Source organism: Methylocaldum sp. RMAD-M (assembly GCF_017832375.1).
GTDB lineage: Bacteria > Pseudomonadota > Gammaproteobacteria > Methylococcales > Methylococcaceae > Methylocaldum.
The window spans coordinates 57,672-113,621 of sequence record NZ_JAFIBZ010000014.1; the positions used below are offsets into that span (position 1 = coordinate 57,672).

The 55,950-nt window shown below is 57.5% G+C and carries 57 protein-coding genes (2 of these 57 running past the window's edge); 17 read left to right on the forward strand and 40 right to left on the reverse strand.

The features are described 5' to 3' along the window. The 3 genes from JOD69_RS14425 to JOD69_RS14435 form a co-directional block, all read right to left on the reverse strand. Positions 1-2,510 carry the 5' portion of a PAS domain-containing protein gene (locus JOD69_RS14425; protein WP_210024004.1) on the reverse strand. Its footprint begins 1,267 nt before the window's first position, so only the first 2,510 of its 3,777 coding nucleotides appear in the window; the start codon lies at positions 2,508-2,510; the stop codon falls past the left edge of the window. A 994-nt stretch (positions 2,511-3,504) separates the two neighbouring features. Further along, positions 3,505-4,080: an RNA polymerase sigma factor RpoE gene (gene rpoE / locus JOD69_RS14430; RefSeq protein WP_077729405.1), complete on the reverse strand. Its 576-nt coding sequence runs from the start codon at positions 4,078-4,080 to the stop codon at positions 3,505-3,507. Positions 4,081-4,467: 387 nt separating this feature from the next. Next, entirely contained in the window at positions 4,468-6,036 is a 1,569-nt protein-coding gene (locus JOD69_RS14435) for a lytic transglycosylase domain-containing protein (protein WP_086134287.1), read from the reverse strand. Positions 6,037-6,414: 378 nt separating this feature from the next. On the opposite strand from JOD69_RS14435, the gene JOD69_RS14440 reads away from it, so the two are divergent. Continuing rightward, entirely contained in the window at positions 6,415-7,026 is a 612-nt protein-coding gene (locus JOD69_RS14440) for a hypothetical protein (protein ID WP_205781060.1), read from the forward strand. Between the two features lie 105 nt (positions 7,027-7,131). Then, positions 7,132-8,103 carry a polyprenyl synthetase family protein gene (locus JOD69_RS14445; RefSeq protein WP_086134289.1) on the forward strand — a complete coding sequence of 324 codons (972 nt, stop codon included), beginning with the start codon at positions 7,132-7,134 and terminating at the stop codon, positions 8,101-8,103. A gap of 35 nt (positions 8,104-8,138) precedes the next feature. Here the strand turns inward: JOD69_RS14445 and JOD69_RS14450 are convergent, their stop codons facing one another. Then, the gene (locus JOD69_RS14450) at positions 8,139-8,840 is read right to left on the reverse strand and encodes a class I SAM-dependent methyltransferase (RefSeq protein WP_086134355.1); all 702 of its coding nucleotides are present in this window, start codon (positions 8,838-8,840) and stop codon (positions 8,139-8,141) included. A gap of 347 nt (positions 8,841-9,187) precedes the next feature. Here JOD69_RS14450 and JOD69_RS14455 point away from each other — a divergent pair, with 347 nt between their 5' ends. After that, positions 9,188-10,813 carry a DHA2 family efflux MFS transporter permease subunit gene (locus JOD69_RS14455; RefSeq protein WP_086134290.1) on the forward strand — a complete coding sequence of 542 codons (1,626 nt, stop codon included), beginning with the start codon at positions 9,188-9,190 and terminating at the stop codon, positions 10,811-10,813. A gap of 486 nt (positions 10,814-11,299) precedes the next feature. Here the strand turns inward: JOD69_RS14455 and JOD69_RS14460 are convergent, their stop codons facing one another. The 4 genes from JOD69_RS14460 to JOD69_RS14475 are packed head-to-tail and all read right to left on the reverse strand — an operon-like array spanning position 11,300 to position 13,603. Next, complete coding sequence (locus JOD69_RS14460) at positions 11,300-11,704, reverse strand: CBS domain-containing protein (protein ID WP_086134291.1); 405 nt, start codon at positions 11,702-11,704, stop codon at positions 11,300-11,302. Then, complete coding sequence (locus tag JOD69_RS14465) at positions 11,704-12,054, reverse strand: P-II family nitrogen regulator (protein WP_077729416.1); 351 nt, start codon at positions 12,052-12,054, stop codon at positions 11,704-11,706. The genes JOD69_RS14460 and JOD69_RS14465 overlap by 1 nt, the downstream gene beginning before the upstream one ends. 11 nt (positions 12,055-12,065) lie before the next feature. Further along, entirely contained in the window at positions 12,066-12,848 is a 783-nt protein-coding gene (locus JOD69_RS14470) for a DUF1538 domain-containing protein (RefSeq protein ID WP_077729417.1), read from the reverse strand. Beyond that, positions 12,845-13,603 (reverse strand): DUF1538 domain-containing protein, encoded by a 759-nt coding sequence (locus JOD69_RS14475; RefSeq protein WP_077729418.1) that lies wholly within the window; start codon positions 13,601-13,603, stop codon positions 12,845-12,847. Before JOD69_RS14475 ends, JOD69_RS14470 begins: the two co-directional genes overlap by 4 nt. A 364-nt stretch (positions 13,604-13,967) precedes the next feature. Between JOD69_RS14475 and JOD69_RS14480 the strand changes: the two genes are divergently transcribed. Continuing rightward, positions 13,968-15,200 (forward strand): cation:proton antiporter, encoded by a 1,233-nt coding sequence (locus tag JOD69_RS14480; RefSeq protein WP_086134292.1) that lies wholly within the window; start codon positions 13,968-13,970, stop codon positions 15,198-15,200. Positions 15,201-15,234: 34 nt separating this feature from the next. Here JOD69_RS14480 and JOD69_RS14485 read toward each other — a convergent pair whose 3' ends face one another. Both JOD69_RS14485 and JOD69_RS14490 read right to left on the reverse strand, forming a co-directional pair. Beyond that, positions 15,235-16,458, reverse strand: a complete 1,224-nt coding sequence (locus JOD69_RS14485; RefSeq protein WP_077729420.1) for a site-2 protease family protein — start codon at positions 16,456-16,458, stop codon at positions 15,235-15,237. Positions 16,459-16,541: 83 nt separating this feature from the next. Then, positions 16,542-17,231: a DUF502 domain-containing protein gene (locus JOD69_RS14490; RefSeq protein ID WP_210024005.1), complete on the reverse strand. Its 690-nt coding sequence runs from the start codon at positions 17,229-17,231 to the stop codon at positions 16,542-16,544. Between the two features lie 363 nt (positions 17,232-17,594). Here JOD69_RS14490 and JOD69_RS14495 point away from each other — a divergent pair, with 363 nt between their 5' ends. Next, positions 17,595-19,343: a multicopper oxidase domain-containing protein gene (locus tag JOD69_RS14495; RefSeq protein ID WP_210024006.1), complete on the forward strand. Its 1,749-nt coding sequence runs from the start codon at positions 17,595-17,597 to the stop codon at positions 19,341-19,343. Between the two features lie 292 nt (positions 19,344-19,635). Here the strand turns inward: JOD69_RS14495 and JOD69_RS14500 are convergent, their stop codons facing one another. The 4 genes from JOD69_RS14500 to JOD69_RS14515 all read right to left on the reverse strand — a co-directional run bounded on the left by JOD69_RS14500 (position 19,636) and on the right by JOD69_RS14515 (position 21,593). Then, on the reverse strand, positions 19,636-19,878 hold the full coding sequence (locus JOD69_RS14500; RefSeq protein ID WP_210024007.1) for a hypothetical protein: 243 nt from the start codon (positions 19,876-19,878) through the stop codon (positions 19,636-19,638). A 9-nt stretch (positions 19,879-19,887) separates the two neighbouring features. Then, a complete protein-coding gene (locus JOD69_RS14505) occupies positions 19,888-20,400 on the reverse strand; it encodes a cupin domain-containing protein (protein ID WP_086134295.1) in 513 nt (170 codons plus the stop codon). A 180-nt stretch (positions 20,401-20,580) separates the two neighbouring features. Then, positions 20,581-21,099, reverse strand: a complete 519-nt coding sequence (locus JOD69_RS14510; protein ID WP_210024008.1) for a lipocalin family protein — start codon at positions 21,097-21,099, stop codon at positions 20,581-20,583. Beyond that, on the reverse strand, positions 21,096-21,593 hold the full coding sequence (locus JOD69_RS14515; protein ID WP_210024009.1) for a DUF2956 domain-containing protein: 498 nt from the start codon (positions 21,591-21,593) through the stop codon (positions 21,096-21,098). Before JOD69_RS14515 ends, JOD69_RS14510 begins: the two co-directional genes overlap by 4 nt. Before the next feature lie 156 nt (positions 21,594-21,749). Here JOD69_RS14515 and JOD69_RS14520 point away from each other — a divergent pair, with 156 nt between their 5' ends. Continuing rightward, complete coding sequence (locus tag JOD69_RS14520; protein WP_210024010.1) at positions 21,750-22,862, forward strand: RNA ligase; 1,113 nt, start codon at positions 21,750-21,752, stop codon at positions 22,860-22,862. Here the strand turns inward: JOD69_RS14520 and JOD69_RS14525 are convergent. Next, complete coding sequence (locus JOD69_RS14525) at positions 22,821-23,432, reverse strand: RNA ligase partner protein (protein ID WP_077729430.1); 612 nt, start codon at positions 23,430-23,432, stop codon at positions 22,821-22,823. The genes JOD69_RS14520 and JOD69_RS14525 overlap by 42 nt on opposite strands. Positions 23,433-23,663: 231 nt before the next feature. Here JOD69_RS14525 and JOD69_RS14530 point away from each other — a divergent pair, with 231 nt between their 5' ends. From JOD69_RS14530 to JOD69_RS14545, 4 genes are all read left to right on the forward strand, one after another. Continuing rightward, on the forward strand, positions 23,664-24,047 hold the full coding sequence (locus JOD69_RS14530) for a DUF6394 family protein (RefSeq protein WP_077729431.1): 384 nt from the start codon (positions 23,664-23,666) through the stop codon (positions 24,045-24,047). Further along, positions 24,044-25,756, forward strand: coding sequence for a potassium channel protein (locus JOD69_RS14535; RefSeq protein WP_210024011.1), 1,713 nt, complete (start codon positions 24,044-24,046; stop codon positions 25,754-25,756). The genes JOD69_RS14530 and JOD69_RS14535 overlap by 4 nt, the downstream gene beginning before the upstream one ends. A 91-nt stretch (positions 25,757-25,847) precedes the next feature. After that, a complete protein-coding gene (locus tag JOD69_RS14540; protein WP_210024012.1) occupies positions 25,848-27,260 on the forward strand; it encodes a M20/M25/M40 family metallo-hydrolase in 1,413 nt (470 codons plus the stop codon). A gap of 652 nt (positions 27,261-27,912) precedes the next feature. Then, positions 27,913-28,215, forward strand: a complete 303-nt coding sequence (locus JOD69_RS14545) for a hypothetical protein (protein ID WP_077729436.1) — start codon at positions 27,913-27,915, stop codon at positions 28,213-28,215. 199 nt (positions 28,216-28,414) lie between these two features. Here the strand turns inward: JOD69_RS14545 and JOD69_RS14550 are convergent, their stop codons facing one another. The 4 genes from JOD69_RS14550 to JOD69_RS14565 all read right to left on the reverse strand — a co-directional run bounded on the left by JOD69_RS14550 (position 28,415) and on the right by JOD69_RS14565 (position 33,996). Further along, positions 28,415-29,575, reverse strand: a complete 1,161-nt coding sequence (locus JOD69_RS14550; RefSeq protein ID WP_210024013.1) for a papain-like cysteine protease family protein — start codon at positions 29,573-29,575, stop codon at positions 28,415-28,417. A gap of 232 nt (positions 29,576-29,807) precedes the next feature. Continuing rightward, positions 29,808-31,157 (reverse strand): hypothetical protein, encoded by a 1,350-nt coding sequence (locus JOD69_RS14555; RefSeq protein WP_210024014.1) that lies wholly within the window; start codon positions 31,155-31,157, stop codon positions 29,808-29,810. 370 nt (positions 31,158-31,527) lie between these two features. After that, positions 31,528-32,298: a helix-turn-helix domain-containing protein gene (locus JOD69_RS14560; protein WP_210024015.1), complete on the reverse strand. Its 771-nt coding sequence runs from the start codon at positions 32,296-32,298 to the stop codon at positions 31,528-31,530. Between the two features lie 822 nt (positions 32,299-33,120). Continuing rightward, the gene (locus JOD69_RS14565) at positions 33,121-33,996 is read right to left on the reverse strand and encodes a radical SAM protein (RefSeq protein WP_245245609.1); all 876 of its coding nucleotides are present in this window, start codon (positions 33,994-33,996) and stop codon (positions 33,121-33,123) included. Positions 33,997-34,177: 181 nt separating this feature from the next. Between JOD69_RS14565 and JOD69_RS14570 the strand changes: the two genes are divergently transcribed. Then, positions 34,178-34,858, forward strand: a complete 681-nt coding sequence (locus tag JOD69_RS14570) for a hypothetical protein (RefSeq protein ID WP_210024016.1) — start codon at positions 34,178-34,180, stop codon at positions 34,856-34,858. A 442-nt stretch (positions 34,859-35,300) separates the two neighbouring features. On the opposite strand, the gene JOD69_RS14575 is transcribed toward JOD69_RS14570, so the two are convergent. Next, a complete protein-coding gene (locus tag JOD69_RS14575) occupies positions 35,301-36,029 on the reverse strand; it encodes an MBL fold metallo-hydrolase (protein WP_133717444.1) in 729 nt (242 codons plus the stop codon). A 258-nt stretch (positions 36,030-36,287) separates the two neighbouring features. Continuing rightward, positions 36,288-36,611, reverse strand: a complete 324-nt coding sequence (locus tag JOD69_RS14580; RefSeq protein WP_139841085.1) for a hypothetical protein — start codon at positions 36,609-36,611, stop codon at positions 36,288-36,290. Positions 36,612-36,944: 333 nt separating this feature from the next. On the opposite strand from JOD69_RS14580, the gene JOD69_RS14585 reads away from it, so the two are divergent. Continuing rightward, positions 36,945-37,544, forward strand: coding sequence for a helix-turn-helix domain-containing protein (locus tag JOD69_RS14585; RefSeq protein ID WP_240506976.1), 600 nt, complete (start codon positions 36,945-36,947; stop codon positions 37,542-37,544). Positions 37,545-37,650: 106 nt separating this feature from the next. On the opposite strand, the gene JOD69_RS14590 is transcribed toward JOD69_RS14585, so the two are convergent. Next, positions 37,651-37,815: a hypothetical protein gene (locus JOD69_RS14590; RefSeq protein ID WP_210024017.1), complete on the reverse strand. Its 165-nt coding sequence runs from the start codon at positions 37,813-37,815 to the stop codon at positions 37,651-37,653. Positions 37,816-37,913: 98 nt separating this feature from the next. Between JOD69_RS14590 and amoC the strand changes: the two genes are divergently transcribed. Then, positions 37,914-38,729, forward strand: a complete 816-nt coding sequence (amoC, locus tag JOD69_RS14595; protein ID WP_086134307.1) for a bacterial ammonia monooxygenase, subunit AmoC — start codon at positions 37,914-37,916, stop codon at positions 38,727-38,729. 123 nt (positions 38,730-38,852) lie between these two features. Here the strand turns inward: amoC and JOD69_RS14600 are convergent, their stop codons facing one another. Both JOD69_RS14600 and JOD69_RS14605 read right to left on the reverse strand, forming a co-directional pair. Beyond that, positions 38,853-39,365, reverse strand: coding sequence for an HXXEE domain-containing protein (locus JOD69_RS14600; RefSeq protein WP_086134308.1), 513 nt, complete (start codon positions 39,363-39,365; stop codon positions 38,853-38,855). A gap of 139 nt (positions 39,366-39,504) precedes the next feature. Then, positions 39,505-40,590 carry a hypothetical protein gene (locus JOD69_RS14605; RefSeq protein ID WP_210024018.1) on the reverse strand — a complete coding sequence of 362 codons (1,086 nt, stop codon included), beginning with the start codon at positions 40,588-40,590 and terminating at the stop codon, positions 39,505-39,507. A 117-nt stretch (positions 40,591-40,707) separates the two neighbouring features. On the opposite strand from JOD69_RS14605, the gene JOD69_RS14610 reads away from it, so the two are divergent. Continuing rightward, positions 40,708-40,875: a hypothetical protein gene (locus JOD69_RS14610; protein WP_168183828.1), complete on the forward strand. Its 168-nt coding sequence runs from the start codon at positions 40,708-40,710 to the stop codon at positions 40,873-40,875. A 196-nt stretch (positions 40,876-41,071) separates the two neighbouring features. Here the strand turns inward: JOD69_RS14610 and JOD69_RS14615 are convergent, their stop codons facing one another. The 3 genes from JOD69_RS14615 to JOD69_RS14625 all read right to left on the reverse strand — a co-directional run bounded on the left by JOD69_RS14615 (position 41,072) and on the right by JOD69_RS14625 (position 43,918). Continuing rightward, positions 41,072-41,536, reverse strand: coding sequence for a pyrimidine dimer DNA glycosylase/endonuclease V (locus tag JOD69_RS14615; RefSeq protein ID WP_086134310.1), 465 nt, complete (start codon positions 41,534-41,536; stop codon positions 41,072-41,074). Between the two features lie 281 nt (positions 41,537-41,817). Beyond that, positions 41,818-43,299, reverse strand: coding sequence for a PQQ-binding-like beta-propeller repeat protein (locus JOD69_RS14620; RefSeq protein ID WP_086134311.1), 1,482 nt, complete (start codon positions 43,297-43,299; stop codon positions 41,818-41,820). Between the two features lie 193 nt (positions 43,300-43,492). Beyond that, the gene (locus tag JOD69_RS14625; RefSeq protein ID WP_205780704.1) at positions 43,493-43,918 is read right to left on the reverse strand and encodes a hypothetical protein; all 426 of its coding nucleotides are present in this window, start codon (positions 43,916-43,918) and stop codon (positions 43,493-43,495) included. Between the two features lie 562 nt (positions 43,919-44,480). Between JOD69_RS14625 and JOD69_RS14630 the strand changes: the two genes are divergently transcribed. The 3 genes from JOD69_RS14630 to JOD69_RS14640 are packed head-to-tail and all read left to right on the forward strand — an operon-like array spanning position 44,481 to position 46,719. Further along, positions 44,481-45,101, forward strand: a complete 621-nt coding sequence (locus JOD69_RS14630) for a CDP-alcohol phosphatidyltransferase family protein (RefSeq protein ID WP_086134312.1) — start codon at positions 44,481-44,483, stop codon at positions 45,099-45,101. Then, the gene (locus tag JOD69_RS14635; protein ID WP_086134313.1) at positions 45,098-46,039 is read left to right on the forward strand and encodes a phosphatidate cytidylyltransferase; all 942 of its coding nucleotides are present in this window, start codon (positions 45,098-45,100) and stop codon (positions 46,037-46,039) included. Before JOD69_RS14630 ends, JOD69_RS14635 begins: the two co-directional genes overlap by 4 nt. Before the next feature lie 2 nt (positions 46,040-46,041). After that, positions 46,042-46,719: a lysophospholipid acyltransferase family protein gene (locus JOD69_RS14640; protein WP_086134314.1), complete on the forward strand. Its 678-nt coding sequence runs from the start codon at positions 46,042-46,044 to the stop codon at positions 46,717-46,719. 447 nt (positions 46,720-47,166) lie between these two features. On the opposite strand, the gene JOD69_RS14645 is transcribed toward JOD69_RS14640, so the two are convergent. From JOD69_RS14645 to JOD69_RS14705, 13 genes are all read right to left on the reverse strand, one after another. Continuing rightward, positions 47,167-47,997, reverse strand: coding sequence for a hypothetical protein (locus JOD69_RS14645; protein WP_086134315.1), 831 nt, complete (start codon positions 47,995-47,997; stop codon positions 47,167-47,169). Beyond that, a complete protein-coding gene (locus tag JOD69_RS14650) occupies positions 47,991-49,091 on the reverse strand; it encodes a hypothetical protein (protein WP_086134316.1) in 1,101 nt (366 codons plus the stop codon). The genes JOD69_RS14645 and JOD69_RS14650 overlap by 7 nt, the downstream gene beginning before the upstream one ends. 406 nt (positions 49,092-49,497) lie before the next feature. After that, positions 49,498-49,941 (reverse strand): DUF2269 family protein, encoded by a 444-nt coding sequence (locus tag JOD69_RS14655; protein WP_086134357.1) that lies wholly within the window; start codon positions 49,939-49,941, stop codon positions 49,498-49,500. A gap of 45 nt (positions 49,942-49,986) precedes the next feature. Further along, positions 49,987-50,424: a hypothetical protein gene (locus tag JOD69_RS14660; RefSeq protein ID WP_086134317.1), complete on the reverse strand. Its 438-nt coding sequence runs from the start codon at positions 50,422-50,424 to the stop codon at positions 49,987-49,989. Then, positions 50,421-50,900, reverse strand: a complete 480-nt coding sequence (locus tag JOD69_RS14665) for a GNAT family N-acetyltransferase (protein WP_077728917.1) — start codon at positions 50,898-50,900, stop codon at positions 50,421-50,423. Before JOD69_RS14665 ends, JOD69_RS14660 begins: the two co-directional genes overlap by 4 nt. Positions 50,901-50,960: 60 nt before the next feature. Then, positions 50,961-51,551, reverse strand: coding sequence for a hypothetical protein (locus JOD69_RS14670; RefSeq protein WP_077728755.1), 591 nt, complete (start codon positions 51,549-51,551; stop codon positions 50,961-50,963). A gap of 522 nt (positions 51,552-52,073) precedes the next feature. Beyond that, positions 52,074-52,499 (reverse strand): YiiD C-terminal domain-containing protein, encoded by a 426-nt coding sequence (locus tag JOD69_RS14675; RefSeq protein WP_168183829.1) that lies wholly within the window; start codon positions 52,497-52,499, stop codon positions 52,074-52,076. 153 nt (positions 52,500-52,652) lie between these two features. Beyond that, positions 52,653-53,237 carry a nuclear transport factor 2 family protein gene (locus tag JOD69_RS14680; protein ID WP_086134319.1) on the reverse strand — a complete coding sequence of 195 codons (585 nt, stop codon included), beginning with the start codon at positions 53,235-53,237 and terminating at the stop codon, positions 52,653-52,655. A 114-nt stretch (positions 53,238-53,351) separates the two neighbouring features. Then, the gene (locus JOD69_RS14685) at positions 53,352-53,771 is read right to left on the reverse strand and encodes a PaaI family thioesterase (RefSeq protein ID WP_086134320.1); all 420 of its coding nucleotides are present in this window, start codon (positions 53,769-53,771) and stop codon (positions 53,352-53,354) included. Positions 53,772-53,956: 185 nt separating this feature from the next. After that, positions 53,957-54,421, reverse strand: coding sequence for a nuclear transport factor 2 family protein (locus JOD69_RS14690; RefSeq protein WP_077728759.1), 465 nt, complete (start codon positions 54,419-54,421; stop codon positions 53,957-53,959). 48 nt (positions 54,422-54,469) lie between these two features. Continuing rightward, positions 54,470-54,841 (reverse strand): MarR family transcriptional regulator, encoded by a 372-nt coding sequence (locus JOD69_RS14695; RefSeq protein ID WP_168175345.1) that lies wholly within the window; start codon positions 54,839-54,841, stop codon positions 54,470-54,472. Between the two features lie 179 nt (positions 54,842-55,020). Next, complete coding sequence (locus tag JOD69_RS14700; RefSeq protein ID WP_086134321.1) at positions 55,021-55,638, reverse strand: dihydrofolate reductase family protein; 618 nt, start codon at positions 55,636-55,638, stop codon at positions 55,021-55,023. A gap of 222 nt (positions 55,639-55,860) precedes the next feature. After that, positions 55,861-55,950, reverse strand: the 3' end of a protein-coding gene (locus tag JOD69_RS14705; protein WP_077728918.1) for a cupin domain-containing protein. 366 nt of this gene lie beyond the right edge of the window; only the last 90 of its 456 coding nucleotides appear in the window; its start codon lies off the right edge, out of view; its stop codon occupies positions 55,861-55,863.

The window sequence follows — 55,950 nt, forward strand, 5'->3', positions numbered from 1 at the left end:
CGGTCGTTCGCTGCCGCCAATGCCTGCTGGGCCAGTTTACGCTCGGTGATATCGTGGCTCACCGTCGCGAATCCCACCGGTTCGCCGTTCGTATCCCGGATATAGAACACGTTGCAAACCATCCAAAGCGTAGCGCCGGTTTTAAAATGGCGAAAGCGGATCTCCACCTCGGCACGGCCTTCACGCAGCACGCGCGGGAAGAATTCTTCATAAACGAATTCTTGGTCTTCCGGAAAGACGAACTCCTTCACCGGCGTTCGGCACGCCTGCTCCAGGCTATCCAGTCCAACCAGGCGCCGACCGGCCTCGTTGACGTAGAACGGCTGGAAGTCTAGGTCGCACATGCCGATAAATTCCGTGCTCTGATCGGCGAAGGAAACAAATTTCTGGCGTTCGATCTCGATTTGCTTGCGTTCGGTGATGTCCAGGAAAGTGGCCGTGGCGCCCTGCACGCGGCCGGTGTTGTCATATAGCGGTGCGGCCGCGCTCAGGACGAACCGGCGTGTGCCGTCGGCGCGGACTATTTCCAGTTCCACGTCCTCCACGACTTCGCCCGTCTTCAAGACTCGGCACATGGGGAGATCCTGAGCGGGAACCTCCCGTCCGTTGTTGAAGAAACGGTAAAGAGCGGCGCCGTTCGTGTCCGGCACGGCCGATAAATTTTCGCCTTCCGGTACGCCCAGCAATTGATGCGCCTGAACGTTGCCCGTGATCAGCCGGCACTCCGGGTCATGGGCGACGCAGATGGCGACTCGCGCCGTCTGCATGATGGCCCGCATCTGGACGTTGGCTGCGAGTGCTCGGGCTTCACTGGCTCGCAGAGCTTCCTCGGTCCGTACCAAATCGTCGATATCCGTGAGCGAACCGGTCCAGCGGACGATTTTCCCATCGGCATCGCGATCCGGCAGGGCGCGGGCGATAAACCACCTGTACGAGCCGTCGGCCGACCTCAGACGATACTGGCTCTCGAACGACGTGCCGGTTCGTGCCGCTTTGTTCCACCGGGCCAAAACCTTCGCGATATCGTCGGGATGCAGCGCCGATAGCCAACCTTGCCCCGCGCTCTGTTCCGGGGACAGTCCGGTATAAGAGCACCATTGCTCGCTTACGAAGGTATTGTTGCCTTCCGCGTCGCTTTCCAACGTAAGGCTCGGGACGGCCTGCACGATCGTGCGGAAACGCGCTTCGCTTGCCCGCAGAGAACGCCGGTCGAGAACCCGCTGCATGGCTATCGCCACCTGGTCGGTGACCGATTTCATCAGACTCAGTTCTTCGGCGGTAAATACTGGGCGGGTCTTGGTGCCGAATGACAGGATTCCGATGACGCGTCCCTGTACCAGCAGAGGATGGCAGGCGTAGGCTTGAATACCGTAGCTTCGGACACGGGCAGCACATAGTCCGCCGTGATGACGAACGTTTTCGGCGGCAACATATTCACCGTCGCCTGCGAAGCAGCCGCAGGCGATCACGTTGCAATCGAGCCACTCGAGATCGCGAATCTCCTCGGCCGACAAGCCGGCGGAAGCATTCAGGCGGAATCGTCCTTTGGCGTCGTCGAGCAGAAAATTGAAAAAGCATTCGCAGCCGAGTTGGCGCATTACGGCGAGGCAAAGATCCTCGATAATCGTATGCGGCTCATCGGTAGCCAACAGCCTCGCCGACGTTTCGGCTAGCAGCTTGAACCGCCGTTCGCTCGCTGCCAGCGTCTGTTCGGCCTGTTTACGCTCGGTAATGTCTATGTTGCTTCCGGCCATATGGACCGGACGGCCTTCGGCATCGTAGCGGATTGTGGCTCGCAGTTCGATCCAGCGGACGGTGAAGTCATTTTGGCGGATGATGCGGAATTCGCTGCTGAAATCCGGCGCTTGCCGCGCGAACGCCGTCTCGATACCCGACTTCAAGGTATCCCGATCGCCCGGATGTACCAAATTCAGCCAGGCATCGGTGGAGTGTTCGAACGCTTCGGGCGCGATACCGTAAATCTGGTACCACTGCGGCGACATACGGTGACGAGCGTCTTGGCTTAGATCGGCCTCAAAGCTCGCTACCTGGACGATCTTTTGCGACAGCTGGAGGAGCTGATCGCGTTCGTATAGCGCAGCCTCGAGCGGCTGCCGCTCGGCCAAGGCTCGATTGAGCAGCGACTGGCGCTCCAATGCGGCCCTGAACGCGCGCCGTTCGGCTTTGCGCAGGCGCGAAATCCCAAAGCTCAGTACTGTGCCTACTCCAAAAAGTAGTCCCAATCGCAGGGCTTCGGCGGGGTTCAGGATGTCGATAGAATCGGTCAGAATGACCAGGAGCGGAACGCTTGCCCCCATGCTCAGCGCGGTAGCCGCGAACCCCGCGCTCATTCCGCCATGCCATGCCCCGAACATTATTGCGACCAAGAACAGGGACAACGGTGGCGGTGGATCGAGAATGGCTCCTAGCGCAAGAATTATGGCGCTGACACAGGCCGTCGCTCCGATCGCAACCGAATATCCGTTTCCCAGCAATCGCTTTACGTTCACTCCGTTGTTCCCTCATATGACGTCAGGTCACGGGTTCACAAATGGTTAGTGTACTGCGGGTTGCGGGAAGGGGTGAAGGTTTTGTCGAGAGGCGGCTAACCGAACGAACGGACGCCCCTCGGACAGTCGGAATATCAAGAGCGGTTAGCTACGGGGAGCGGTGCGGGGCAGGGCATCAGGAAAAGGAGAATTATAAGAATTTTGCCGAAAGTCCCATTGCGGCTGAGACTTACCGCACGAGATGAGATAACTGGACCAGACCGCCTCCTCCTCTTGACCGACTCTCGGCTGGCCTTTGGCCGATGTCTTTTTCTTTAGTATTTTTCTGGTCCAGTTATCTTGGAGCATCCTGTTCCTGCGAGATCCGCATTCCTTTCGCTATGTCCTAAATCCTATCGAATCGTCCATGGTTCGGCCTCGAATCGTTCAACCCGTACTCCTATCCTTAGCCAGGCTTAGGGGTAGGCTGTTACATTCGAGTGACGCGTATTTAAGCGTGTTGCGCCTGACCAAGACATCCGCAAGTCTACGTATGGACACCGGTGTACCGAAAAAGCCGTCGGTTTGGAATTGCCTGGGCCGTTCATGCGTCCATAGGCACTTTTGCGTATTTCCGAAAGAGCTCGGACGCTGTTCAATGACAACTACTCTGCAATCACCAAGGGCGCTTTCCCCCGAGGCGCCCGTGGCAGTCGTCGAGTGGAATCAGGGATGATTCGATCAGTGTCAGGACAAGCGAAAGGAACCGGGATGTCGCATGGAAAAGGATGTTCCGAGAGTAATGATGGCTGGGCGCTGGTGTCGAGTCACCCGGAAATGCGGAATTTGTCGCCGAAACAGCGGATGTTTAGGTCCAGTCGTCAAGACTCTCCTTCGAACCTCACGCTTCGGTTATTCTGTTTTATCGCATCTCGATCCCGGCCGATAGAACATCCTTTTAATCCAGCCAGGACGGAGGAGGGATCGCGTCGTCCTTGGCGCGTCGTCCGATGCCTCAATGTAAAAATTCGATTTGCTTGTCGAGGAATTCCCGCGCCCGGAAGATGCGCGAGCGGACCGTTCCGACCGGGCATTGCATGACCTGGGCAATTTCGTCGTAGCTCAGCCCGTCGAATTCCCGCAACTGGATAGCAGTCCGCAACTCCCCCGGAAGTTTGTCGAGCGCCTGCTGAATGGTTAGCGCAAGTTCCTCGGTCAATACCAAGCCTTCCGGAGTTTCCTGGTCTTTCAGGCGAACGGCGGATTCGAACTGCTCGGCCTCTTCGACATCGAGCTCGTCTTCCGACGGGCGGCGCAGCCGCATCGCCAGGTGATTCTTGGCGGTGTTGATGGCGATTCGATAGAGCCAGGTATAGAACGCGCTGTCACCGCGGAATCTCGGGAGTGCAAGGTAGGCCTTGATAAAGGCTTCCTGCGCGACATCCCACGATTCGTGAGGGTCCTTGATATAACGGCCTATCAGTTGCAAGAGCTTGGCCTGGTACTTGCGCACCAGACGATCGAAAGCACTCCGGTCTCCCTGTTGGACTCGATGTACCAATTCCTGATCGTCGATATAAACAGTAGCCATGAAGATCCTCCTTGGAAAGATTCTGTCGGATCCCATAACGGCTTCAGTGTTCGAGCTCATCAAGACCGTCCTGTCCAAAAAACCCTTCCGCTCAGCAGTTATACCGATTTTTACCGTTATCTTCCTGTTATCATTCGGCCATGGATATAGCCGCACAACAAAAAGCTTATATCGTTAAAAGGCAAATAGTGCCGCTACAGCAGCGAGTTACACCAGCCGTTAGGTGTTCCGACGTTAAATAAGAATTGGTTTATGGTCTTATTAAACACTCGGCATTTGTTGTAAAAAAGTCGTAAAACTTCGCACGAATATCTACGGATCAAATCTCTTCGCCTTTAACCGTTTTCCCGGTTCGTTGCCTGAAAAGACCTCGAAGCCCTTCAAATGTCAGCTGGATTTCATCGGAATGCGCAGTCGTTGACCTGGCCGAAGCACCGTCCCTTGCGTGATCGCGTTCATCGTCAGCAATTTGCGAAGTCCAACGCCGTATTTTGCCGCGATCAGACGCGGAGATTCGCCACGGCGAACCACATGTACCCGGTGCCCTTGTTTCGACAGCTTTGCGGACTTGGCTTTCTGCGCGACGGCTTTTCCGCGCCCGGAGCCCTTTACGATATCCTCTGCCGGGACCGGTGCCGGCGTCGTGAGCAAACGCGATGACATCATCACCGGCTCCTCTCCGACATCGATCAGCGAGGCAGTGACGATGCGTCTGTTGGACTGAGCGTCATCGCCGGCCACCAGCACGGGTTGTTCATAGGCCGAAATGCCCGGGGTGCGCTCCAAGGTCCCTTGAGGAAGCCAAACGTCGATGCCCGCGGGGAGCAGGGTGCGCCCCTTGATCGCGGATGTTGTCCAAGCGGGGTTGAGCTCGGCAAGCGTGTCGCGTTCCAGGCCGTGGAGTCTCGCCAGATGAGTGACCGGAAGGGAGCCGGTTAGACGGACGAGATCGTGCTTGAGAGGCGGTTGGAAGAATACGCCCGCCGGGAAATAATTCGGCAGATTCTGGATGATCGACCGCACGGCAAGGAATTCGGCATAAAAATTCCGTGACGCGAAACCGAAGGTCGAACCTTGGTAATAGCGGACGATCCGAGCGACGTTCGGTCCGAATTCGTCTCTGGCGCGCGCCATTCCGCCTATGCCGTGGTTGTACGAGGTGATCGCCAGTCCCCAGTCGCCGAGTACTTCATAGGCGTGGGCCAGGTACCGTGCGGCGCCGCGCGCGGCAAACACCGGATCATAACGCTCGTCGACCGCCCGGCTCAGGTGAAGGCAGCGGCGAGCTGTCGCGCGCATGAATTGCCACATCCCGGCGGCTCCCGCCGAGGAATGCGCGTGATTGACGAAAGACGATTCGACATGGGGAAGCAAGGCGAGGTCTTCGGGCAATTCGGCCTCGCGGAATATCCTGCGGAACAGGCGATCGTAGCGGCCGCTGGCTTCGAGTCCCTTTAGAAAGCGTTCCCGCAGCCCGCGTTGACCGCGTACCCGCTGACTTGCTCCGTACACGGCGTTTTCGCCGGCGTGGCTGACCAGGAGATCGAACAGTCGTTGCTGCGTGTCGGTCAAGCTGGCACCGAACCGCACCCGATCTTCCAAGTCCCGAAGTTCATTTTCGAGGGCATGGAGGTGCCATTCTACGGACGCTTTATGCTCATGCGTCAGACCCTCGCCATCGACATCCGGCAGCTTGATCACGTCGTAGACCACGCCCAAATGAACGCTGTCGTGGAGTGCAAACTGATTCAGATGCCACACCCCGAAAACCTGGCGCCAGAATTGCACCGCATCCTGCAATCCTACCGGCTCGACAAACGGGGGGCTGCCTTGTTCCTGCACCGCATCCGGATAATGACGGGGTAGAGGAACGGTATTCTCGGCAGTGGATTCGGCAAACACCATCACCAAGATGCCGAGCGTCATCCAAGAGCGAAACGAGGTTTTCGGTTTCATAACGATCCATCTCCATCCGTGAGAAACAGTCGTGCGGGCACGACGGAAAGGTAAAGTCGATGCCTTCTTTTTCGGGTTTCTGGGAAACTGGGGAAGCCCCCCGAAATACCCCGATGTAAGTATCTCTCCGTAGTCAGCTGGGGGCAAGTGATATCCGCAAGCGATTCAAACGGTGCTTTCGGGATCAAGCGTGACGAGGCTATCATCCCGAAATATTCGGCGGAGTGCTTCTACTAGAACCCGGATGGAGGACATGCGTTGACGCCCGATGACTCAGCGAAGCCGGACAGAGGATCCGAATGGTTCGTTCCCCGATTCGGCTCTCCTAAATTTCGGAGAGCGATCGGCCTTCTTTTTCTGCCCTATACGGCGATGGTCATGTCCTTTACCGTGATCGGGTCCGTGCTGGCACCCGATCTCCATTGGGACCGGGTGATCGCCATCGCCTTCATTTACTTCTTGGGTCTCGGAATCGGCGCCCATGCCCTGGATGCGCTGGGCAGCAAGGCGAAAAAGCCATGGGGCGACGTGTTCGGCAAACGGCAGCTGTGGCTCATGGCGGGATGCTCGCTAGCGGCGGCCTATCTGGTTGCAGCCTACTTCATGGTGCGTTTCGTGCCGAATCTGATCTTCATCGCGCTTGTCGAGGGATTCTTCGTCTTTGCCTATAACCTGGAATGGTTCGACGGACGCTACCATACCGACGGATGGTTCGCGTTTTCATGGGGATTTCTGCCGGTTTTGGCGGGATACGTGATGCAAACGAACACTCTCTCCGTCGCCGTGATCGCGGTCGCCTTGTCCATGGCTCTGTTCAGCCTGGTAGAGATCAAGGCATCGCGGCCCTACAAGGCGCTCAAGCAATGCGGCGGCGACCTCGGCGATGCCGATCGGGCCTTGATGATCCGGTACGAGGCGATTTTGAAAAGCATCAGCCTAGGAGTCATTGCGCTGGGCATGGGACTGCTGTTGTTTCGCCTGTTCGATTAGGGCGGTCCTTCTCTGCCGATACCGGGCCGAATATCCCATCGTGCCTGGTCCAAGTTGTGATATGGTCTCCCGAGCGGTTTTCGCCATGTGAGAAGGACTGCGGGCGTGAAGGGATTCAAGGATTATTGCTGCGGGTGTAGGCCGATTCTTGTTGAAGCGATCGATCAGACCTTGCAGGGACTTTTTCAGGGCCTGCATGTCCGTCCCGATGAGGCGCTGAACGATACGTTCCGGGGCGGAAAGATGATCAGAGGTTCCCTCGTGTGCCTGGTGAACGAAAGCCTTGGCGGAAATCCGTCGTCCGCAGTGCCGAGATCCGTGGCGGTGGAGCTTGTTCACGGGGCCACGCTGATCCATGACGATTTCGTGGACCAGGATCGCGCCAGGCGGGGCAAACCTGCTGCCTGGACCTTGGCGGGGGCGCGGAAAGCGGTGCTTTTGGGAGATGTCATCTTCGCTTCCGCCATCGAGATGATGAGCGACTTGAGCCGGGATGATGGCCTGGCGGTGTCGCGTGCGATCGCCCGAATCGCCAAGGGCGCGTTTCAGGAACCCATCGATCCTTCGGAACTGGCTGTTTATCTCCGGGCCGATGCCGTGCCCGAATTCCTCTATGACGCGATCATCGATCTCAAGACCGGCGTGCTTTTCGGCGTTGCCTGCGAACTGGGTGCACTTGCGGCGGGTGCCGAGCGGGATGTCCGAAATGCGTTTTATCGCTATGGTGTTTTGATCGGCGAAGCGTATCAGATCGCCGACGATTTGCAGGAAATCAAGCATCACCTGTCGAGCGGAGTCATCGACGCTCGGGCCATAGCCGCTCTTGCGCCTGCGATAGTCCGCTTCGGCGGGAACCTACAAGCCTCGATTACGCCCCTGTTGACCGGAGAGCGCTCGGCGCTGTCGTGCGAACTGTCGAAAAGCTTCGAGGAAGCACGGATGAACATGGAGGAGGAGATGGAACGACGTCTCCGACTGTCGTGTCTCGAAGTCTCGGGGCTCGTGCCCGACTCCCGCAAGAGAGTAATGATTCATGACGCTCCACGGGATTTGATCGACATGTTTAACGGGGTTTAACGCATCGGGCTTTGGAGTGAGCGCTCACCGGAATTTCAGCTCGCGGATTTCGTCGCCGTCACCAGGGCCGACGCGCCCCAGGTCAGCGTTTCGACGTTCACCGGGGCGAAGCCGTTCTCGCGCAAAACCTCCGGAAGTTCGGTCAGCCATGCGGTTTGTTTGAGAAATCCGGGCAGTTCGTCGAAAACCGTTTTCCATTCGGGGAAAAATCTGGGTCCCGCCATTTGAAGAATTTTGAAGTAAAACTCCCAGAGCCGGGTGAATATGGGACCGCTGGGATAGGTGAAATCGTGCATGACGAGAACTCCGCCGGGGCGAAGCATGGCCTTGGCGTTTCGGATCAGACTCTCCAGCTCGGCATATTTGGCCAGATAAGAGGATGTAATACAGTCGATTGGTCCATCGACGCGGATGTCTTCGGCTTTTCCGAGCATGAAATCCACATTCCGGAGTTTCAGCGCGCGCGCTTTTTCCTTGGCGATATTCAGATATTCGTCCCGGAGTTCCACGCCCGTGACCCGGCATGCGGGAAAACGGCGGGCGATCTTGAACGTCAGGATGCCGGTCCCGCAGGCCTGGTCGACGATATGCGAAGCGTCTTTAGGAATCGCGTCCACAATCCTCTGTTTCCACCAAAGGTCGAAACCCAGGGTGCAGAGTCTGACGATGGTGTCGTAGCTGGCGCCGGTGCCGGCGAAAAAACGATGGGCCGTGGCTGTTCCGGGATGCGAATCCATGCGACCGACTCCTTGGGCTGCAACAAAGCCCGAAAGTGGATATTTCTCGAAGGCCGAGACTATCACGCGCATTAGGGTTTCGACTACTCCGACATCTATGTCGTCGGACGCTTCCGACGGCGAATGATTTGGATTCTCATAGAGCGTGTTGCCGCCGAGACAAACCGTTTGCGAATCGTAAAGTTCCCACTTATCCTAAACTGAACCGTTTAGTTTAGGGCGTCGCAACCGTGTTCATTCGTTTTCTGCTTCATCGAACTTCTCCGCTGGTCTTTTTTCAATGCCGATTCGGCGCATCGAAGCGCGGTTCGTCTACCCTGATCAGGACTCGAGTTCGATAGCGCGTCATGGCGGCAAGCGCAGCGGAGAAAATCCGTCTCGACACTGCCGGGAGCGAGCCGGAGCACGTAAGCGAAAGTCCGGAGATCCGGGAAAGAGAGGTCAGCCCGTCCGAATGGATCGGTTTTACCGCCATGATCTTCGGAGTATTCATGGCGGTCCTTGATATTCAGATCGTCGCCAGTTCTCTGGAGCAGATTCAGGCGGGTCTTTCGGCGACGCGGGACGAGATCGGCTGGGTACAAACCGCCTATCTGGTCGCCGAAGTGGTGATCATTCCCTTGTCCGGGTGGTTGGGCCGGGCCTTATCGACCCGTTATCTGTTCGTTCTCGCCTGCGGCGGCTTCACCTTGATGAGCCTATGCTGCGCGCTGGCCTGGGATCTGCCCTCGATGGTGGCGTTCCGAGCCTTGCAGGGGTTGTTCGGCGGAGCCATGATCCCGTCGATATTCGCGGTGATCTACACCTTGTTTCCGCCCCGCCTGCAACCGGCGATCACCATCCTGGTGGGGCTGGTGGTTACCGTCGCGCCCACCGCGGGCCCGGTACTCGGCGGCTATCTCACCGAGACGGTATCCTGGAAGGCGCTGTTTCTGATCAATCTCTTGCCCGGCTTGCTGGTCTGCCTAGGAACCTGGCTGTTCCTGCGGATTGACGAGCCCGAATGGGACTTGCTGAATCGGATCGATTTCCGCGGCATTTTGTACATCGTGGTTTTCCTTGGCAGCCTGCAATTCGTGCTGGAAGAGGGGACTCGGAAAGACTGGTTCGAAAGCGGCGAGATCGTGTTTTTCGCTTGTCTTGCCGCGGCGGGCGGCGTCGCGATGTTTTACCGGGAACTGACGCTCGAACACCCTATCGTCGACCTTTGGGCGTTTCGCAACCGCAATTTCGCTGTCGGCTGCGCGTTCAGCTTCATCCTCGGCATCGGCCTCTACACCATGATTTATCTGATCCCGGTGTATCTGGCCGGAGTCAAGGGGCTGAACAGTCTGCAGATCGGTCAATACGTCATGGTGACGGGCTTATTTCAATTCGTATCCGCCTTCTTCGCCGGCCCGTTATCCAAGGTGCTGGATTCGCGCCTGATGCTGGCCGGCGGACTGGCGCTCTACGGAACCGGCGCCTGGATGAACGGCAGTCTGACCGCCGACGCCGGCTATTGGGAATTCTTCTGGCCGCAAGCCGTGGAAGGCTTCGCCTTGATGTTCTGTTTCTTGCCGATCAGCGGTTTGGCCCTCGGTACCTTGCCGCCGGACGAGGTCAAGAACGCTAGCGGGCTGTTCAATCTGATGCGCAATCTGGGCGGAGCTATCGGCATCGCTGTCGCCAGTTCCTTGAAAACGCGCTATATCAAGGAGCATTACGCTGCGTTGCGAGAATCCGTGACCGGGGGTTCGCGGGAGGCAGAAGCCTTGATCGCTAAGCTGCAGGCGCAAATGGCCGGATTTCCCTTGCCGGACAGCGAAAAAGCGGCGCTCAAACAGCTTTCCCGGTGGGTGATACGAGAAGCCGAGGTCATGGCCGCCAACGATTTATTCCATCTGCTGGGGGCTATCTTTTTCGCCTCCCTCTTGTTGATGCCTCTGGTCAGGAAAGTGTCGACGGATCAGGAAACCGGTGGAGGACACTGATCCCGCACCGATTCAACGAAAACCTCTTGGGGAAGGGCAGTCGTAGGTCGGCAAGGGATTGCCGACCTACGACTAAAATAAACCGGCTCTCGCGATCGGGAGATGTTCTTATCTAAGTCAGCCAAACAAACCTGGTCGCCTGTCCACAGATTTCGTGGACAACCTTGTGGATAAATATGGGGATGAAAGCGGCGGCACCTGATATTTTCGGGCCTTACGTTAGTCTGGCCAGGTTTTTTTCAGGCCCGGTTGTTGGACGGATTAAAATCGTAAACTATTGATTTTGCGAAGATGATTTATTACGAAATGATGAATTGATAATTTACGGTATCGCCTTAACTAAGCGCTGCTTGTTCAAAATCCTGTCAAGTCTTGACAGTGGATAACTTTTCGATGCCGTATCGAAAAAGTATAGCAGTGGCTCAAAAAAGTGCCGTGGCTCACCTTGCCTGATTTGGGCATCGGCGGAACGGACGGAAACGGCCCTCAAACGATCTGATAAAGCCCGTCCAGCACGAGCGTGTTGGGACTTATCATGCCCACGACGTTGCGGCCGTCCAGCACCGGGGCGCGTACGAGATTGTGATTTGCGAACAGGCGCGAGCAGTACCGGATATCCATGTCGGGGTGCACCGAAATCACCGGCTTGCTCATGATTTCGTAGACGTTGACCCGATCGGGCGCGCGATCTTTCGCCAATACGTGCCGAGCAATGTCCCCGGCGGTGATCAAGCCGTATTCGTCGTCATCGTGCCGCTTGTTGACCACCAGCACCGAGGTTCTCATCGATTTCATTTTCTTCAAGGCTTCGCTGATGGTGGCGATGCCGTCGATCGTTCCGAAATCGGTCTTCATAACGTCCCGGACCCGGATAATGGGCTTCTTTTCCATTAAAGTTCCTCCTCGACGATGGGGGCTAATTTTTCCATTTGATGCGTGATCCCTACGGCGTCTTCCACATCGATCTGAAGCGCGATTCCGGTGCCGGGCTTTTCGTCGAACTTGCCCGCACGGCCGATGGCTTCCAGGATATGTCGAGTCAGATGCTCCTCTACCAGGAACAACAGCACGTCCCTTTGGCTTTCCAGGCTCAGTCCGAAAAACGTTTTCGTTCGCTTGAGTCCTTCGCCGCGGGCATTGGCGATGACGGTGGCGCCGGTAGCGCCATGTGCACGAGCGGTTTTCAGGATGAGCTCGGTTTTATCGTCTTCCACGAAGGCGATGATCAGTTTGAAGCGCATATGAGGCTACCTTAGTCGTTGTTGGCCGCTTGATTGCGCCGACTCAACCACATGGCGATCTGGCCGTAACCAAGCACGTTGATTATAGGAATTAGACAAGTGAACGCAATCAGGCCGAATCCGTCCAGCAAGGGATTGCGGCCGGGAACGGCGGCGGCCAGACCCAATCCGAGTGCCGTCACGATGGGTACCGTTACCGTCGACGAGGCCACATTGCCGGCGTCGTACGCGAGCCCGGCGATGACCTTGGGGGCGAAAACGGTCTGAATGGCTACGATGGCGTACCCCGTAAGGATGTAGGTGTACAGCGGTGCGCCGGTAACGATCCTGAACGTGCCTAGCGCCAGTCCGCCGCCTACGCCGAGGGCGACCGCGAGACGGAGCGGCAGGGCTCTGATGCTTCCGGCCGAAACCTCCGATACCTTGACCGCAACGGCGATGAGGGTGGGTTCGGCCATGGCCGCGGCGAATCCGATGCAGCCGGCAAACAGATAGACCCAGATATAGTTATACCAATGGACACGATCAGGATCGGGCTCGATACCGAGAAAATCCGGCGCGGTCAGCTGTTGAGCCATCAGATCGCCGATCGGAAACAGGGCCATTTTGAGTCCTACCAGAAATAGGGCAACGCCTAGCAGGACGTACAAAAAGCCCACGAGAATCCGGCCCGGGTGAGGCAAGGGTTTTCTGATGACCAGCAGTTGGAAGAGCACCAGCAAACCGATGATCGGGGATACGGCGCGCAGGGTCTCCAACAATATATTTCCGAATTCGTGCAGCCACTCGTTCATGCAAATATCCCGTATCCCATGACGAAGATCATGGACATCAAGGCGGCGAGGGCGAGCAGTCCGAAGCCATCGCTCACGGGATTACGCCCAGGAATGGAGGACGAGAGTCCAACGCCCAACGCAGTCACCAGGGGCACGGTGATGGTCGAGGTGGTCACGCCGCCGGAATCGTAGGCGATGCCGATGATTTCCGGCGGCGCGAAGATCGTCATGATGCCTACGCCAGCGTAGCCGCCGACGATCACATAAGGAAGCGGCCAGCCGCGGATGATGCGGATCGTGCTGACGATCAGCGCGAATCCCACCGCCGTGGCGACGGTAAGGCGAAGACCCAGTGCGTATGATTTGCGGGCCTCTACCGAAGCTGTAATCGCGCCGTCGTCGGCGGCGATGCGGGCTGCTTCGTCGGCGACGGCGATAAGTGCCGGTTCGGCTACGGTGGCGCCGAATCCCAGTGCGAAAGCGAATACCAGTATCCAAAATAGGCTGCCCTTGCGGACGAACGCATGGGCCATGCTTTCGCCCAGCGGAAACAGCCCCAGCTTCAAGCCCTGCATAAAAAAGGTCAGCCCCAAAACGACCAGCAGCATGCCTGCAACGAACCGTCCGGCCTCGGGAATCGGCTGCTGGATTACCAGGATTTGAAAAAACAGGATGACCACCACGATGGGCACCAGATCCAGTGCGCTGGCGAGTAACTGCCGAACGAAGCGGTTATGCAAAACCCGTTCGATGAAAGGAAATTTTGACCCCATAAGTACAATCGTGAATCTTGCTCGATATGGATTGGTAGATGTGCGACCGCGTTGATGGCAACTTGGCGAACGCGAGTGCCCTAAGTGCGCGAAAATCGCCTCTTCCAGGTCGTTCCGAACCGACGAGGTTGAGGGGGTTTTGCGCTAATAGTGCACCCGGGGTGGGATAGTCTAATCATCGGCCATTTTGGTCGTGCTGTGCAAGGTGGTTGTCACGCTAGTGGTACATTAAGCCGGTATCATGCTGAGTCCAGAGAACGATGATTGAAAGCGTGCGGGACTTGACCGACGATACGTTTTTCCGGTTCTCTAGGCGTTTCCCCATACGAGTTCGCCGAATCGCCACATCGGGAGAATATGTCCTATGGAATACCCGGTACACGGATTCTTCCTCAATCTTCTGATCATTCTCTTGAGCGCGCGCATGTTCGCCGAGCTGGCGGCGCTGGCGCGGGTGCCCCCGGTGGTCGGAGAACTCATGGCCGGAGTCGTTTTGGGGCCTACGGTGCTGGGCTGGATCGAACCGAGCCAGACCATCCGCATGCTGGCCGAGATCGGTATCATTTTGCTGTTGTTCGAAGCGGGGCTCGAAACCGACATCCGCCAGTTGGCGCGCGCCGGCTTCAAATCCTCGATCGTGGCGGTCAGCGGCTTCGCCTTGCCGTTCGCATTCGGCTTCTTGGTGAGCTATGAAGTCTTCGAACGCCCGTTGCTCGAATCCCTTTTCATCGGCGGAACCCTGACCGCCACCAGCATCGGCATCACGATACGGGTTTTGACCGACCTGCATCAGAGGCACTCTCACGAAGCTCAACTGGTGCTAGGGGCCGCAGTAATCGACGACATTCTGGGGGTGGTGCTGCTCGCGATTCTTTATGAGTTTTCCATCGGCGGCGGTATCAGTTATATGAACGCCGGCCGGGTGCTGCTGTTCATCGCCGTATTCTTCCTGCTGGCTCCGATTTTCGCCAAGCTCATATCGCTGGAGATCAGGCGCTTCGACGAGTTCAGCCAGACGCCGGGACTGATTCCCACGACCGTTGTGTCCTTGGTCCTTTTTTTCGCCTGGCTATCCCACGAGATCGGCGCGCCCGAACTTCTCGGGGGATTTGCGGCAGGACTCGCCCTTTCCCGGAGATTTTTCCTGCCGTTCGGTCTGGCCGTGCATGCCGGTACCGAATTCGCCGAGCGCATCGACAATCAGATGCGCCCCATCATTTATCTGTTCGTGCCGATTTTCTTCGTGATGGTCGGGCTATCGCTGAATCTCCGAACCATCGATTGGACGTCCCCCTTCATTTGGGTGTTTTCGCTATCCCTGATCGGTACCGCAATAGCGGGCAAGCTGTTCAGCGCGCTGTTCATCAGCGAACGCTGGGTGACTCGTTTTGCCGTCGGGCTGGCGATGATTCCGCGCGGCGAGGTAGGGCTCATCTTTGCCGAGCTGGGGCGGACATCGAACATCTTGAGCAACGAGATCTATGCCGCCTTGATCATCGTCATCGCCTTCACCACCATCTTCGCGCCGCTGCTGCTGAAAGGGTATTACCACGCCCTCGGGTCCCGGCTTGCAGCCGAACCGGTTCGCAGACAGTAAATCCCGAGCCTTGCCCGCCGATGGGCGGTTTCCGTCAGCCGAGAGGCCGCGAAGCAGGCCGGCCGCCTTCAGTGACAGTCAGGCCGGCATGAAGCGATAGCCATTTCAAAATATCTTCGCGCCGGACGAATCCGAGGAGCTGCCCGTTTTTCAGCACCGGCAGCTGATTCACGTCACGCTTGCCGAAAAGGTCCAGCGCGGCGGCTGCGTCCTGCTCGGGAGAAAGAGTCACCAATTCGTGTCTCGGCGTCATGATGTCGCCGACAGTCGTGGTCCTCCACGCGTCGCGCGGGCGCTTCGGCAGATCGCGAAGGCAGATCATTCCGATGAACTGGCCGCGCTCCTCGACCGGAAAAGCGCGTTGTCCGCTCGGCATCAGGTGTTCGTCCACCAATGCCTGAAGAGATAACTGCGGCGCCACCCGCTCGAACCGGGTGTGCATGATGCGCAGGACGGGCACGTCCTCGAGCCATTGGTGAACGAGCAACTGGCGGTAGCTCATGACGGCCGCATTGTTGAGGAACCAGCCGATCAAGGCGAGCCACAAGCCATTGATGAAACCGGCCCCGAATATCGGTACGCGCAATCCCAGGATCATGAGAAAGCCGGACCCCATCAACACCCAGGCAAACCCTTGCCCGACCGCCGAGGCGCGGCGCGTAGCGGTGAGCAAATCGCCGGTCGCGCCCCACAGCGCGGCACGAAGAATCCGCCCGCCGTCGAGCGGAAAGCCGGGAACCAGATTGAACAGGCCGAGAATGATGTTGATGGGGCCCAGCCACATGAGCAGGCTGACGGTAGGCCCCAAAGTCGCGAACGATTGCTGCGGGTTGTCGGGATCGATCTCCATGGGACCGATAACCATCTTGGCCAGTCCCAGAAAAACGAATCCGAGCACGAGGCTGGTGATCGGCCCCACGGCTGCCATGTACAACTCGGCGCGCCATGAGGGAGGTTCTTTCTCCATATGCGCCATCCCGCCGAACATGAACAAGGTAATGCGCGGAATCGGAATACCGTTGGCTCGGCCAACTATGGCATGGGAAAGTTCATGCAAAAGCACCGACCCGAAGAACAGCAAGGCCGCGGCGATTGCGGTTCCCCAAATCAGCAGCGGGCCCCAGTCCGGATGCCAAGCCGGAAACAAGCCGGCCCCGAGACTTAAGGTAATGAGCGAGAAGATGATCAGCAGGCTCCAGTCAACCAGGATTTCGATGCCTGCCACGCGCCCGAGGCGCAAAGCTGTTCGTGCTCCCATGGTAATGCTCCGTTCGGTTGGTCCGGCCGTCGATAAACTCTTTGACAGTTTCGGGCGGGATAAAGCATCGGAACGCGCAAATCTCACCCCGATCGACTAGTTGGTTCTTTCATCGGCATTTCGCTGCCGTCTTGTCCGCGGCGTTGGGCGTCCGAAAAGCCGACATGCTCGCGGGTGCTGGTCCCGCACGATATGACGAATTGCATGCCTTCTTCCACGGTCCAATCGGTGGGCGTCACCTGGGAAAAGGGCACGATTTCCATATAACCGGACGTCGGATTCGGAGCGGTGGGCATATAAACCACCGCCAGTTCCTCGCCGGTTTCGGTATCCCGGACGATGCGTGTCACAAAGGCCACGGCCCGCATTTTCTCGGTGGGATAATTGATCAGCACGACCCTTTGGATCTGCTCCGGTTGCGCTTGAAAGGCGAGTAGCAGCCGCTTGGTGGAGCCGTAGATGGCTTTCAGTACCGGGATTTTTTCCAGCAACAATTCAAACCCGATCAGAATCTGCCGACCGACCACCCGGCTCGTCAGCCAGCCCAGCATGAAGAGCAAGACGAGGGTGATCAGCAGGGCGAGCACCGAATCGATCCAGCCGTTGAGCATCAAATCCGCCAGCTTGGGAGAAAATGTATAAATGGCTCTATACAAGGCCGGTATCCAAGGTCGCCCGAAGGCGATCAGCTTTGCCAGGATGAAGTCGAAAACGAGCCAGGTGAGCAGTATCGGGGTAAGGACGACCAGCCCCGCGAGAATGTTTCTCTGCACGTGGTGGATGAAAGATCTTCGCCGTTTGCTCTCCATAGAAATTACCGACAAACGTTTTGCAAAGTCGTTGCGTGATTCAGGCTCGCCGAGATATCGCGAGGTTCAAAAATTCTGGCTACGGATCGGCGAAATCCGTCTTTCAAGACGGGGCTGCGGCAATCTGTCCATAAGAAAATCATTGAATTATTATGCTGTCGCTCCTGTCCTAGGCGTATCATAGTACCGGTCGGCAGGACTGCGCGATCATTCGGTTTCCAGGAGGAAGAGATCTATTTATTCCAGGCGCTCGCCGGTCGAGGTGAACAACCCCAAAAGATGCGGCTGAGCCGTCTGCGACCATAACGACAGATTCGAGGAGAGCTTATGCAAGATCCAGTCGATCGTTCGCGCCGCCGCTTCATTTTTCAAACCGGTGTCGGTTTATTAGCCGCAGCGAGCATGCCGGCATGGGTGCGTGCCATGGAGATGCACGGCATGCCCAAATTGACGCCCAATCGGGCGTCTCCCGCCTTCAAGCCCGATGTCGAGATCGAATTGGCTGCCCGCCAGGGCTCCATATCCATTCTGCCGGGACAGGCGACCCGGGTGCAGCACTATACCGCCAAGTTGCTGAGTGGCCCGAAGGATACGCTGACCGAGCTGCCCAGTTGCTATCTCGGACCGATCATCCGCTTGCAAAAGGGCCAGAAAGTCCGCATTCATTTCCGCAACGACCTGATGGAACCCACTATCACCCATTGGCACGGACTCCACGTCCCCGCGCTGATGGATGGCCATCCGATGTACATCATCGATCCGGGCGAGACCTTCGTGTATGAATTCGAAGTGATCAACCGGGCGAGCCTCAATATCTATCATCCACATCCGCACGAAATTACCGCGAAGCAGGTGTACTACGGTCTTGCCGGCGGCTTGATCATAAACGACGAAGAGGAGGCGAGACTCGAATTGCCTTCCGGCGAGTACGAGATACCCATCGTCCTTCAGGATCGCCGGTTCAATGCCCAAAACCAGTTGATTTACGGTCCGCACATGCACGATCGCATGATGGGATTCTACGGCGACCGCATCCTGGTCAACGGCCAGCCGAATGCCGAGTTCGAAGTGGCCAGCCGCGCCTACCGTCTCCGTTTCCTCAACGGCTCCAATGCCCGTATTTACAAACTCGGCTGGAGCGACGGCACGCCGGTGACCGTGATCGGCGTCGACGGCGGACTCCTGGAGTCCCCGGAAACTTTCCCTTACGTGATGCTGGCACCCGGGGAGCGCCTCGATGTCTGGGCGGATTTCAGCGGCCGGCCCAAGGGCACTGAGTTGACGATGCGCAGCCTGCCGTTCTCCGGCGTGCTGCCGATGATGGCCGAGCACATGGGGGGGCGCGGCGGAAGGGGAGGCATGGGCGGCATGATGGGAGGAATGGGCATGATGGGCGCCATGGCCTTGCCCGTCGGCAGCGATTATCCCCTGTTCAAGATCCGCGTCACCCGCGAGACCGGCGAGAGCCCGAAGCTGCCGAGCCGGCTGTCGAAGATCGACCGCTATACGCTGGACGATGTCGCCAACCCCAGCAAGCCCGTGCCGATCGCCATTTCTGAGTCTCCGATGGCGATGCTGCTCAACGGCCGCTCCTATGCCTTCGACGATATTCAGCCGTTCGAGCGGATTCCGCTCGATACCGTGCAGCTCATGGAAATTTTCCATACTAGCGGCGGCGGACACGGCATGGGCGGTATGGGCCACGGTATGCGAGGCCGCATGATGGGAATGATGGGCGGCCACGGAAGCGAGGCCCAGGAAGAAGGGCAGGGCATGGGCGGTATGGGCATGAGGGGTGGCATGGGGATGATGTTTTCCATGGCGCACCCCATCCACCTGCACGGCGACCAATTCCAGATCATCAGCCGCACCGTAGCCGTCGAGAGAGCGGACAGCTATGCGACGGTAAAAGACGGTTTGGTCAGTAGCGGCTGGAAGGATACCGTGTTGGTCATGCCTGGCGAGACCGTGCGCATGATCAAGCCGTTCCACCACTACAAGGGCGTGTTCATGTATCACTGCCATAACCTCGAACACGAGGACATGGGCATGATGCGGGATTTCTTGATCGAGTAGCCGCCGGGATTTGTCTGTCAACAATATCCCGCCACACCGGAAAACGATGGCGTTGTAGCGTTGTAGGGTGGGTTAGGCGCGCATCACGCCGAGTCCGCAAAGTTCCCTCTGTGTTTCTGCGCGCCGTAACCCACCAGGCAAGGCCGCGGAACCGGTGGGCTTCGCTTCGTTCTACCCACCATCGATGGGTTTCGCTTCGCTCTACCCATCCTACGCCTACGCCGGAAACATGAGGCGTAATCGTGTTTTCCGTCCAACTCGAGGCCGGCATCCTTCGCCGACGCCTGTCCCTCTAATCGGCTCTCAGCCGCTTTCCATCGACTTCGATCAGGCGGTCCAAGCGAATCTCCAACCCGCTCTTCAACTTCAGGAATTCCTCCTTGTCCCTGGCGTAAATATCCTCGACTCGGTCCTCGACGGTAACGGGATCGCCGGACGCGTCCCGATAAGTGATCGGGCACGTACGGCGTCTCACCGCGAGCGTTTCCAGTTCGTCGTGGAAATCACAGCTGATGGGTTGGTAATGATCCGTCACCGGAATGGCTCAGTGATGGGTATAGTCATGGAAGGATTTCTGAAAAAGCGGCGTCAGGGTTTCCCACAAGACTTCGCTTCCTTGCGCGATGAAATACGAGTCGCCGGGTGTCAGATAAGTGATTGTTCCCGCTGAATCTGTGATTTTGAGCACCCCGTGAATGACTTGCATGTGCTCGTCGAACGGAAAGACGATCCGGATCCTGGCTTGTCCGATCTGCTCGAAAACCCCGTGCACGGTAGTGTCGTCCGGAGGAGGCGGCGCGTCGAACCGCATCTTGATGGTCGGATTGCCCTTCAACACCGTTCCGCCTAGCGCCGGTATCTGGGAAGTGACATCCACGAAATCGGAATCGTCGACGATCCGTCCCATCTTGTAGATCATTACGCCGGTATTCGAGGTGTTGGAGCCTTGAACGCCCTCAGTCATGTCTGTGGTGCCGGCCCAACCATGACCACTATAAAGGATCAAAGCGGAAGCCATGGAAATCGCAATGCGCGAGATGGATTTTTGAGACTTCATCGATACCCTCCCTGAGTTTCCTTCGATTGCTGTTGAGCAAGAACTAGCGGTTCCTTCGAAGAAAGGAACGCGACGGAAGGGTATATATCCCAAAAGGGCTTGTCAGGCAAGCGGACGTCCGGGCCGCCTGAGCCGGCTGTATGACCGATCGTTGACTCGGCCGATTGGCGGATATGCCGGTTACTTCTCGCTGTGGTCGACGTAGATCAGACGATCGGTCGCAAATCCGAGCGCTTTGGCTTTCGTGACCAGGTGGTGTAGTACAGAGGATTCCAGTGTCTTCTCTCTCGCCAATATCCACAAATACGATCGGGTGGGGCCGGAAACGAGGGCATAGGAGTAGTTCTCCTTGTCCAGATCGATAATGTTATAGCCGCCGTAAAAGGGCCCGAAAAACGAAACCTTCAGCCGGCCGATGTCCGGACTTTCCACGAAATAGGCTTTGCCTGTCGCTTCCCGCCATTCCTGCTTTCGGGAGTCGAAGCCCCGGTTGACCACCTTTATGCCGCCGTCCTCCCGTAGGCCATAAGTCGCGGTGACGCGGGTCAGGCCCCGTTCGAACGAGTGGTCGAGGCGCGCGATTTCGTACCAGGCGCCGAGATACCGGCTCAGTTCAAAGCCATGAACGGGCGAAACGCCTTTGGGGATACCGGCGCATCCTGCGAGAAATAGGGTGGACAGGAGTGCCAGCAGTTTCATTGACCGTGATTCAGCCGAATGGCCTTATAGAAGAACCACCCGGAAAACCCGGCAAACGCTATGACGGCGGCCAGGGACGCCCAGACGGGCAGGGTGAAAGGACCAAGGCTGGCCGGCCATCCGGCGACAAGCGATACGGCGAGGATGCCGGCCATAACGGCGAAGACTCCTCCGCCGAGGAGCAGCATTCCGCTGATACCCGATTCAGCGAGGTCCAACGTGAAATCCGCTTCATCCTCCTCTCGCTGTTGGCCGGTTGACTCGACCTGTTTGAGTTTGAGCGCTTTCTTGCGCACTTTATCCCGTTCCCGGGCCTTGGCGCTCTGCTGTTTCTTGTAAAGCTCTATGCCCTTGGCGATGCCTTGCGCGATCAGCTTGGTTTGTTCCTTGGTCTGTCCCGGCTTCTGGATGCTTTTGGCGACCTTGAGCGCTTCTTCCTGGATGTTTTCGTTGACTTGAGTCTGAATCGACGGTCGAGAATCGGTCTTGGACATGGTGTTTCAGAAGAATGAATTTAATTTCCTCACGTTAGTCCAGGAATGGGGCGTTTGACAATTGCTTTCATAAAGCGAGCCGGATTCAAACGGGTTGCCTCGGCCATCCCAGAGGTCTATTTATTCAAGGTATCGATCTCCTGGAGCTTATTACTCGTGATTTCAAAACCCGCAATCGACGCCGAACGGATTCGAAAGGCCGTGCAATCGGGCAAGGCAGCCGATGCCGAAAGCGGCGGTTTGCGCCATGTCCGATTCGTTCACGATTTCGAGGATATTGCGCGCGGCACCGTCATCTTCGACGAAGGAACCGTTTACGGCTATCCGGCCATCGGGCGGTTGCTCGCGCTGCGAACCGGGCTCGCCAAGCAGCTTTCCGGTCCTTTCTGGATGGAGGAGAAAATCGACGGTTTCAATATCCGTGTGACCCGAATCCAGAATAGCCTCATCGCTCTGACCCGCGGCGGTTACGTTTGCCCCTTTACCACCGATCGCTTGCCCGATCTGCTGGACACAGCGATTTTCGATGATCAGCCGGATTTGGTGCTGTGCGCCGAGGTCGCGGGGCCGGACAATCCCTATATAGAGAGCGCGCCGCCGTTCATTTCGGAAGACGTGAGGCTGTTCGTGTTCGACCTGATGCGGCGGAACAACCCCCGCTTTCTGCCCCAGGACGAGAAAATGGAGCTGATCCGCCGGCATGTCTTGCCGTCGGTCGAGATCTTCGGACGCTTCGAAACCGGCGATTTAAAACCCATTTCGGACATCCTGAAGCGGCTCGACGAGGAAGGCCGCGAAGGCGCCGTGTTCAAGGAGGATTCGCCCCGCCAGCGGCGCACCAAGCATGTCACCGGCAGCGCCAATCTTTCGGACATCCGAACCAGCGTCTACAGCCTTCTGGATTTGTCGCCGGAATATTTCACCAGCCGAATTCTGAGACTGGCATTCTTTGTCGACGAGCAGGAGCTGGAAGGATTCGACGATTTGAACCGGCGCGCCGGGGCGGCATTCCTGGACGGTTTGCAGGAAGCCATCCGGCAGCACCGCAGCGAAGGCCGGGTTTCCCACCGCTTCCGCTGCCGTTTCCGCGATCCGGAAAACGCCCGCCGCTTGATCAAATATCTGAAACGGGCCTCGGGCCACGTTCAGGTCGTCCAGCGGGAGTTGAAGCCGGAGGGTGGATTCTGGCTGCTGGAGTTCGACCGGATCTACCCGTCGCTGAACGGTCTATTGAGCGACTGGCTGGCCGGGAAAGTGGTGTTCGATTAGCGTTTCCAGAACGCTGCGGAGGTTTTCCGGCATCAGGATTTTTACGCCGACCTTGTCGGCCCATTTCCGAAGTCCCTCGTCGGCGGATATCAGGACGCCGTCCAATTCGTACGCCAGCAGCAGCACGTCCATGTCTTCGCGGCTGTCGATGATGCCCTGCCGCAGCGCTTCCCGGTAACGCTCCCTGAGCCGGTTGATGACCCGTCCCGCGTCCTGGATTTCGCCGGTTTCCCGGGCGGCCTTGGCGTATTCCTCGGCGATGTGCTGGCCGCGGTCGATGCGCTTGCGCACTTCTTCGATGAGTTCGTAAACGATCTGGGCGGGAATCTGCAAGTTGAACTTGCGCGGCGAGCGGATGCGTACGCTGGCCTCGAAAGCCGGCGGCAGTTCGCCCATGTTTTTCATGAGGCGGAGCTCGTCGTACACCGAGCGCGGCATGAAACATTCGACGGACGTCTGGCGGACCAGTTCGAGAAAGCCGAGTATGGCGCTCGGCGAATCGACGCCGAATTGGGTGTAGATGTCGGGATTGGTGAAAACGCTGGTATCGAGGACGAAGCGCTCGGTCATGGCGGCTCCTGCGCGGGTTTTGGAAGGTTATAGCCAACCGGGTCGCGAACCGTCAACCGTTACTGCATGCGATTCGTGACCGGCGAGCAATGCTTTTCATTACCCTTGGAATCACCCCGGCCGCACACGTTGCAAACCTGGCATAAGGGGAATATGTTGAATCCGGCGGCCTAAGCCTGAGGAGAATGCCCCGAGTGCGGACGTATCCGCTTATTCACTGAGAGGAGTTGCATGAATCTGGAAAAAGTCGTCTTTGGTTTCTTCATCGTTCTCGCCGCCACGCTCAACTTTGGCTTCTTCGTCGGCGAAATCGACAAGCCTCATCTTCATCATGTCTCCGAGTTGTTCGCCGCCATCGTGGTGAATCTGATCGCCACCGTGCTCAAGTTCGGCGATCGCACGCAGATCGGCGCGATTCATCTGGCCACCAGCCTGGTGGCCGACCTTCAGTTGATCGCCGCGGCCGTGGACTGGGGCTATGCGGTTTATATGTCGGCCGAGGGGCTGACGCCCGGAGCCATGGCCAGCGTGGTTTCGCTTGCCGGCGGTGCGATGCTCGCCAATCTCATTTCGGTGACGATGCTGATCGCCGAGACGGTAATGCTGCGCCGATGAATACAAGCCCGATAAACACCGCCTTTTTTGTCGCGCTCCGCCACATGCGGGCGCCGCTGATCTTTTTGATCGCGATCTTCGCGATCTCGGTCGGCGGGCTGGTGCTGATTCCCGGTGTCGATGCGCAAGGAAATCCCTGGCGGATGGATTTCTTCCATGCGCTTTATTTCATCAGTTACACGGCAACGACCATAGGCTTCGGCGAAATTCCCTACACCTTCACCGATGCCCAGCGACTGTGGGTCATTTTCTGCATTTTCCTGTCCGTGATCGGCTGGGCCTACGTCATCAGCAAGCTGTTTGCCGTGATTCAGGACCGCGGTTTCAAACAGGCGCTGACCGGACAACGCTTCGCCCGTTCGGTAAGAAGGCTGGGAGAACCTTTCTATCTGATTTGCGGTTACGGTGAAACCGGCCAGTTGCTGGCCCGTTCGCTGGATTATCTGAACATCCCGTTCGTGGTGATCGACATCGATCCCGAGCGTATCGACGAACTCGATTTGCAGGATTATCTATTCGATGCGCCAGGCCTGGCCGGAGATGCCCGGCTGCCGAACAATTTGATCATGGCCGGCTTGACCCACCCGAACTGCGTGGGCGTCATCGCCCTCACCAACGACGACTCCGCCAATCTCGCCGTCGCCATCGCGGTACGGCTGTTGAATCCGGAGATTCCCGCATTGTGCCGGGCGACGACGGTCGACGTGGCCGCCAATATGGCATCCTTCGGTACTCGGCACATCATCGATCCGTTCGAGAAATTCGCGGAATATCTCGCGCTGGCGATACGGTCTCCCGGCTCCTACCGACTGCTCGAATGGCTGACAGGGCTGCCGGGCACGGAACTGGCCGCCGAGCGGGTGCCGCCCCGCGGGAATTGGCTGGTGTGCGGCTACGGGCGATTCGGGCAGGCGATCGTTCGTCATATCACGCACGAACAGTTGGACGTAACCCTGATCGACCCGAAGCCGCCCAGCCGCGAAACGGCTCTGCCCTGGGTTCTCGGCGTGGGCACCCGCGCCGAGACGCTGTGCGAGGCCGGGGTGAACGGAGCGGTGGGCATCGTCGCCGGTACCGACGACGACATCAACAACTTGTCGATTGTGGTCACGGCGCGCGAGCTCAACCCCAATCTATTCGTGGTGCTCAGGCAAAACTTGCAGGCAAACCGCGAATTGTTCACGGCTTTCGATTCCGATTTCACGGTGGTTCCGAGCGAAATCATCGCGCACGAATGCCTGGCGATCCTGACGACGCCGCTGCTGTCGCGCTTTCTCGCGATCGTGAAGCGCAAGGACGATGCCTGGGCCGACGATGTCATCGCCCGGATTTCCGCCGTCACCGGGACGCTCGTTCCCGCCGTCTGGAGCGTGACCCTCGATTCTCGGCTGGCCCCGGCCATTGCCGAGACGATCCATCGCTCGACCATCACTTTGGATAGCGTGATGCGCGATCCCGTCGACCGGAATCGGCAGCTGCCCTGTATCCCGTTGATGGTGGTGCGGAGCGCCGAGGACATCGAGATTCCTGCGCCGGAGCTCATGCTGCGCGAGGGCGACAGCATCCTGTTTGCCGGGATGTCGTCGGCCATTCCGGACCAGCAGTCGATACTCCGCAATCTCAATGTCCTGAATTATGTTTTGTTCGGCACGGAGGTAGCCAGCAGCTGGCTTTGGCGAAAGCTGACCGGCGCCGAGGCGGGACTCTAAGGGTACAGTCCATCTTGGCCGCCGTGGTGGACGGACCGTTTGCCGCTATGACAGACTTTTTCGATTGACGACCCTGCGAGAAGACATACCGATGACCATTCACCCTGACGCACTGCGGCAATCCATCGATGAATTTTGGGACCGAGAGATCCTGCCGACGCTCATCGATTACATCAAGATCCCCAATCTGTCGGTTGCGTTCGATCCTGACTGGCAGGCGAACGGCCACATGGAACGGGTGCGCCGGCTGGCGGTGGACTGGCTGAACGCGCATCCTGTTCCGGGCTGGACCCTGCACGATCTCAGCATTCCCGGCCGGACGCCGCTGCTGCTCCTGGAGATTCCGGGCAATCTGGACAAAACCGTGCTGATCTACGGCCATCTGGACAAGCAGCCGGAAATGGAAGGCTGGCACGACGGTTTCGGGCCGTGGACGCCGGTACTCAAGGACGACAAGCTCTACGGGCGGGGCGGCGCGGACGACGGTTATGCGCTGTTTGCCGCGGTTGCCGCCTTGAAAGCGCTGGAAGGGCGAAAGCGCCCTCGCATCGCGATTCTGATCGAGTTCTCGGAAGAAAGCGGATCGCCCGATTTGCCGCCTTATCTCGAGCGTTATGCCCATCTGATCGGCAAGCCGGAGCTGGTGATCGCGCTCGATTCCGGGGCCGGCGACTACGAGCGGCTTTGGTCGACCACCTCGCTGCGCGGCCTGGTGAGCTGTATCGTCGACGTGAAGGTGCTGACGGAATCCGCCCATTCGGGCATCGCCAGCGGCATCGTCCCTTCGTCCATGCGGATCATGCGCCAGTTGCTGGACCGCCTGGAAGACGCGGCGACCGGCGACATTCGCCTGCCGGAACTCAAGGCGGAGATTCCGGTTCAACGGCGGGAACAGGCGAAAGCGGCGGCGGCGATACTGGGCGGCGGCCTGCTCGAAAGTTTCAGCGCGGTGCCGACGCTCCGTCCGGTGAGCGACGATCCGGCCGAACTGCTGCTCAACAGTACCTGGCGTCCGACGCTTTCGGTAGTCGGGCAGGGCGGCATGCCGCCGCTGCAATCGGCCGGCAACGTGCTGCGCGCGCACACCGCTTTCAAGCTGTCCTTCCGCCTGCCGCCGACGGTGGACAGCTTGAAGGCCCAGGACGTCATCCGGCGCGTGCTGACCGCCGAGCCGCCTTACGGCGCCGAGATTTCCGTCGAATTCGAGCAGGCCGGAACCGGCTGGGACGCCCCGGCCCTGGCGCCATGGCTGGAGCGGGCCACGAGCGAGGCCTCGCAAACCTTCTACGGCCACGATGCGGCTTATCTGGGGCTGGGCGGCAGCATTCCCTTCATGGGCATGCTCGGCGAGCAATTCCCGGACGCGCAATTCCTGATCACCGGCGTTCTGGGCCCCAAGAGCAACGCCCACGGGCCGAACGAGTTTTTGCATATTCCGTACGCGAAGAAGCTGACGGCGTGTGTGGCATATATTCTGGCGAGATACTCGGAGTTGGCGGGTTGAATATCCAGCCGCCCAAATGTGTAGTCTGGCTTGAGCAACGAAACCCGGCAATTTCGCGGGGTTGCCGGGATTCCCTCTTCATTCCGGGGTGCTTTTGGGACACGTGGGAGTCGTAGGTCGGCAATCCCTTGCCGATGAAGCCGTCGGGAAAGGATTCCCGACCTACTTGGTGGCCCGGTTTTGTAGGTCGGCAATCCCTTGCCGACAGACCCGCTGGGGGCCCTCCAATAAGCAGAAGAATGCTCTCGCCGTCCCCGGAGCGGGGCCGACCGGCCGAGATCTTCAGCCGATAACCGACTCCGGATTCCGTCAGAAGCGACTTCGAATCGGTGGGTTACGCTTCGCTAACCCACCCTACGATTGGAGCCGTTTCCATTCGGACGTAAGGATCGATTGCAAATGGCCTAGTGTGGGAGCGGGCTTTAGCCTGCGATAAATCGCTCGATCGCGGGCTAAAGCCCGCTCCCACAGCTACCTCCGTCGGAAACCAACTCTTACGCGCGAATCGAACTCCGACAGTTTGATTGATGCGTCAGCCGCCATCAGTAGAGCGCAGTCGGCCGGCCGACACCGGCAGCCGATAACCGACTCCGGATTCCGTCAGAAGATGTTCTGGCTTGGCGAGATCGACCTTTAGCTGACCGGTCGCGAATTGTCCGGCCCCGATGCCGCCGCAGTCGAGGCCATCGCCCGGCAGGCCGTGAAAGACGGCACCGTACCGCTGCACCCGGAACCCGGCAGCTATCCCGTCCGCGATCCCCTCCGGAACCGCCGGGAATTCGCCGTCCTCCTCGGTTATTGGTGGCAACCGCCTCCGGAGCTGGAGCGGTATTACCCGACCCTCGAAGAGGACGGCGCCGCCTCGGCGATCGCCGACGACGGCACCGAAATATGGATTTACTCTTCGCCGAAACGGCTCGGCGTTGGAGAAGGGCTACTGCTCCGGACCGGATAGTGAAGAGCAGGGCGCCGGCGATCATTCGCTCCTTGCCGAGTTGATGCGGCAAAGCCACGAGCCCACGGGAAAACGGCCCGATAATCGAAGGCTGGGGTCGCCGACCGATCAATTGGGCCGGATTCCGCGAAGGCCCCGGCTTGGTTACGGAGATAGCGATGTACCGAATGCGATTTCCGCGATCGTTTACCGCATGCGATCAGGCGCCCATCGTCTCGTCCATTTGCGCCAATGGACGTGCCGCCTCCCGCAGGGCATCGAACGCGTCGTCCAGAGGCACCGCCTTGTAAGAGGCCAATCGGCCGACGGCGCGCAAGGGCACGAGCACGTCCTTGGTTTCATCTTCACAATTAATCCATAGCGCCTCGAAATTGAGAGCAGGCACACGGAACATTCTCAGTTCACATTCCTCGCCGATCTGTTTAACCGTTGCCAGCGCTTCCGCCATGCCACGCGCGAAGGGTTCCAGATGGTTCTTCGATGCGGACATCTGCAGCAGGCGTGGTTGTTCCTCTTCGCTGACATCGAAGAAAGCCTGTGGCGTGTCGCCGGATATTTCATAGACACGAATACCGATCGCGTGGGGTGCCGGAGCTCGATCGGCGACCAATGAATCCAAGCCGACCGAATAGATGCGATGTGCCATTCCAAGGGAGGCACGTCCTTCCTGCAAGGCATCGCGCATGTCCCCGGTGAACGTCATATCTTGCTTCAAGCTCAACAGCGGTCGAGCTTCCCATATCCGGCGAAGAATTGGTTCTTTGGGAATCAATAATTTAATCGGCATCTTGAAGTAACTCTTGGTGAAGTAGGTGTGCGTCCAAGTTCCGCTGCCTTGGTAGTTACTGGCGAACTCCGAGACGGCAAGATGGCTATTGCCGTAGATCGGGTCATCAATATCGAAGTATTCGACACCGCCAACAAGGCTATAGCCGCAGATCACCATGAAGTGGCCACCACCCCCGTTCCAGCCAACCCGCGCGCCGACGGGTCGTCCGGCATCGATTTCATCGCGTATCTGCTGAAAGCTGGCCTGTCCCATCATACTGACAAAATTATCGGTACGCGTCAGCGCCCGATCGAGATACCACGGAACGTTACACGCCGGTGGGACCGTGCTGTTGCAGCAATCGCTTCGTCCCAACTCGCTGCTCGCGACGCGGCACTGCGTCCATGTGCTCGTGAGCCAATAAAAGTGAGACACGCTTGTTGCCGTCGCGGCCCAACACCAGTTGGATTCGGTCTGCGCCTGCATCTCAAAGGCCAATTGCTTTGATGCGAAGAGCTTTCCCAGAATGCTCACCTCCCGTAACAGAGAGCTGTACGGGCGACTTGTAGCCAGTGTGAAGGATGCATTCATACCTCATTTCCTCCTAATCAATGGTGGGCAAGGTCCCCAGCTGAGGCACGTGCCATGATGGCCCGGGCCAAAGCCGGGGATGCTTAACGCTAACTCGGACGTTCGCCGAGTCCGCCGGGCAGGGCTACCCAGCTAGGGGCTCTATCTCTTGCGAAACAAGCTTTCCCGGTCGGTCGGCGGTTAAAAGAAGCACATTGCTCCGATACGAGAGCGGATTCACGAAACCTGCCGGTTACGATGCGCTTCGGGCGTGTCTGTTCAATACCCGCTCTATCGTTCGGGGAGGCTTGATGGCCACACCGGGATATTCCGTCAAGTCAACGCCGAACACGTTCACGCTCGGGTCGGAGGAAAATTCCAGGGATGTAGCCGGTTCGTCCGATACCGTGTTATCCAGGATCGCATCGAGATTGTTATTGGCGTCTTGATACGACACTGCTTGTGCCTTGTCCAGAAACGCCACGAACTGCTTGTAGTCATCGGAGGTCGTGTCCAATATCGATGCCTTCAAGCCGGTGACGTAGTACTCGTACTTGAAGTCGAAGGTCAATTTTTCCACCGTTGCACAGCTGGACGTGAAGGCATGCTGGGATGAGTCGACCGAGATGTAGTAGTACTTGATCTTGGGGAAGTAGACGGTGGTCTGGTCCGAAGCATCTACGGGAACCGCTTCGTGACATTGACCGAGCAAGGCGGTCGCATAATGCCTGGACTTGTCGTCCCAACTCGCCCGCAGGGATTGTCCGACTCCTTGCACAAACTTCACGACATCGCTCACGATGCTCTCGGGAGCCGCGGCCGCGTCGAATAGAAGCTTGATCAGCGAGGTGCTGAACTCGGTGATGACCTGAGTTACAGAATAGGTCTCCGTTGTGACCCTGTAATTCGTGAGTCCGCCGGCCTGAGTCAGCAGAAATTGCATATAGTGGGTCACGGCGGCGTCCCACTGCGTTTTCGGCACGCTGTCTCCCGGCAGAACCTTGCCGGGGTTCTTCTGTAGATAGCCGAAAACCTTGATTCGCAGGGTCGCGAAGAAGTTGGAAACTTTGTCGCAGACCTCCCGTCCGGTTTTGTATTCCGGGTTGCTGGTAACGAAAGAGCTGGACATGTTTACGAACGAGATCAACCCATCGGAGTCCTGGAAGGCCGATTGGTCCGTGGCGAGGACTGCGTCTAAAGCCGCGTGGGGGCCGGCGGCGATGATTTGATCCAGTTCAGCCAAGGACATGGTCGATACGGCACTCAGCTTCAACGCGCCGCCATGGGTGCTTTCACCTGCTTCCACGACCTCTACCCACGTTTCTTCCACCTGGAATAGCAGCCTGTCACTTTTACCTTTTCCGTGCGTTCCACTCGGGTATATTTCTACATAATTGTTCTTGCCCGCCAATTTTCTGGCGTCTATTCCTTTCTTCCTCAAAAGAGAAAGCCACTGCGACATGTAATCGGGTTGTCTCTTGGTATCAAGGCAAAGCTGCGCAATTTCGCGCAACACCTCCTTTGCCTTCCCTTCGTCTTGAAGAGACCTGTCAATCTGTTTTTCGATCTTCGCCACATCCGTCCGATTCTCATAGGTACACATATCAACCTCCGAAATGTTGCGGCGCTTGGTCCATAAATTAAGCTCCCTCGAAGCGCCCTTTAGCGGCGGAGCCTAATGCGTTAGCCTGGAGGTGCTGAACTTCCGCCGGAGAGGAAATGTCCAGCGCATCTTCAGAACGCGCTGACAAACTAACTCGGCCGCAACGAGATATCGGTACGCTGGCGTACCCAATGCAAAAAAAATCGGAATCGAACGGATGATTTTGACGCTGCAAGCATGCTGTTAGTCCTGTCTGCACGGTTAAACAGGACTGGCGTACCCGCGCTACCGCAGCAACCGGCCGTTCCCCTTCCGCGGTGCCCGGGCCACGCCCCTAATGGGCGCCGATTGTTCCGGCGTTCCCGACTCCTTAATGACGGATGGCGTTTCCAACCCGTCGCGATTTTGCTTCCTGGTTGACGGCCCAATAGCATTCACAAACGGCCGCTTCCAAGCCCGACCGGTCCAAAACCGTGATTCGGCCCCGGTAGCAAACAATCAGTCCCATTTCCTGCAAATGGCCCGCAGCGACGGTGACGGTCGCCCGGCGGCCGCCCAGCATGTTGGCAATGCCGTCCTGCGTCACGGCTATCTCGTTAGACGAGAGTCGGTCGAGGCGCAGGAGCAACCAGCGGCATAGGCGTTGCTCCATGGAATGGAAACGATTGCACACGGCGGCTTGTGCAACCTGAGCAAGAAAGGCTTGGCTATAGCGCAACAGCACGCGCTGGAGTAGGTCGCCGCGGCAATATTCGGCATGCAGCGAGGCAAGCTTGATTCGGAATGCGTCCCCGGCGAGTGTGCAAACTTCCTGGCCTGGCGCCGTCCCCCCCAGGAAGGTGTTTAAACCCACGACGCCATCGTTGCCTATGACGCCGATTTCTACGGTCGAACCGCTGGCCAGGGTATAAATAATTGAGACAAGAGCGGTTGTTGGAAAATACAGATAGGCTTGCGTGCAAAGCGGGGTTTTCGGCGAAATTCGGGTAATCTCCAGATGGGGCGTCAGACGCTCGATCTCCCCAGGGGATAGTTGGGTAAGTAAACGATTACCGGCGACACAGGAAGACTTACGAACCTGTGAAGCTACACCCGCTCTCAATTTTGAAAGCTCCTTGGCATAAGTGGACATGTCCCTCATGTAAAGTAGCCTCGATCCGTGGCTCGGTCGGTACGCTGGAGTACCGTAAGTGTCCATTGCAGAACGGGGAGTCTCAACAACGTGATATCGGCGGCGAAGCCGCGAGACAGCTAAGCCTTATCGTCGCGTCTAATTCCACATCGCGCCCGTCGACACAATAAGCTCGTCCTCATCTTCAGGTGCGACGGAGTATGGCGAGACCGCCAAGGGGGTGAGCCGTTTCGCCACGAGCTCACGCCGCGTCCGGGAAGGTGCGGGGCATCGAAGCACCGGAAGGTCTCTCGTGCTGGATGTGCTTGATGCCGGAGCCGGTGGGCGTCAGTCTTGGAGAGTGTTGCGACCTGATCAGGCCCTGTCCCCGTCCGGGCCATTTGCGCAATCGTTTTGGGCTTCCGACGCCGCCTTGGTGAACTCGGGCTCGATTTCCGACATCCTCGGCGGGGATTCCTAAGTTGAAAAGGAGGTCAGGAAGATGGATGAGACAGGGATCGTTACCCTTTTTCCTTTCGGCGGTCGCGGCGGATTTACATAGGAACTGCACGATTTCGCGCTGAGGGGAATAAATTTCTTTGCGGTGTTCAAGATTCTACGGCCCGTGGCGATCGGCCGGGTCAATCGGGAGTTTGCGAAGTGCCCCGAATCCTACCGTCCGTGCTTTCTCACCGCGAAGTTGCGCTGGTTTCCAAACTCCCGTTTGGGAACCCAGTTCGAGAAGCTCCTGCTTCGCGATTCGCATGCGGTTTTGAGAAGCTTGAGTTTCACGGATAAGACTCCGAAGCGGGAGCTTGGGAGCCAGCGGAAAGAGTGTTCTTTCGGGTCGAATCATCGGTTCACGCGGACGGCCATGTCGAGCGCTCGAATCGCCTCCGCGATTCGATCCAGAAATGCCTCCGGCAAAGCCGAGAGCCGTGGCGCCTGCTCCTGCATCGAGGGCCGCGCGAGGCCGTAGAGCAGGATGCCCCGGATCGGCACGCTACGCCGTTTGAGCTCGGCCAAGAAATCCAGATACGCGTCCAGTTCCGCTTCGGAAGGTGGCTCGCCGTCGAATGCGAATAGGCAGGTTTGAATCCAGGTGGGACAAAGCCGTGCGCTGATCTCCAGATTGCGGAGCACGGTCTCCGGGGCGAGGTTGACCTGGTTGATCCGAAGCATGCCCTCGGCCGTTGCGCTGTCGACTTTGAACCAGACTTCGCCCCCGAATTCGCCCCAGCGTTTCAGCCCTTTCTGCACGACGGGTCTGTGCATCAGGCTGCCGTTGCTGATCAGCACGAGCTTGATCTTGCCGAGCAGGCCGAACTCGCCGCAAACCGCGCCGATCCACTCGACGATCCGGTCGAAGGTCTTGCAGCTGGTCGGTTCGCCGTTTCCCGAGATGGCGATGTCCTTGATGGCTCGCTGTTCGTTCGGTATCTGAAACCGTTCATAGAAATCGCTCAGCAAGACATCGTTCAAGAGTCCGAGCAGCTCTTCTCGCAGACAGTCTTCATCGATGCCGGGGGCGCCGCCGCGGGCGAGATTCGGCACCTGACAGTAGACGCAACGCCAGTTGCAGGCATTGTTGGGATTGAGATTGATGCCTATGGATAACCCGCCGGAGCGCCGGGAAATGACCGGGTAAACATAGGTGAGGCCGGCGCTGTCGCGGCTGTGGTTCGTAACGGTGAGTTGACGCATGAATTGACGGGAGGGTTTGCTCATTAGTCAGGCGTGATGTTTACAAGTTTCTTGAAATACTACCTTCCCCGCAATCGATTTTGCCCGAGCCCAAGGCCTCAGTACACCGTTTTGCCGCTGTAGCCCAGTTCCGGCTCGGTGTTGAACTCAGACTCGATTTTCGACATCCTTGACGGGTTCATTAGTTGACAGGGAAGTGCAACATATGGATACAACAGGGACTGTTTCCGTTTTTCCGTTCGGCGGACGCTGCGGGTTTACCCAGGAACTGCACGATCTCGCGGTGAAAGGGATAAACTGCTTTACAGTATTCAAGATTCTACGAGCGGTGACGATAGGGCGGGTCAATCTGGAATTTACGCAATGTCCCGAGCCCTACCGTCCGAGCTTCCTTACCGCGAAGAGGCTTCGCGAGTTCGCCCTTAACCCCGAAAACGGGATGTCGGAGAGCTTCATAGAGGAGGCGTTGGCAAAAGGCGACGAGTGCTACGGCATCTGTGACGGCAATCAGCTCGCCTCTTACGGCTGGTATTCGTTTCGCCCGACGCGCATCGATCCTCCGGATCTGCTGCTGCGCTTCAACCGCGACTACGTCTATATGTACAAGGGATTCACGCATGCTCGCTATCGCGGGCAGCGGCTCCACGCGATCGGGATGACGCTGGCTCTGCAACACTATCTCGGTAAGGGATACAGGGGACTGATCTCCTACGTCGAGTCGAACAATTTCGACTCGCTCACGTCGGTCTCGCGGATGGGATATGAGGAGTTCGGCTCGATCTATCTGATGAGGGTTTTTGGCCGCTACCTCACGCATGTGAGCCGCGGCTGCGAAAGCTTTGGCTTCGCCCTCGAGGAACTGTCGGCGGAATCCGCCGGATTGTAGCGGCATCCGGCCCAACCCATTCTCTCCCGGGGAGCCGATCTACAGCGCAGGCCATAGAGGTCAAAAGGAATCAGACACGACCATTTTGCTTCCTCGGGCTGCCCATCCTTTTCGGAACGTAGCATGAAATATCCTATTCGATCCCCTACTGGATTCTTTTCATGATTCTCACTGCATGCCGAGTTTCCGAAATGCAAGCGGCAGGTCCAGAAGTGACCGAATGTGTACGGTGGCGCCTTGCAGTTGCTCCAACGTATGCGAGGTAAGAACCGCAATTACCCGCATGCCGGCTTTCAAACCGGACGCTACTCCGGCCGGGGCATCCTCGAGTACGATACAGCCCTTTGGCGGGACAGGCTCGGAACCGGCGGACGCTTCATGTTCTCAACGGCCGAGGGATTAGGTCGGTCATTGGGGTATCCCCAAGGCCACGCAGCCTGTACTAAGCCGATAGTGCATCGGCCAGAGCACGCAGCAGTTTCGCGCCGTCGCCGGACCAGGCGCTGCCGTGCATGCACGCCAGGGTGGTCGGCTCGGTGGCGGCCAGCCGCTCGAGGAGCGCATGGGTATCCCGCCCGTGCGAGAAGTAATCCATTTTCTGTCGGAATGCCTCGCTGGGTCCCAGGATGTCTGTTTCCGTGACCGGGGGTAGATTCGCGCCGCCCTGCGTGAACAGATCGCCGCAGAGCAAGGTGCGGGTTCGTTCTTCCATCAGGAAGCCGCATTCCCAGGCATGGGGCAGATGGGGCGTATCGAGCCAGCGCACGCGATGTTTGCCCAAGGTCAGCGTCTCTCCGTCTGCGAGCGCCCGAGGAGCCCGATCGGCCAGATCTTGGATGGAGACCATCGCCGCAACCGCACCGCACACAGGCACGGATCGAGGGGATACGGCAAGCCATTCATTGAGTGATCCACACTCGTCAGCCTCCACGTGCGAAAAAGCGATGTATCGAAGCCGTTCGACCGGCAGTATGCTCGCCACGGCTTCACGCACCAAAGGAAACATCTTTCGAGGCCCGGTGTGGAACAGCAAAGGCTCATCGTCGACGATGAGATATTGGTTGAATGTGAAGCCGCCTGCGCCTTCGATCACAACTGGCGTATTGATGCGGTAAATCCCTTCGGAAACTTCATGGACGTTGGTCCCCGATTGGCTATTCGTAACAGTCATGGCATTCTCCTTGATCCTCAATTATGCGGTTCATGATGGGAAAATAGGTCCTCGTTATCCAGAGCTGGCGATAACGGGTTGATTCAAAAATGAGAAAAACGGTTCCTAAGCCCAGAGTCCCGATTGATCGCCCTTCTTAGACGCTTTTCTCAGTGGGCTTTCCCATCCCATGATGCTTTTGTTTTCATGAAATCCTAACGACGAGTAGAAGCGCGAATGGATATTATCTCTATGGGTAGCCTGGTATATTCTTTATACTCAACTTTCTCTTAGCATTTCCTCAAGCGTCATCGTAAGAGCTGTGCCGACTTTTTCCCTTTGAATGGCTTTGCTGATACATATTTCTTTTAGGCAATATGGCATAGCGCCATTCCATCGCTGAACTTCTTCAAAAAGAAAGCCACATGTATCGTCGATACTTATTTTCTTGATAGCGACTGCTTTAGGAAGAGCTAGAAAGTCACTCGGCTTTTCAAAGGTATTGTTCGGCGTCCATTCTTCATTCCAGGGAAACTCATGAAAACTAGCGACATATAGCTCAGAACAACGGACTAAATCACCATCATCAATGTTCGAAAACATTATTTCCATCGTTTTGTTCAAGCTATTGCTTCAGTAGCGAAAAAGGGGGCGGACGCCTAAAATACCAGTATATGACCCTATTTTATTCCGTTTTGATAACAGACCAAGTCGAACCTGCCGACGGACAATGGTAGCGCCTCGATAAAATTGACGGAAAATTTTGCAAACTTTAGCCTATTCTGAAATTCTTGCAGATAGTCCTCCATGAGTAGTTTCCAGCAACTTTTCTCCTCAAAACGCCGACCCCAAGTTAGTTGTGAGTCCTGCAGTCTCGGCAGACTCTGCATTCCGCAGGGCCTTAGCGAGCAAGAAGTGGAGTTGGTCAGCAGGATCGTGACAATCAATCGCACGCTCGGCAAAGGCGACTATCTCTATCACAGTGGGGAGTGGTTCCACCGCTTTCTGGCGCTGAAGTCCGGCACGGTCAAACTGGTTACCCTGGACGGCGCAGGCAACGAGTATGTCGTCGATTTCGTGATGCCAGGCGAACTGCTGGGCTTCGACGGACTCAGCGGAGAGCGTTATACCTGTTCCGCGATTGCTTTGGAAACGGTCAGCTACTGCGAGCTGCCGCCTCATCAGCTGGAACGGTTGGGACGGGAAATCCCCAAGCTTTCGCAGATATTGTTGCAGCTTTCCGGAAGTCAATTCCAACTGGGCATCCAGCGGGTCGTCCTCAGCCGCCGCCAGGCCGACGAACGTTTGGCGGCATTTCTGGCGCATCTTTCCGAACGTCATCGAAAGCGAGGATTCTCGCCAACGGAGTTTCGTCTCAGCATGACCCGGCAGGAAATCGGAAATTATCTCGGTCTGGCACCGGAAACCGTAAGCCGCCTAATGAGTCAATTCGAGGCGAGCGGGCTGATCCTGGTACAAGGCAAGATGGTCCGCATACTCGACATGGACGGCTTGCTGCGATTCTGCTCACAATGATTCCTAATTCCAAATTGCTTTCAATAAGGAATTAATTTTTGTAGGGTGGGTTAGGCCGCGAGGCCGTAACCCACCGAGCGGCCTCGAATCGGTGGGTTACGCTTCGCTAACCCACCCTACAATTAATGTTCACTCGAATGCCGAATGGAATAACCCCTCGGCAGACATTCCCGCTTTCCCCCGAAAAACTGATCTGGATCAGTTTAGAGCCGCTCAGCGGCTGACCTGAAACAAAATACCCGCCATCCCCTTTCTTTATGATCTTCGCCACGGTCAGACCTCTTCAAGGTCGCGCCGTTGCAATGATCAAGAGCTGTTCGCAGCTCGTTCGACAAGAACCAAAACATATTGATTTTAGGGGAGCACACGATGGCTACTAGCGATTTCGATATACAGCAAGAGGCAAAAGCGACTCCTGCCGTCGGCGCACGGGAGAGCGATGCGCCGCTGCTCAACAAGCGCAATCTTTTCGGCGGCGTTGCACTTTACATCGCCTTCTACGTCTGGGTGCGCTGGTATGAAGGCGTGTACGGTTGGGCGGCCGGTCTGGACTCGTTTTCACCGGAATTCGAGACGTACTGGATGAACTTTCTATACACCCAGATTGTGATCGAGGTCATTGTGGCGTCTCTTCTGTGGGGGTATATCTGGAAAACTCGCGACCGCAATCTCGCCGCCGTGACGCCACGCGAGAACCTCCGCAGGAATATGACCCATCTGGTTTGGTTGTGCCTCTACGCCACGGCAGTGTACTTCGGCGGAAGTTACTTCACCGAGCAAGATGCAACCTGGCATCAGACCGTGGTGAGGGATACCGACTTTACGCCCAGCCACATCATCGAATTCTATCTGTCCTATCCGATTTACATCATCACCGGATTCGCCTCGTTTCTCTACGCAAAAACCCGTTTGCCGTACTTCAGTGTGGGCATCTCTCTTCCCTACATTGTCTTCACCGTCGGCCCGTTCATGATTCTTCCGAACGTCGGTTTGAATGAATGGGGCCACACCTTCTGGTTCATGGAAGAATTGTTCGTAGCACCGCTGCATTACGGCTTCGTCGTATTCGGCTGGTTCGCACTGGCCATCTTCGGCGTGCTCTTGCAAATCATGGATTGCGCCAAACAGCTGATGGGTAGGGAAGTGTGCGATGCGATCGACGCCGGTGTGTTGAAACTTAGGTAAGATATCCTCCAAGCTCGCACTTTAGCGCATGAGCAAGGCGGTTTTGCAGAGGGGGTGCAAAACCGCCTTTTTTATTCCTTCTTACGTCATAACGCCTCTGGTATTTCTTTGGCTTCGTGCGGGTTATGGCAACGGTATTCCAATCCGCAGAAATGCCGGTCTGGCTTTTCGGCCAATGAAGAACAGTACCGGTATGCTCGCCAAAATGACTGCAACACTCGCTGGACCAAACCACGCGAATTTGTCGGTGCTGATAGATCCATCCTGCACTCCAACATACAGCAGCATGCTGCACACCGGCAGATTGAATAACAAAGCTGTTGCCGTGCCTGGCATGCATTGGCGCAACGCAATGGTTGCCAAGACATGCGGAAAGAAGACATTCAGCAGCATTGCCAACGCGTAGCCGGCTATAGCGTAGGCTGCCATGGCTTGCGGGCCTTGTATCGAGGAGAGATATGCGACTCCATAGGCAAGAAGCGCAAGGACTGCCGCAGCGAATCTGAACTCAAACGCACTCACTGGAGCGCGCCACCGACCGCCGCGCATAGACCACTTCGGTAAAAGCAGCGCTTCTTCGGCATTGTGCAGAGTGACGGCAACTGCAAACAGCCAACCAAGCGTTGAGTAGGTCATGGAAAGCTAATGCCCCGGTTCACCACCGCAGCCACCGGAGGGGACGCCTGCGAATCGCGTAGAGTTGCTTCTTGCTTTCATGCATTAGCACTCGATCCTCAAGCAGGGCAAGGTGTCCGGGACCAATCCCAAGCAGCCGCTAATCGTTCATCAGTTCAAATGACCCCAAGGGCAAAGCGCATCCGTTCAACAGAACATCGACCCGGTGCGTCCCGGTGTAATGTTTGCGCGTCGTCATTTCGGCCAAGGAAATAGTCTTCCCCAGTTGTACGGTTTCCTGAGGCGCGAGCTCGATAGTTTTTAATTTGAAAACCTTTGGACTGGTTTTTCCGTTAGCCTTCACAAAATGGACGCGGAAATCCACCAACACACGCTGCCGTTGCGAATCGGTGTTTGTGATTTCAAAGGCGATCGCCACCGAGTTCCCAATCATGGGGCGTTCAGGAGTGATGCTCGCTTTGTTTACCGATACCTTTGCATTTTTGCCGAAACCCAGAACCTCAAGAACTCCCGGTTCGGCACGCTTCACGGCTGAACGTAGCGCATGATGGATGAGCCAGCGTCTTTCATCCGTCGCATCCGTCATCCACCGGTGTGCGGTTTCGACAAGTATTAACGGATGGTCTTTACCGATATCGTTCAGATTATTTGCCACGGAACGGCGCACATAAAGTTCCGGGTCGTCCTTTAGCAATTCAAGCAGTGCCAACACTGGTCGGGGGTCTTTCTGGAAAGACCGCAGCCGGGGCGCCCACGGCAAGCGGGGACGCGTTCCCTCGGATACGAGGCGACGAACATGGGGATTTTGGTCTTTCGCCCAAATCGTAAGGCGAGCAAGCGTTGCTTCCGGATACCGCTCCAAGAATGGCCGAATGCTGAACTCGGCAGAAAATCGTTGCGTCAGCTCGTATTGGGCGTGCATCGAAACCTCGAAGTGGTCGAGCCCGTATCCCGCAACAAAGCAAACGTGCGGAAGATACAGGAAGGGCGCCATTCCGAAGTTTTCGGTCTTTTCGAGTTTCGGACCGAGCGAGTTAATCAGTATCTCGACGGCCTCCGAATAGTCGTCAGGCAAATGGCGGCGAAGCGCCTGTGCGATCTTCAATCCACGACGCATCAGATCGAGAGATTCGTATCCGTCAAGAGCGTCTCTGACGAAGGCGTCAGCAGAGAATCGATGAAATTTCGCAGATATCATCCCGGCAATTTTGCCGGGCACATCCACTCCGAATTGATTCTTGAGCGGTTCAGCCAAGCGAAGACTCCTTGTATAAGAAACTGTTCGAATTCACCGGGTCGTTGTGAGTCGCGCGAAACGCCGCTTTGCGACGAGACCGGCGGGATGACGGCTTGGACGGCAAGCTCATCGGTGATTCACCGCCAGTTTTACGCCGAACTCGACGAGCCGCACGCCGGCAAGCCGAGTCGCGGGTTCGGGATAAACTGGGTCAGGCTATTTTTGTTTGACCCCGCCTGGTTCCGTTTCAGTGAGCATAGCCACTTCGCCTAAAGAAATCTGTACCAAATTACAAACGTCTGATTCTTTCAGCGAAAAACCGCATTCCATCAATTACGCGATGGCGTCGACAGTCGGGCATTCCGTCGTTTCATGCGGCGCAATATCCGGGTACGCCACGTCCTACGCAAGCCGACCCTTGTTGTGACCTGTAAAGTGGTGAGGCGGGACGATGGTCCGAGGGCGGACCTCAAGAGCCGGCTGCACCCGGTTGTCGGGCGTCGCCGTGCCCTTTCTCCCATTCGGCGATGCCGCCAGGCACAGTGTAAAAAAGCGGGTGCGGTTCCGGAATGCGGACGCGGGCGATCCTAGCCAGCCATCCCGGATCGCGTGCTTCCAACTTACTCAGTAGATGCAGCCACTCGAATTCCAGTTGTCCGCGGCTTACCGCGATACGGCCGTCTGCCTGCGAGCGACTGATCTTTGTCGCCGTAAACCGGTAGCCGCGGCTTGCCGCCTCCGCATAGACCCCCCTTAGGTACTCGGCAATGAATCCGACCGGGTCCGGCTGGGTGCGAAAACGATGAAGTTGCGGGTGATGAACGTAGCCCTTCGTCTTTCCTTCGAGTACGGCCTGGGCAAGCAGGGCCTCCCGCCACAATGTGACCAAACCGCACGGGTCGAGATATTTCGGATGCAGACTCCAGAGCCTCATAGCCGCTACTTTTTAACTGTTGTTCAACCAAAAACCGACACCGAGAACGACGCAAGAGTTCGCAGCTTCGAGGTGTATAAGTTGATGGCTAGTTGAGGCGTTTGTTGTTTGAACTTCGGCCGCTTCCGTTTCACAAAACGAATCACTTGGCACTATCCGAAGCCAATACGAAAGCCCGACCCGTTCACAGGCTGACCCGCCCGGCACGGTGAGTTTCCGGGGATATTGGTAGTGCGTCCATTACTTTTATGCTTGGCGCCGCGCTCAGCAACGGCGGGCCGTTAGGGCTTCGCTGATGCCGGCGTGATCGGGGGACGTACCGTGCCCGGGCACAGGCTTCCGGGAGGACAACGCGACGGCGGCGCCGGAAAGCCATAGAGCGTGTCGCCCGCGAGCGCATAGACCCTTCCGTCGGCGGAGATCGCCGGCGACGAGAGGCCGCCGCCTTCCCAGAGGAACTCCTCGACCACTTGCAGGCTTGCCGCGTCGATGGTGTACAGCTTATCCACGCCCGAGACGAAAATATGAGTGCGCGATGCCGCCGCGGGCGCGATCGATTCCGACGCGAGCGGGATGTGCGGATCAACGACGCCCACGTTCGGATAGGTGCTCACCAAGGTGACCCCGCCGGCCCGGTCCACCATGACGATCTTGCCGTCTCCGGTGATCGTCGGCGTCGTGCCGGTGTGGGGTACGACGACTTCCGTCCAATTGACCGGATGCGGCCCGGCGAATAGAACCCAGCCTTGCGAATCCGAATTGCCGCGCACGACCGAATGCCCGTCGCCGAGCATGACGGGCGAGGACATGCTGATTCCCCTTTCATCGTTGGTGATGTGCTTGCGGAAGTTCTCTTGAAAGCCGGCCTCTGGCGAGAAGGTGTAGCCGACGATGTTCTGATAATTGTCGGCAACGACCACGAACGGCTCGTTACCGATCGATGTGAACAGGGCCACGCTCGGCATTGGCGGATTGACTTCGGGCGGCAATTCGTTGGGCTCCGGTATCGGTACCGTTTCCTCGAGAAAACAAGGAGGAAGAAAGAAGAATATCCCACACAAAGTCTCGCCGACGCTCGCGCCGCCCGTTATGTCGCCGTAATCCACGGTGGTGACCGGCTGGTTGAACAGAACGCCGCCGCCGGTGGAAAACGCCACGATGCTGATCACGTGGCCGTTGTAGCTACGGTGAAGGACCGGCACGAGGATGACTTCGGTCGCACCGGAGCGCCAGATATTGGGCGCCGCGCTCGTCACACCCGTTCCGAATTGAGCCGGCGTGAGGGTGCCTTCCGGAAAGGGGGCCGCCCAAAGCATGGCGGCGGTGGAAGTGAATCGATACAGGGTCAACTCGTTACGGGTGACTACCTGGCCGCCGCGATGATCGCGCACGGTCCTCGCGCCGATCACATAGATCGACCCATCGGCGCCGATGACCGGCGAGGCCACGATTTCATGGCCTGGCGTGTCGCGCGTCCATTTCAACGTACCGTCCGGTGCGAACGCTTTCAGCAGACCGGCCCGATTGCCGAGATAAACCGTACCATCCGCGGCGATGACGGGGCCGGCGCCTATTGCAAACGAGCCGAGATCGGCGACGCGCACCAGGTCGTTTGCAGCGGGTGCCGTATCCACATTGATGAATCCCCTGTTGGCGGCATCGCCGTGCGCATGGTCCCAGGTTGCCGTCGCGCCCGACACTGCCGAGAGCAAGAACGCGGCAAGGATGATGTTTCGAACCGAACAGAGTTGCCTGTGCAGCATGGCTTATTTCCGCTCGTCCAGATTCTCTAAAGGGTCAATGGACGGATCAGACGTTTACCGTTCATTTCGGCGGCTTCCGTTTCACTCGGCATCGTCGTTTCGCGCGAAGAGATCCTAGGCCTATAGCAAAAGTCTGCCCCCCAAAAAGAAGGACCGCGATGGCCAAACCTACGGGCCCCTTTGCTTCCGCAAATCAATAAGCCCACCAGTATCCCGGTCCCCACAGTTCCCAATTCATGGCGGCATCCTCGTTCATTTCGGCGGCCATTCTTTGGTCTTCGGCGATTCTCTGTTGCGTTGCCAATCGCTGGTAGCGCTGGTAAGCCTCCTCCGGCCCCCAGTAAACGCACCGGCACGTCGTGGCATCGGCGTAGACGTAATACACCGTGCCGTCCTTCTCGTGCGGCACCAGCTTGTGCTGGGTCAGGCTCTTAACATGGGCGAGCTTGTCCGGGGTGTCGGCGGGTTTTACCTTGAACCCTGCCGCGGCCAGCAATTGCTCGGTGTCCCTCGCCCGGTCGGCCTCCATCGTTGCACAAGACGAACAGAGCCCACCCAGCATCGCAAAGGCCAAAACCCCGGAGAAAATGCGCGGGTTGAAAATACGCTGCGTGTCCATGTTTGAATCACTCCTTTGATCGAAACCTGTCAGCCGTTCCTTGTGTGACACCTCTCCACCGGGAATATATCCACAGATATCTACAAATAAGCCCGACCGTTTCCCGCCGTACCCATTTGCCCATTCGGCAATACTGCCGGGTGCCGGGTAACACAAAGCGGGTATGGCTCCGGGGCGCGGGCGCCGATGATCCCAGTCATCTCGGATCGCGCGTTTTCAACCGACTGATGAGATGCCGCCATTCGAATTCCAATTGTCCGCGGCTTACCGCAATATGGCCGTTTGCTTGCGAAAGCGCTGAAGTTGTGGGTGATCAATAGCCATGTCTTTCCTTCAAGTATGACCTAGGCACAGACCCTCTGGTCGTAAAACAATTAGGCCGTATGGGTCGTGATATTTCGCAATAGGTGGGACATTCGTTTTACTGGCAAACTATGCCGGGTTTCCTAGGCGTTGATTTGAGGTGCATCGAACAGCTTGAGAACCGTCTTGCGCGAGGCGGACCAGCTATGCCCAGAAAAATGAACTCCGAAGCTTCAAAAAAAAGAATAAGGACAACATCATGCCCAGCATTTACCAACTCAAACCCCTGTTCCAGCAAAGCCTGAGCGGCATCGTTCGAAAACTGGCGGCTATCGGTGTTACGGCCAATCAGATCACGGTATTGGCGGCGGCGCTTTCCGTCGCTCTGGGCGCGGCGCTGGCGTGGTTTCCGCAGAGCGCGTCATTGTGGCTGAGCTTGCCGGTCTTTTTGTTCGTGCGCATGGCGCTCAATGCCATCGACGGCATGCTGGCGCGGCAGTACGACCAGCAAAGCGCGCTGGGCGGGCTGCTCAACGAAGCGGGAGATTTGGTCTCCGATGCCGCGCTGTATCTGGCGTTCGCGATTTTGCCAGGCGTCCATGCCTGGCTGGCGGTGGCCGTGGTCTTGCTGGCCTGGCTGACCGAGTTCGTCGGCGTGTGCGCCGTGACGGTCGGCGCCTTGCGCCGCTATGACGGTCCCATGGGCAAGAGCGACCGGGCGTTCGTGTTCGGCGCTTGCGGGTTGGTCATCGGGTTGGGGTGGCCTGCCGGATCCTGGCTCAATGTCGTGCTGACGGTCGTCGCCTTGTTGTCGCTGGTTACGGTGTTGAACCGCGCTCGCGCGCTCCTAAAAGAGGTTCAGTGGGAGGCGCAGTCATGAATTTGACGCACCTGCCCGATGTGTTGCTGTATGCGCTGGCCAGCATTTTTATACTGCTCGCCATCGCTTCGATAATCACTTTCCTGCTCCCGAAGCGGTATCCGAACAAGGACTACACCGAGCTGCGGCTGCGTGTACGCACCTGGTGGCTGATCGTCGCCGTGTTCTGCCTGGTGGTGGTGTCCAGTCCGTCGACGGCGGTGGTGGTGCTGGGGCTGGTGAGCTTTCTCGCCTTCAAGGAATACCTTTCGCTGATCCCGACGCGCCGTGCCGATTATCGCGTTCTGTTCTGGGCCTATCTCGCCATCCCGGTTCAGTACTACTGGGTGCACATGGCTTGGTACGGCATGTTCATCATCTTCATTCCGGTATACATGTTCCTGTTCCTGCCGTTGCGCATGGTGCTGGCCGGCGATACACAGGGGTTTCTGCGATCGGCCGGCATCATCAGCTGGGGTTTGATGACCACCGTGTTCTGTCTCTCGCACATGGCTTATCCGCTGGTGTTGCCGCAGCCGGTGGGCGCGCATTACAGCGGCGCGACGCTGCTGCTGTTTCTGGTGGTGCTGACGCAACTCAACGATGTCGCGCAGTATCTCTGGGGAAAGAGCCTGGGCAGGCGCAGGATCGTCCCGAACGTCAGTCCCAACAAGACCTGGGCGGGTTTCCTCGGAGGCGTTGCGACCACGACGCTGCTGGCCTGGCTGATCGCACCCTGGCTGACGCCGCTGACGGAGATTGAGTCGTTGTTGGCGGGGCTTTTGATCGGGATTTGCGGTTTCGTCGGCGACGTGGTCATCTCGGCGCTGAAGCGCGATATCGGCGTCAAGGACAGCGGCAGTTTGCTGCCCGGTCACGGCGGCATCCTCGATCGGTTGGACAGCCTCACCTACACCGCTCCGTTATTCTTCCATTTCATCCGTTATCTGCACTACTGATCATGCAGCGCCTGCTCCGCCTGTTATTCGTCCTCTTGGTGGCGCGTCCCGTCACCCTGTTCGTGCTCGGCCTCAATATCCGCAATCGGGAACGGCTGCCGGTGCGCGGGCCGGCGATCGTTGCCGCCAATCACAACAGCCACCTGGATACCCTGGTTTTGCTGTCGCTGTTTCCGTTGCGCGATATTCATAGGGTACGTCCCGCCGCAGCGGCCGACTACTTTCTCAGCAAATCCTGGCTCGCATGGTTTTCGCGCAATTTCATCGGCATCGTGCCGGTCACGCGGGGCGGCGGGAACCGCCATCACGATCCCTTGAGCGAATGCCACGAGATACTGGCCCAGGACGGTGTACTCATCATCTTCCCCGAAGGCACCCGGGGCGAGCCGGAAACCATGCAAAAACTGAAGTCCGGCATCGCCCATCTCGCCATGCACTGCCCGCAAGCGACGGTCGTTCCCGTGTTCACGCACGGACTGGGGCGAGCCATGCCCAAGGGCGAGTGCCTGCTGGTGCCGTTTTTCTGCGATATGTTCGTGGGCGAACCGATGCGCTGGACCGGCGACCGGCGCAGCTTCATGGAACTATTGGAGTCGCGCTTCAAGTCCTTGCAATCCCAACTGAATCCGGTAAATCACCTGTACGAAGGCGCCACCAATGCCCCCGAGTCGGGGCAATGAGGGCCGCTTTACAGCCACGGCGGAGAATTCCGGCATTTTTGACAGGCTGAGTCCCCATCGCCGGTTTTCGGTCATGCAGCCGTGCCGGCGCTTAGAGCGTTTTCTTCTCGTTCGTACGACAAAACAGGCTCGGCGGAAGTGGTTGGCGCCTTCGGCTGGGGTGAATTGATTCAAGCCTTCGTAGGTCGGCAATCCTTTCCCAATCGCAAACGGTCGCTTTAGTCGCGACCCTTCCGACGAAGGCGCTCGGCCGGGACGTGGCGTCGGGAAGGGGGGGCTCCGGCGCTCCCGGAGACACCGTTTGCGATTGGAATGGATTCCCGACCGACTCGCGAGTGCCCGTATAGCCGACGTAGCCCGGATGAAGCTTGCGGAATCCGGGATGATCGGCGCTTCTACCTCCCCGGATTTCGCTGCATTTCATCCAGGCTGCTCGCTGTATGGGACTCATTCCCGCACGACATGCCATCCCGATTCGCTGGGCCGGAATTTCAGTTGACCGTGCTTGAGCGGAATCACGGCGCTGCCGCTCTCGACCAGCGGCAAATCGGTGGGCAGTTGTTCGAGGTCGGGCGAGAACCATTTCCAGCCGCTCCCGCGCGGCAGCTCGGTGCCGAACTCCAGCGGGTTCTGCAGCCAGACCAGGTCGGGCAAGCGCTGCTGCTCCGGCAGGCTCATATACCACCGTATCCAGCGGCTGTCGCGCGAATATCCCTGCTGCACGTATTCCTCCTGCCATGCGGGCAGTTCCGGCGCGGATTGCATGACGATGACCGTCGGTTCGATCGAGACGATGAAGAAGCGATATGGCGCCACGCGCTGGGAATAGGTCACGATGGTGTTGCCGTAATCGTCCTGGTGGTGCACGTCGCCAGGCTGCCGCTGGTCGTAGACGCTATAGGTTTCGAAGGTGCCCGCTGCGAGCCAGGCATTCATCGCGCGGTGTTTCTCTAGGAAGGCAAAGGCCTTGTTTGCCGTGTCGAGCGGGTACTCCTTGCGCCACGAGTTGGAGCCCCACGCGGGGACGCGGGTGATCCCGTTGTTCCAGTCCCAGGATTTGAGCGAATAGTAGCGTGCCTTGCGGCCGGGCGCCGCCCATGGCAGGTCTGAGTTCGTGGCGATTTCCTTGGCGAAAAAACTATTGAGCACGGCAACCTCGATCCAGGGCAGGGCGGCCAGGAAAACCCCGAGCGCGAGCAGTGCGCCGAGTACCAAAAGTATGATCGTGACGATTTTCATGGGCGCTGCGCCCGCATCCGGCGTGTCATAAGTCAGCAATCGTAGCCCCCTTCCTGTTTCACGGTCACTCCGGGAAAGCCGGCGAGCATTTGCGCGGCGTCGCGGATGGCGCGCGAGCCGTGTCGCCCGTAAACGGACCAGACTCCGAGCTGCAGCATCGCATAGCCGGGCCCTTTGGCCGGCTGCAGGTCGACCCAGGTGGCCTGCACCGGTTGCCCGAGCTCGAACATCACGCTGTCCCGCAAAGTCGAGGCGCACCAGATGCCGTTCGACTCGCTGCTCCAGAGTGCGAAGCTGTGCGGGTTGAGCTTGGCGGCGATATTGGCAGGGGTATCCAGAAGTGTGGGTTGGTACAGGCTGATACGCGCCTGGCGTGCGGCCAGCGCCTGAGGTGTGGCGTCTCCCGTCAGCCAGTACGCGTTCTGCGGCCAATCCAGCACGAAGGTCCGCAACTGCGACGGCCGTTCGGCCATGGCCGTCAGCCGGGCGACGCGAGCACGCCATTCCTCGATATAGGGTTGCGCGGCCAACTGCTCGTTCCAGCTCAACCACAAGGTGCCGGCGGATTGGCCGCCGTCGACTTTACGCAACCCGCCGTAGATCGAGAGACCGACGCTGGTCTCGGGACGTACCCAGCGGGCATAGAACGGCACGCAGTCGGCCGGATCGGCATAGGACGGGATTTCGGAACGGCTCACCTGGTCCGGTGGTCCCAAGCGTTCGGACAGGGGCGCGGCCCAGATTTCGGGCTCGGGCGTTCCGGTCCCTGCGGGCGCCAGCTCGAAATCGACGCTCGTCACCGGGCGATCCGTCGCGGGTGCCTCCAGGTGGACGTTCACCGCCGCAAAGCCGTAAGCGCTCGCGCAGAGCAGCCTGACTTCTTCCGCCCTGTGGCAACCGTGCCCCGGCTGAATGCCGAGCTGCCGGCACGCTTCCTCGAGCGTCGCGCCCCAGGGAACGAACTGATCGCCGATCCCAAAGCCCTTCTGCAGATTCAGCATGTGGATTCCCCCTCCCGTAACGAAAACGATGCGGCGAGTATAGTCAACGGGGCGGGTGTCGGCGTAGCGTGCGCCCCGGCCGTAGTGCGGAATAGGGTATTCCCGCATTCCGCCGATGGAGCCGCTTCCCATGCGGCGGAATACGCGGGTGCGCTGGCATTCTACATGAGCTGAATTTTGAGTGAGGGGATTTCTATGTCCTTGAGGAAGCTCTGAACAAGTGGATTCCGTTCATGTCCCTTCGACAGGCTCAGGACAGGCCTGTCGAAGGGCTTAATCAGAGCTTCCTTAACATGGTAGTCCAGCCGACATTTGGAGCGCGGCGCAAAACGGTCGGCTGGAATGACAAACTAGGCCCCGTGCTCCCGATGTGCCACCGTATCCGATTGGTAAGCCGCTCAACGGCGCCCCTCGCATTTGACCTCTTCCTTGAACTCCTCACGGCTGGCTTCAAGCTTAACCTTTCGGGGGCACCAGCATTGCTAAGAACTTGCGCAAATGGAACACCGCGGAATTCGCGTCCGTGCTGACGGGTTTGTTAGGACTCCCGTTTCGCTTCCCCCCATGGGTACAGCTTCGGGATATACAGTGTCAGCGCCGTTGCGATGACAACAGCAACGACGGTGCCGACAATAAACAGCGTCCAGCTCATTGGCCGGATAGCGCCAAGCGCGACTATCAAGAATAGGATGGGCAGATCAAGAAAATGTGTGAAAGTGGGAATCCCTTCGCCCCGGGCCTTCTCGAGCTCCGGCGTAATCGCGCCCGCCTGCAGGGCCTCTCTGGTGATGCGCCGCAGGCGCATGAGGTAAAAGCGGGTGACCGTATTGCCCTCGACAAACTCGAAGGCGAAGAGCACAACCATTCCGAGCAACCAGGGAACTTGCACGAAATTCCAACCGCCATAGAACTCGATCATCATCCAGGTTCCAGAAGCCAGCAGAAGAAGGGCTCCCGGTACAACCAGTCCATCGTAGAACACTATGGCCAACGCCTGTGCTCAGCCGCTGGCAAACCGCACATCGGTTTACCAGTTGGTTGGAGCGGATTTTTGGGTGCGATGGACCTCAATGAACCACTTCGGCTTGATTCGCCAAAAGTCCGTGCGGACATGGCTTGCAAGCGCCTTCTTGGAGTCCAGCACAACGGGACCACGAGGCCCGCGCCAGAAAACAGCCCAATGCCAGAAAGGCCGACCCTGCTCCAAGTGCCACCTGGTGGAGAGAAGGGCAAGTGTAGGTAAAGACTCCCAAGACTGAAACAGCGACTCATCGGGCGAAGCATCAAGCCCGAACTGCCTTAGAAGCGTGCGAACATGATGCGTTTCTGACCAGAGGCGCCGATCCTCCGCGAAAATGCCGAGACTATTCGCCACAGCTTTCGCCTGTTTGTAAGTGACTCCAACGAGTGCAGCGACGCTCGCGATGCCGCATCCCGTTATCTCCTCCTGAATGACCGGTTTCATAGCAAAACCTTCAGTTTGCGCCCGCCGGTTATAGAAAAGCCCTCGCGTTCATAGAACGCCAGAGTTCTATCAAATTGTGGCAGGGGAGGGGTTGTTACCTCCAATCGAGTCCAGCCACGTGACGAGCCGAACCCCTTGGCCTGAGATACAAGGCGAAGACCCAATTCATCCGAGCGGTACTCCGGCCGAACGTAAAGTTCGGGAATGGTGCCAAATGCTCCCTCCGCGTAGAGGGCGTAGCTTTCATAAAGGGAAATGAACCCTGCTGGCCTTCCATTTTCGTTGCGAGCGACAAAGACGAAATATTTCTCTTGATTAATGAAGTCCGTCAGCCTAGATGCTGTTTCGGCAAAGTTGAAGTTGAACGCCTGAATTCCGATGGCGTTCGTGATTTCAGCCAGCAATTCGCCAACCATTTCGGCGATTTCCACTGCATCCTTGGCAGTGGCTCTTTGGATGGTGATCTCTGTGCTCATTTCATGACACCCAACGTTCGCCATAACCGGCGTGGTTAGGCGGTTTATCGTTTTGTGCTTTCATGTTGCTAATGCTCGTCTTCGAACTGTGACCATTGCCATTAATGACATACATGCCGCAGCTATAGCTGCGGGAAACAGAACCGTCGTGACCGAGTAACTTTCAAGGGCCAAAATTACGAGGACATTACGGGCCGCGAACAAGGCGAAAAATAGCAATGACTCTGAATGCGGGGAACTATATGCCTTCCTCACCGTTGGTCCAAACCCCAGAATATCTACAGTGGTAAGAATGACGACAGCCCACAGTGGGTCTGATGTAAAGTACCAAAGCGGTAACGAAGACAGCGCCGAAACGAAAAACATCCAATCGGTTCTTGTGATCGTAATGTCCGTGCGCTTCACGTAAGCCAAAACCGCGACAAAAATGGTGATGCTTCCCGAAACCCCGATGGGCCAAGCACCAATTCCGCCTTTTCCTTCAAGTTGGGCAAGAAAAACAACGAAGGTTGTCGCGCCCCAAATGACCCAGGAAAAAACATGGGGTCGGGTTGCGCCGCTAACGATTGCGCGGATATAGGGAACAAAGGCCGCAAAAGTGAGAGCAATTGCAACGGCGCTCAAAATTTCTTTATACGGTTGGGTCCCCATGCTTTTATTCGCCTAACGATGCTGTGGAAAAAACCAGTTTTCGAACATTTTTGCGTCTGTAACTCGTTGATTGGTTGTGGACTGGGTTTTCGAGTAGGGCGTTTTTCTACATTCTCAACGTGAAGCTTGAGGTGCGTGGAAACAGGCGGCAAAGCCGGCTGTCGGAGTGCCTCGCTCGAAGTGAAAGTTAGGGTTATAACTGGCCACAGACTGGACCGTATTCATCCTCATCCTCCATTATGCAGCCAAGCCAAAGACGAAGCGCCTCTGCACGTCTTCCGGTCTGATTCTTCTTACACCAGTTGACTGCGCGGTTTGTCCATTCTGTAGGAGCCATTGTAAGCGCCCCTGTATTTCTCAACTCAGTTGGGTGTATTTGAGCCAAGCCCGCTGTACGGCCACTATTGCCAGCGCAAAAACGACATGTGCCAATCTCGGTGACATACCTGCCCCCAGTGACCAAGCTCAGCCGCGGCCTTACCGGAGCGAAGCGGAATCAAGGCCGTCGACCGAAGCGACTCGTTATGTCTTCCCCTGCGGGAGGCCTTGCACGAACCAATCAAACATTCCGACCGATGTGACGACACCATCAGAGTCTCTGACCTCTACATCGACGGTGATGGACGACCGCCGTTTCTTTTCAAACTGCTCTTTGAATTTTGAAACGGCCTCTTCGGATACGGCTGGGAACGCGAAAATAGCACTGCTTGCCGGCTTTTTGAATTTGACATGGGATTCTCGCAGGACCGGCACAACCTTCCCCGCAAGCTCGGGAAACAGTCGTTGCAGTGCTTCGCCACTGGCTGTCTCGGCAAGCGCGAACTGTGCGCTCGCATGTATCGTGTTCAAGTGGTTTTGCGTTGACGTGCTGAAGGGCAGTGTAAGCGTTCCTTCTTCCGTTCGGCATATACCGACCTTCTCTACAAAGGGAATAGCAGTAACATCCATGCGTCTTTCCTTTTTAGACATAAGGTTAAGGCGAGGGGCGCGCCCCTCTTGTCGGAGGGGGGCAATCGACGACGCTCGTGAGGTCCGGAGACTTTGTCCCGACCGCAGGCGAGCGGCCTTACCACGGCGTTCTTCCATCTCGGATTCCCGAATTCACCGCACGGCGTTCTGGTAAGCCGCGAGCATGTTTGGGTCCTCGATTGAGCCGTGATGGTGAAACTGCAGCCACCGTCCTTTCACTCTGCGGAAAATCCGTGTCGTACGGATCGCCAAGTCCAGCCTCGTACCATCAACCTCGATCCAGCCTCGCTCTCGGCCCACTACGTAGAACAGATCGCCTGCCTCGTGCAGCGTATAGTCGTAGAACTCGAAATGGTACTGCGAGCGGAACCTGAAGAGACGCTCGTAAACCGAGCGAATCTCCGGCCAGCCCCGTTTGACGCCGCCCAGGGGGTTGTCCATGGCCGCTTCCGCAGACTGGTCCCAGTTTTGGGCCATCAAGTTCAAGTCGCGGTTGTTGATGGCTCGATAGAACTGGGCGAGAACTTGGCGAGGCTGGCTTAAATCACCTAAATCCTCCTGACCGGTAACCGGCGCCTGGGTGGGCTCAATGCGGCCCAAGGGGGCATCTGCCTGTCGTGTCCTTGCCGCCGAGGCATTCGGCGGCAAGGACTTCGCCGATGCCACGGCAGCTATCGAACCTAATGCCGCGAGAACGATCACAAACGTGCGAATCATTCAATGTGTCTCCTAAATTTCACGAGGGACTCCTCCGTTGCTTTTGTCGCCGGCTGAGGTTTGACATGAGAGGCGACCGGGCCGCAGACCGGGGGAGGTCCATTGATGGAAGGCTCAGGTGCCCGGTTTGTCATAGAGAACCATTTGCGTGCAGCGGAAAAGTGCAATGGTCTTGCCTGTCTCTCGGTGAATGACGATTGCATCCCAGAGCTGGGTTGTCTTGCCGAGGTGAACCGCCTTCGCGATACATTCGATCATGCCTTCGCGGGCGGTTCCGACATGATTGGACTTGAGTTCGATCGTCGTGAACCCTATGGCTCCTTCAGGGAGATTGGCGACGCAACCATAGCCTGCCGAGGTATCGGCGAGCGCGACGAAGCTTCCTGCATGAAGAAAACCATTCGGTGCCATGAGCGACGCCTTTACCTGGAGTTCAGACCGTACTTCCGCTGGTCCCACATGAGTGACGACGATGCCAAGATAGCCTGGCAAGTTTTGCGCGCCGAGCTTGTTGAAGTGATCCGGGGTAAGCATTGGGCACCTAAGGATGGTGTAGAAGAAACCAGTTTTCGAGCATTTTTGCGTCTGTAACTTGTTGATTGTCTGTGGGCTGAGTTTTCGAGTAGGGCGTTTTTCTGCATTCTCCAGGTTTGGATTCACCGGCACTGCGCGGTGTTATCGCGCAGCATCCGGCGGAATCATGGGTTGGGCTTCTTGTTCTATTTTCCTAGAACGGCCGACTGGTACTCGGCCAATAATGCAGGATCGTCGATAGATCCATGGTGGTGTATCTGGTGCCATTTTCCGCAATCCATTCGGTAAAACCGACTGGTACGGATGGCAAGGTCAACTTGCTTCCCATTAGCGCGGAAATATCCTCTTTCTCGACCGACAGCGCAGAACATGATTCCGGCGTGGTGAATCGTATAGTCGTAGAACTCGACATACACCTCGGCAGGGCCTGCGAAAATTCTTGAATATGCTTCTTCTATCGCTTCCCACCCTCTACGCACTCCGCCAAGGGGATTGGACATTGATGCCTCGTCGGAATTTGCCCAGTTGGCGCTCATGAGTTCCAAGTCTCGGGTATTAAACGCACGGTAAAACTCCTCAAGAGCATTAAGTGGCTTGCCATCGTTTTCCGTAGATTCGAATCCGGTAATCGGATTAGTTGTAAGGTTCATCCCGTATCTCCATTAATGGTTGTATGAGCAACTTTATGGGCAAAAAAATCACGACAACAATCGAGCGGTTTTGCGAAGTTGTGCCACGAGGGCTTTCATTTCAGCTTCGCCCAAATTACCGCACATCCTCCTATATAAAGCATCGCATGTTGCCTCCAGCGCTTCCTTCATGCTCTTGGCCTTGTCGGTAGGAAACACTCGCTGTTCGCGATTGTCTTCAGCCCCAAGTTTTGATCTTTGGACCAACCCCTTTTCCTGTAACGAATCAACAAAACGGGTGATAGTAGATTTCTCGAGCTTTAGCTCACTAGCGATCGCCTTATGGGATATTCCAGGTGACGCCAGCACGAGTCTGAGCAAATAGGCATGCGCAGGCGACAAGCCAAGTTCCTTGAAAGCCTCGTCCCAAATGCGATTCACTGCTCTTGCTAGAGCATTGACATTGAAATACAGACATCTCTCAAACACTGTCGTAGTGTAGAGTATTGTGGTTGTATGTACAACCTTGCGCCCTGCGCATGGCGCCGCGGTTCAGGCGCGTCCGAGCGCCCTGCACATAGCGTTGCCTGGAACCGCTTGTTAGGCGTCACTGGCTTTTCCTACTCAACTTCTTCGAACGCCCCTGTGCGCACCTCGCCGCTGCGCACGTAGCGGGTGATCAGCACACCGCCAGGAGTGCTGGTCGAGTGCGCCAGGGTGAAGGCCGACACCTGTGCATCATCGTCGAACAAGCGCTTGCCGCGCCCAAGTACGACGGGATAAAACAGAAGCCGAAGCTCGTCCACCAACCCGGCTGCAAGCAGTTGGCGCACCATATCGCCGCTTCCCCACGTCAATAGGTTCACGCCATCCTGGTGTTTAAGCGCGCGAATCGCGTCGACAAGATCGTCCTCCAGCGCATGACTGTACTGCCAGTCAAGCGTATCGGGTCGGTGCGTGACCACGTGCTTAGGCACGCTGTTGAACAGGTCAGCGATGGCGTGGCCGGCCCGTACACGCGGCCAATACGCCGCCCATATGTCGTAGGTACGACGCCCCAGCAACAGCTCGAACGGCTGCGCGAACAGGTCCTGCACAGCTTGGCCGGTGGCCTCGTCGGCGTAGGGCACTATCCAGCCACCGAGACTGAATCCCCCGCTGGGATCTTCTTCAGGCCCACCGGGGGCTTGAATAATGCCATCCAGACTGATGTGTTCGGCAACGATCAGCTTGCGCATACTCTTCTCCAAGTTCGACCTCATGAAAGTTCTCGTACAGGGAATGCCAATCACTGCGACCAATCAGCTTCATTCCCTAACGGATAGTCGAACGAGACTCTGCGAAATCGACGGTGCGATGCTTGGATGACGGCTAACGATGCGCGTGCAGCCGCGTGCGTCTTCGCGCGTCGGCTGCACGCGCTTGTTAGCCTCGCGACGAGGACATATCGTTCCCGCCGGCTAACCATATGGCGTGCCGTCCTTGCGAACGAACCGTCCATCAGAGTTCGCGCTCTTCATGTCGATGTCAGAGCACGTCGTCAGATCTTC

What these genes read in the sequence shown, in the direction of transcription:
- JOD69_RS14480 (WP_086134292.1), top strand. Translation starts at nt 13,968, where the DNA reads ATGGAATACCCGGTACACGGATTCTTCCTCAATCTTCTGATCATTCTC.
- JOD69_RS14555 (WP_210024014.1), bottom strand. Translation starts at nt 31,157, where the DNA reads ATGTGTACCTATGAGAATCGGACGGATGTGGCGAAGATCGAAAAACAG.
- JOD69_RS14615 (WP_086134310.1), bottom strand. Translation starts at nt 41,536, where the DNA reads ATGAGGCTCTGGAGTCTGCATCCGAAATATCTCGACCCGTGCGGTTTG.
- JOD69_RS14450 (WP_086134355.1), bottom strand. Translation starts at nt 8,840, where the DNA reads ATGGATTCGCATCCCGGAACAGCCACGGCCCATCGTTTTTTCGCCGGC.
- JOD69_RS14440 (WP_205781060.1), top strand. Translation starts at nt 6,415, where the DNA reads ATGTCCTTTACCGTGATCGGGTCCGTGCTGGCACCCGATCTCCATTGG.
- JOD69_RS14575 (WP_133717444.1), bottom strand. Translation starts at nt 36,029, where the DNA reads ATGACTGTTACGAATAGCCAATCGGGGACCAACGTCCATGAAGTTTCC.
- JOD69_RS14465 (WP_077729416.1), bottom strand. Translation starts at nt 12,054, where the DNA reads ATGCGCTTCAAACTGATCATCGCCTTCGTGGAAGACGATAAAACCGAG.
- JOD69_RS14620 (WP_086134311.1), bottom strand. Translation starts at nt 43,299, where the DNA reads ATGCTGCACAGGCAACTCTGTTCGGTTCGAAACATCATCCTTGCCGCG.
- JOD69_RS14560 (WP_210024015.1), bottom strand. Translation starts at nt 32,298, where the DNA reads ATGAGGGACATGTCCACTTATGCCAAGGAGCTTTCAAAATTGAGAGCG.
- JOD69_RS14635 (WP_086134313.1), top strand. Translation starts at nt 45,098, where the DNA reads ATGAATTTGACGCACCTGCCCGATGTGTTGCTGTATGCGCTGGCCAGC.
- JOD69_RS14670 (WP_077728755.1), bottom strand. Translation starts at nt 51,551, where the DNA reads ATGGGGACCCAACCGTATAAAGAAATTTTGAGCGCCGTTGCAATTGCT.
- JOD69_RS14570 (WP_210024016.1), top strand. Translation starts at nt 34,178, where the DNA reads ATGGATACAACAGGGACTGTTTCCGTTTTTCCGTTCGGCGGACGCTGC.
- JOD69_RS14660 (WP_086134317.1), bottom strand. Translation starts at nt 50,424, where the DNA reads ATGAAACCGGTCATTCAGGAGGAGATAACGGGATGCGGCATCGCGAGC.
- JOD69_RS14475 (WP_077729418.1), bottom strand. Translation starts at nt 13,603, where the DNA reads ATGGGGTCAAAATTTCCTTTCATCGAACGGGTTTTGCATAACCGCTTC.
- JOD69_RS14435 (WP_086134287.1), bottom strand. Translation starts at nt 6,036, where the DNA reads ATGAAACCGAAAACCTCGTTTCGCTCTTGGATGACGCTCGGCATCTTG.
- JOD69_RS14665 (WP_077728917.1), bottom strand. Translation starts at nt 50,900, where the DNA reads ATGAGCACAGAGATCACCATCCAAAGAGCCACTGCCAAGGATGCAGTG.
- JOD69_RS14550 (WP_210024013.1), bottom strand. Translation starts at nt 29,575, where the DNA reads ATGAATGCATCCTTCACACTGGCTACAAGTCGCCCGTACAGCTCTCTG.
- JOD69_RS14680 (WP_086134319.1), bottom strand. Translation starts at nt 53,237, where the DNA reads ATGATTCGCACGTTTGTGATCGTTCTCGCGGCATTAGGTTCGATAGCT.
- JOD69_RS14600 (WP_086134308.1), bottom strand. Translation starts at nt 39,365, where the DNA reads ATGACCTACTCAACGCTTGGTTGGCTGTTTGCAGTTGCCGTCACTCTG.
- JOD69_RS14485 (WP_077729420.1), bottom strand. Translation starts at nt 16,458, where the DNA reads ATGGGAGCACGAACAGCTTTGCGCCTCGGGCGCGTGGCAGGCATCGAA.
- JOD69_RS14565 (WP_245245609.1), bottom strand. Translation starts at nt 33,996, where the DNA reads ATGAGCAAACCCTCCCGTCAATTCATGCGTCAACTCACCGTTACGAAC.
- JOD69_RS14650 (WP_086134316.1), bottom strand. Translation starts at nt 49,091, where the DNA reads ATGGGAAGCGGCTCCATCGGCGGAATGCGGGAATACCCTATTCCGCAC.
- JOD69_RS14495 (WP_210024006.1), top strand. Translation starts at nt 17,595, where the DNA reads ATGCAAGATCCAGTCGATCGTTCGCGCCGCCGCTTCATTTTTCAAACC.
- JOD69_RS14640 (WP_086134314.1), top strand. Translation starts at nt 46,042, where the DNA reads ATGCAGCGCCTGCTCCGCCTGTTATTCGTCCTCTTGGTGGCGCGTCCC.
- JOD69_RS14535 (WP_210024011.1), top strand. Translation starts at nt 24,044, where the DNA reads ATGAATACAAGCCCGATAAACACCGCCTTTTTTGTCGCGCTCCGCCAC.
- JOD69_RS14460 (WP_086134291.1), bottom strand. Translation starts at nt 11,704, where the DNA reads ATGGAAAAGAAGCCCATTATCCGGGTCCGGGACGTTATGAAGACCGAT.
- JOD69_RS14580 (WP_139841085.1), bottom strand. Translation starts at nt 36,611, where the DNA reads ATGTTTTCGAACATTGATGATGGTGATTTAGTCCGTTGTTCTGAGCTA.
- JOD69_RS14540 (WP_210024012.1), top strand. Translation starts at nt 25,848, where the DNA reads ATGACCATTCACCCTGACGCACTGCGGCAATCCATCGATGAATTTTGG.
- JOD69_RS14630 (WP_086134312.1), top strand. Translation starts at nt 44,481, where the DNA reads ATGCCCAGCATTTACCAACTCAAACCCCTGTTCCAGCAAAGCCTGAGC.
- JOD69_RS14610 (WP_168183828.1), top strand. Translation starts at nt 40,708, where the DNA reads ATGACGGCTTGGACGGCAAGCTCATCGGTGATTCACCGCCAGTTTTAC.
- JOD69_RS14675 (WP_168183829.1), bottom strand. Translation starts at nt 52,499, where the DNA reads ATGGATGTTACTGCTATTCCCTTTGTAGAGAAGGTCGGTATATGCCGA.
- JOD69_RS14515 (WP_210024009.1), bottom strand. Translation starts at nt 21,593, where the DNA reads ATGTCCAAGACCGATTCTCGACCGTCGATTCAGACTCAAGTCAACGAA.
- JOD69_RS14690 (WP_077728759.1), bottom strand. Translation starts at nt 54,421, where the DNA reads ATGAACCTTACAACTAATCCGATTACCGGATTCGAATCTACGGAAAAC.
- JOD69_RS14455 (WP_086134290.1), top strand. Translation starts at nt 9,188, where the DNA reads ATGGCGGCAAGCGCAGCGGAGAAAATCCGTCTCGACACTGCCGGGAGC.
- JOD69_RS14505 (WP_086134295.1), bottom strand. Translation starts at nt 20,400, where the DNA reads ATGAAGTCTCAAAAATCCATCTCGCGCATTGCGATTTCCATGGCTTCC.
- JOD69_RS14625 (WP_205780704.1), bottom strand. Translation starts at nt 43,918, where the DNA reads ATGGACACGCAGCGTATTTTCAACCCGCGCATTTTCTCCGGGGTTTTG.
- amoC (WP_086134307.1), top strand. Translation starts at nt 37,914, where the DNA reads ATGGCTACTAGCGATTTCGATATACAGCAAGAGGCAAAAGCGACTCCT.
- JOD69_RS14700 (WP_086134321.1), bottom strand. Translation starts at nt 55,638, where the DNA reads ATGCGCAAGCTGATCGTTGCCGAACACATCAGTCTGGATGGCATTATT.
- JOD69_RS14530 (WP_077729431.1), top strand. Translation starts at nt 23,664, where the DNA reads ATGAATCTGGAAAAAGTCGTCTTTGGTTTCTTCATCGTTCTCGCCGCC.
- JOD69_RS14525 (WP_077729430.1), bottom strand. Translation starts at nt 23,432, where the DNA reads ATGACCGAGCGCTTCGTCCTCGATACCAGCGTTTTCACCAATCCCGAC.
- rpoE (WP_077729405.1), bottom strand. Translation starts at nt 4,080, where the DNA reads ATGGCTACTGTTTATATCGACGATCAGGAATTGGTACATCGAGTCCAA.
- JOD69_RS14470 (WP_077729417.1), bottom strand. Translation starts at nt 12,848, where the DNA reads ATGAACGAGTGGCTGCACGAATTCGGAAATATATTGTTGGAGACCCTG.
- JOD69_RS14685 (WP_086134320.1), bottom strand. Translation starts at nt 53,771, where the DNA reads ATGCTTACCCCGGATCACTTCAACAAGCTCGGCGCGCAAAACTTGCCA.
- JOD69_RS14510 (WP_210024008.1), bottom strand. Translation starts at nt 21,099, where the DNA reads ATGAAACTGCTGGCACTCCTGTCCACCCTATTTCTCGCAGGATGCGCC.